Origin of the sequence: Acholeplasma granularum ATCC 19168, from assembly GCF_000526235.1 — a bacterium.
In the GTDB taxonomy this organism is placed as follows: Bacteria; Bacillota_I; Bacilli_A; order Acholeplasmatales; family Acholeplasmataceae; genus Acholeplasma; species Acholeplasma granularum.
Map to the genome: position 1 here is coordinate 115,343 of NZ_JAFR01000008.1, position 49,723 is coordinate 165,065.

Here is a 49,723-nt window from a genome sequence, read left to right on the forward strand (position 1 = left end):
ATTGTTGATCCATATAAAATGAAAATCAATGATGAAACACAAAGTCATGACCTATTAACTTATGAAGAAACAATGGAAGGTAATCATTTAAGTGGATTAGATTTTAAATTACCATTTGATTACATACTTGATAAATATCATTTATCATTTGAAATATACAATGTTTCAAGCGATAAGCTCATCGATTTAGGGATTTCTGAAATTGAACCATTTTCAGAAATGCTAGAACAAATCATACTTTTCATGAATCAATATAAAGATCATAACGTACTAATTAGTTTAAAAAATAAAGTATCTTTTGAACGAATTAAAGATTTCTTTTTAAATCACCAAATAGAATACTCATTAACCGATTTTTCGAAACATAATAAACTTATCATCAATGAAGATTTACCAGGTTCATTTATAGATAATTACAATAAATTAATTGTATTAACCGAAGATGTAATATTTGATACTAAAAAAAGAACGAAAGTAAGATACCGCTCTGTAATTAACCAAGCAGTAAAAATAAGAGATGCTTCAGAACTTCAAAATGGTGATTATGTAGTACACTATGATTTTGGTATTGGTCAATATATAGGCCTAAAAACGATGTCATTATCAGGTGAAAAAAGGGATTACTTACATATCATCTATGAAAAAGATGAAGCATTATACGTACCAACAGATCAAATAGAGCTCGTTTTAAAATATAAAAATTATGATCAAGCTCCACCTAAATTATCAAAACTAAATGCTAAACAATGGAGTAAAACAAAAGCGGCAGTTAAAAAGCGTATTAAGGATTTATCAGATAGACTACTTAATCTTTATGCATCAAGAACAAAGGCTCAAGGGTTTAAATTTAGTCCGGATAACGATTTAGTTAAAGACTTTGAAAAAGATTTTTTATATGAAGAAACAATTGATCAACAAAAAGCTATTGATGATGTTAAAAAAGATATGGAAAATTCTAAACCAATGGACCGTTTAATTGCAGGCGATGTTGGTTATGGAAAAACTGAAGTTGCCCTACGTGCAGCTTTCAAAGCTGTTGTCGATGCCAAACAAGTTGCATACTTAGTACCAACGACTGTACTTGCAAGGCAACACTATCTAACATTCAAAGAACGTTTTGAAAAATATGGTGGTCATGTTGAATTACTATCTAGATTTGTTAGTAAGAAAAAACAAAATGAAATTATTGATCGATTATCCAAAGGTTACATTGATGTAGTAATTGGTACCCATAGACTACTAAGTCAAGATATTAAGTTTAAAGATTTAGGACTATTTATCATTGATGAGGAACAAAGATTTGGTGTTGAACATAAAGAAAAAATTAAAGAAATTAAAGTTAATGTAGATACCTTAACTTTATCAGCAACACCTATCCCAAGAACGCTTCAAATGGCGATGTACGGACTCAAAGACTTATCAATGATTGATACGCCACCATTAAATAGATATCCTGTACAAACATATGTAGTTGAACGTGAAAAAGCGCTCATTAAAGAAGCAATTGACAGAGAATTATCAAGAGGGGGTCAAGTATTTTACTTATATAACTACACCGATAGAATGGAATCTCAAGTATTAAAACTACAACAATTAATACCTAATGCAAGAATTACATATGCACACGGTAAAATGCCTAAAAACAGATTGGAAGATGTTTTATCGCGCTTCATTGATAAAGAATTTGATATTTTAGTTTCAACAACAATTATTGAAACAGGTGTAGATATACCAAATACAAATACATTAATCATACATGATGCAGATAAACTTGGGTTAGCTCAACTTTATCAACTACGTGGTCGTGTTGGACGATCAGATAGAATTGCATATGCATATCTTATGTATGATGGAATAAAAGATGTTAATGACGAAGCCAAAAAAAGATTATCAGTTATTGAAGACTTTACAGACTTAGGTTCAGGATTTAAAATTGCATTAAGAGATTTAGGTATTCGTGGAGCGGGTGATATATTAGGAGAAGAACAATCCGGGTTTATTGATTCAGTTGGAATGGAGCTATATATGAAACTATTAGATGAAGTTATGCAAGGTATAGACACCGATGAACAACCAAATAAACAAGTTGTAGATCAAGTATTTTCTAGTCGACATATTCCACAAAGTTATATAAATCACGATCCGGTACGGATTGAAATACATAAAAAGATTGCATCATTAAATTCAATGCAATCTTTAGAAGAATTAAAAATTGAATTAACCGATAGGTTTGGTCCAATAGATATTGAAATGATTACATATATGTATGAAAAACTATATAAAAAATTATCAAATAAATTGGGAATAGAAAAAGTGTCGCAACAAAAAGATTACGTAAAAATGATATTATCAGAAGTAGCCAGTGAACAAGTGGATGGACTAAAATTATTACAAGCAGCACAAAATAGTACAACTAGAATAACTCTTGGTCAATTAAGAGGCCACGTAGAAATAAATCTATCAACACTTAACCAAACAAAACACTGGCTATATTTAGCATGTGAGTTTCTTGAAACCTATTTTAAAGGAGAGCATATTTCATGAGTCATTTAGGAGTTATAGCAAGAGGTATACGTACCCCAATTATTCGTAAAGGTGATGATTTATCAACAATCGTTGTTGATTCATTACTTAAAGCACAAAAAGATGAAAACTTTATTTTTGAAGATAAAGATATTGTAGCTGTTACCGAAGCTGTTGTAGGAATTAGCCAAGGTAATTATGCAACACTTGATCAAATTGCTGAAGATATCAAACTTAAATTTAAATCAGAACATATTGGATTAGTATTTCCGATATTATCTCGAAACCGATTTGAAAATATATTACGTGCAATAAGTAGAGGAACATCTAAAGTAACCATCTTACTAAGTTTTCCTAAAGATGAAGTGGGAAATAGTATTATGTATGAAACGGACCTAGAAAGACTAAATATAAATTTATATAGTGATATCATAAAAGAAGATCTTTATAATAAAGAGTTTTCTAACTTTACACATCCTTTTACTAAAATTAATATGGTAGAGTATTACAGAAAAGTAGTACTATCAGAAAAAAAGGAAGTAGAATTCGTTTTTTCAAATAATCCTTGTGACATATTAAAATACACAAAAGATATACTAGTTTGTGATATACATACTAGAAAAGAAACTAAAGAAAAAATAAGTAAACACTCATATCATACATTATTAACCTTAAGTGACATACTAACTTCTCCAGTAATGAATAGTGGATTTAACCGTGAATATGGGTTATATGGCTCTAATGCTGCTGGTAAAGAAGTTGTTAAATTATTTCCTCATCATAATGATCCGATCGTTTATAACATTCAAAACAAACTAAAAGAAATTACAGGTAAAACGCTTGAAGTAATGATTTATGGTGATGGAGCTTTTAAAGACCCGGTTGGTCAAATATGGGAATTAGCTGATCCGGTTGTTAGTCCTTCATATACCAAAGGTTTAGAAGGCACTCCTAATGAAATTAAATTAAAATATATGTCAGATGATAAGTATAAACATCTAAGTGGTAAAGCACTTGAAAAGGCAATACATGATGAAATATCAAAAAAATCAAATAATCCTACAGATGATTCAAAATTGGGAACAACACCAAGAAGATATGTTGATTTAATCGGTTCACTATGTGACTTAATGTCAGGAAGTGGTGACAAAGGCACACCTGTTATATATATTAAGAACTATTTTAAGAATATAACCGATTAATCATAAGAAGAACAATTAAACATAAAAATACATGATAAAATAGAAGTTAGTTAAGACAAACTTCTATTTTATTTATATAGTAAAAAAACATTATAAGGAGTAAACTTATGGGAAAAGTAGATATATTAAAAATAGCGAAAATAGCTCAAGAAGCGAAAAGAATAAATCCAAATGTAATTGATGCAACAATTGGTATGTTTTATGATGATCATAAAAATCTTATCATACCAAGAGTTCAAAAAGCTTTTTATGATCTCAATATTTTAGAAACTTTTCAATATGGATCAACAGATGGTGGTAAGGAATTTGAAGAAAATCTTCTTGATTGGGTTTTAGATGATAAACAAAAAATATTAAAATCAAAATTTCAAGTTACAGGTCTATCAACACCTGGCGGTAGTGGCGCATTGTCATTACTATTTAATGCATATGGTAATATTGGTGATAAGGTATTACTACCTTCATTAAGATGGCGCTATGAATATTTTTTAAATTCAGCAAAACTATCAGGTCACGAACATAACTTATTTAAAGATTCCAAATTTGACTTAGAAGACTTTCAAATTCAACTATCATATTTAGCAAGTAAACAAAAAACAGTAATCGTAGTTATTAATGATCCGTGCCACAATCCAACAGGCTATCAACTATCAAAAAATGAGTGGCACTCAATTATTAATATAGTCAATAAATTTGAGAATAATAATATTATTATCGCTTATGATATTGCATATTTTGATTATAATCCATTAGGTTTTAAAGAGGCTAGAGAAACTTTTGAATACTTCCTAGATTTAAAACCACACGTTCAAGTATTAACGGCATTTAGCGCATCCAAATCGTTTGCTATTTATGGTGTACGACTTGGTGGTCTTATTGGGTTACATCATACAAAAGAGCAATTAGATTATTTTAAGAAAAACGTATATGAAGATGTACTTGGTAAATGGAGTACTGCACCCAATGTAGGTATAGGCATTTTTAATAAAGTAGCTCTTCAAAAAGATGAATACATAATAGAACTTAATAAATTAACATCACAACTTAAAGAGCGTGGAGATATTTTTATAAAGGAAGCTAAAGAAAATAGCTTGGATATATACCCATATAAAGGCGGATTTTTTGTACTTGTAAAAAGTGATAATCCCCAATATCATTTTGAACAATTAATAAATAAAAACATTTATTTAATTCCGATGAATAATGGCCTTAGAGTGGCACTTTGTGGAATTACTACAAAAGAAGTTTATGGACTAGCAAAACAGATAAAAGATGTAGTAGAAGGCAAATAATATGACCGAAAAAGAAAAGATGTTAAGTGGTGAATTATACTTAGCAAATGATAAAGAACTTTCAGAAATAAGAAAAAATATGCTCTCTAAACTACACACTTATAATCATGCAGATTATAACGACTATAAGCTTAGAGATAAACTTATTAAAGAAATACTTGGTGGACATAAAACTAATTTAAAAATAACAGCTCCTGTATTTTTTGATTATGGTATTAATACATATGTTGGGAAAAACTTTTATGCTAACTTTAACTGTATCTTCTTAGATGTTAGCACGATTACTATTGGAGATAATGTCATGTTTGGACCTAGGGTGGGACTATATACTGCAACTCACCCAATAGATAGTGAAGTTAGATCAAGTGGATTAGAATATGGCTTACCTATAACAATTGGAAATAATGTATGGATAGGTGGGGACGCTACAATTAATCCTGGTATAACAATTGGTGATAACACAATCATTGGATCAGGAAGTGTAGTTATAAAAGATATTCCAAGTAACTGTATTGCTGCAGGAAATCCCTGTAAAGTTATTAGAAAAATAAATGATTCAGATAAATCATACTGGCAAGCCAAACATAAATCATACTTTGATAATCTATAAGATTTATCTTAGGGAGGAATTATGAGAAAGTTTATAAATTTAGTTACAAATAGGCTAACTATTATTGGATTAATTTTATTACTACAAATAATCTTATTGTGGTTATTTGTCTATAAGTTTGCTGCTTCATGGTACTACATGCACTTAACATCCATTATTCTAGGTATTATAATTAGTTTATACATGATAACTACAGATGAAAATCCAATGTTTAAATTAATATGGATTGTTTTTTTATTAACAATCCCGGTATTTGGAGTGTTATTTTATTTTTATTCTAGAACAGAAAGAATATCATATGCCTCATCAAATGCAATGATTAGAAGCCAAAAAAATAGAGAACAAGAAACAGCTAAACTTTCCTTTCAATATAGTCAAGAATATAAAAAACACCAAATATATTTAACTTCTCTAAATTTCCCTTCTTTTAAAAATACCAAATCATTATTTTTAGGTAGCGGAGAAGAAAAACAAAGTGAAATGTTAAGGCACCTAAAACAAGCAAAACACTTTATCTTTATGGAATATTTTATTATTACTATTTCAAAAATGTGGGATGAAATATTAGAAGTGCTCATTCAAAAACAAAAAGAAGGTGTTGAAATAAAAATCATTTATGATGATTTTGGTTCGGCCACCAAACTACCATTTAATTATCATAAAAAATTACAAAAACTAGGATTTGAAGTCATAAGATTTAATCCTTTAAAACTTCATCTAAATTACGGAATGAATTTTAGAGATCATAGAAAAATAGTAGTTATTGACAATAAGGTTGCATTTACAGGTGGTGTAAATATTGGTGATGAATATACAAATAAAAAACATATGTTCGGTCATTGGAATGATGCTGCTATTATGATTGAAGGTAATGCAGTTTGGGGGATGACATTAATTTTTTTAGAAAATTGGACATACTCAACAAAGCAAATTAATTTAGATTTTTCTAAATATAATTTAAAACACGAGCCAGTTTATAATGAAAACATATATATACCTTTCTCAGATATACCAGCAGATAAAAATTTAACCGCTAAAAATATATACCTACATTTAATTAATGATGCTAAAAAATCTGTATATATTACAGCACCATACTTAATATTAGATAATGAAATAGCAACAGCACTAAAACTAGCAAGTCAAAGTGGTGTTTCTGTGAATATAATTATGCCAAGTATCCCAGATAAAAAACTAGTTTATATGGTTTCTAAATCATATGCGGAAGAACTGGTTAGATCGGGTGTAAAAGTATATAAATACATACCAGGTTTTATACACTCAAAAATGATCATTACAGATAAAAAAGTTGCAATGATAGGTTCAAGTAATTTAGACTTTAGAAGTTTATATATGCACCTAGAAAATAATATATGGTTAAATGATGAAGATACAATCAAGCAAATGACTAATTATTTTGAATATACGATTAAGGAAAGTGAATTGATTAGTTTAGAAAATATCAAAAGAAGAAGTATTTTTTATAAAGTGTTTCAGGCAATACTCAAAGGTTTTTCTCCGCTATTATAACAAGTTAGAACTAAACAATAAATACATAAATTTAAAATTTGAAAATTAAGCACACAAAGAAAATATTTTTTCATGTGCTTAATTTTTTTAGTTAAATACAACATGAATCACTTTTTATAGTATTATGAAAATAAGTTTATATTTATACTTGACTATACAAGAAAGCTATGATATCATTTCATGTGTAAACGCTAACAAAGCAAAAAAACATTGCCATATAGGGAGGCTATAAAATGAAAAGAATTTTAGGTTTACTCTTTGTTGTTATACTTGCAGTAACATTAGTTGCATGTAATGATAATGAAGCAGAATTGACTTCAATCAAAGTATTAGGTAACTTTGATACATTCGATCCACAAAAAGACTATGTCTCAACATTAATTAAAGAAGTTACAGGGATCGATGTAGAATATGAATTCTTACCACAAGATTCAACAGCTGATGCTAAGTTATATTTAGATATTGCAGGTAGAGCTCAATATCATTTATTAAAACTTTCATCAACACAATTCAACCAACTAAGGGGTGTTGGTGCATTACTTGATATTAAACCATTACTAGAAAAACATGGTAAAAACATCTTATCTTCTGTAGATGAGCAAATTTGGGGAACAACAACATTTGATGGTAAAATTTATGCAGTACCACAAAAAAACCCAACAAATAATATTAATAGTGCATTATTCTTAAGAAAAGATATATTTGTTAAAAATAATATTGATTTACCAGAAACTTTAACAGAGTTCAAAGAAGCTATGATTGAGTTAAAAACAAAAGAAGGTTCAAACTTTGTACCGTTTTCTGCAAGTTCACATAATATTGAACCAATCAGAGGTGCATTTGGAATTGTAACTGACTGGGTACCACAAACTGATGGTTCAGTTAAATACTGGGCTGAAACTCCACAATTTGAAGCTTATGCATCATATATTAAAGAGTTAGTAGATGCTGGTGTTATGCAAGAAGGTTATTTAACAGTTCCAGGTTATGGTTCTTCAAGTAGACCAGGATTACAAAATGGTACAGTTGCTGTAACACTTGATGCTTGGTGGAGTGGAAATGGTATTATTAACGGTATTGCTTCATCACTAGGTAAAACAGAACAAGAAATTTATGAAAATGGATCAACTTACTTACACTTTATTCCTTCATTAAAAGGGGATGCAAACTATCCATTATCTACAGCAGGTAAGGGCCAATCTAAAATGGATTATTCAGTAACTTATTTCTTTGCAATTCCAGCTTATATGAGTGATTATGCAGTTGAAGTTATTAAATTCATGGATAAAAAATTAGAAGAAGATAACTTTAAGAAATTAACAATCGGAACTGAAGGTGTACATCACGAGGTTATAGACGGTAAATACTACCCTATCTTAACCCCTGATGCAGCAAATAATATTCCATTTGATATGATGAATAAAGCGGATTACTTCTTAACAGGTACAGATGCAGATAAATATGCACAATACTGGGAAGCAAGAGCTAGAAAAAATCCACGTCAACAATTTGTTTGGGAAAGTATGAATACAGAAGAATTAAAAACTACTTTTGGTATTTATGATAAACTAGGATTAGCTCCAGGATTCCAAATTTATGGATCAAATGTTGCTAAACTTACTGACCTAGCTAAAATTTATTTAGAATTACGTATCACTGGAGGAAACAGTGGAACTCATCAACAATTAATTGATAAACTAAGAACTGATGCTAAATTAGTAGAGGCAACAACCGAAGTTAATGCATGGTATCAAGCGAACTAGTTAGAAAAAGGTAAAATTATATGAATCAAAGAGCACTTGTAAAAATAGGATTACTAATAATTTTAAATATGACTTACATTTTAGTTAATGTCTTAAGTTTAGGATTATTACTCTTACCTTCAACAAGTGCTCTTTTTAATTTTATTTATAAAATCAGAAGAAACTCAAATGAACATTTTGAGATAGTAAAACCATTTATACTTAAAACATTTGAAAAAACCAAGAAATTATTTTTGGTAATAATAATTATGTATGTATTGTTTTTCACTATATTATTTAACTATGAAAATATTGAATTACTTAATTATCATGTCACCATTAAACAATTACTTACGGTAATATATTTAGTCTTTATGGGCGAAATTATACTTAATTTAATAATGGCTGCTCAGTTAAGTAGTATTTATGAATTTAAAAGTAATAAAGATCTATTAAAAATGTCTTTCTTTATTACACATCGACATATAATAAGTACATTTATCTTAATTGTTGTACTACTAACAGTTGGATACTTAATTATTATTTCCACATGGATAGTTATATTTTTTGGACTATTTTCATTTCTATGCTATTTAATGTGGGGGTTATATCTTCCGATTTTTGAAAAATATATAATAAAGGATGAATCAGAACATGGCAAAAGCAATTAATTTACATAAAAAACCTGTTTCTAAACTCGTTAAAAACTCATTACCGCTATATTTGTTTATTCTTCCAGCAGTCATATTATTATTAGTCTTTAACTATACACCTATGTTAGGGATAGTAATTGCGTTTAAAGACTATAATATATTTGCCGGTAATTCACCTATTGATGCGATATTTAAAAGTGAGAATGTCGGATTTACTCATTTTGCAAGATTATTTTCTAATACCGATTTTTTAAGAGCATTTAGAAACACATTAATAATATCTACGTATAAAATTGTTTTCTTATTTCCAATACCAATTTTTCTAGCAATTATGATTACTGACATTAAAGCACTTTGGTATAAAAAAACAATTCAAACGATATTATATTTACCTCACTTTTTATCATGGATTGTAGTTACTTCACTATTTATCCAAATTCTTGGACCTTACGGGGTTATTAATAACTGGCTAAAAAGTATGGATCTAATCGGATCTTCTATCCAATTTTTTGGAAATAACGATTTATTTAGAAGTTTAATTGTTGTTTCGGCTGGATGGAAGGAAGTAGGATGGAACGCTATTATTTATATTGCAGCAATCGCAGGAATTAATCCACAACTTTATGAGGCTGCAAAAATAGATGGTGCCAATAAAATACAACAAATTATTTATATTACAATACCTTCAATATCCTCAACTATTGTTTTACTATTCATTCTAAGAATAGGTGCGATATTAGATGCTGGATTTGACCAAATATTTAATATGTATACTTCTTCTGTATTTGAAACTGGAGACATTCTATCAACGCTAGTTTATCGAGAAGGTTTAGCTGCAGGGGACTATAGTTTTGGTACTGCAGTAGGTCTGTTTAACTCGGTTGTTGCCTTAATAATGGTTTTAGGCGGTAACTATTTTACAAGAAAAGTATTTAAGAAAGGACTATGGTAATATGTTAGAAACAAAAGGTGACAAAATATTTAGTATTGCTGTTTACATCATACTTACAATCTTTGGATTTACTATAATTCTTCCGTTTGTTAACTTACTAGCAACATCGCTTTCACACGAAGTTGCTGTTTCAAATAACCAAGTAACTTTCTTTCCTGTAAGATTTACATTAAGTGCCTATGAATTTGTAATGAATAATTCTCAGTTTTGGAATGGATTTAAGTCAACTTTAAAAGTTACAGCTATTGGTACAGTCGCTAGTTTAATTGTTACAACACTTGCTGCATACCCACTTGCAAACAAAAACTTTTATGGAAGAAGAGTCTTACTTATATTTTTCATTATTACAATGTTATTTAATGGTGGATTAATTCCAAACTATATTTTAATTACAGAACTTGGCTTACGAGATACTCATGCTGCGCTTATATTGCCAGGTCTTATATCTACATATAATATGTTATTAGTAAAAAACTACTTTGAGGGATTACCTGAATCTTTATATGAGGCTGCAAAAATTGATGGTGCAGGTGAGTTTAGAATTTTCACTCAAATTATCATTCCACTTTCATTACCTACACTTGCAACAGTAGCTTTATTTTATGCTGTAGGCTACTGGAATGCATATTTTAATGGGATGCTTTATATTTCATCTCCTCATAAAATGCCTCTACAAACCTATCTTCAAACACTTCTAAATATGAGTTATATACCAACACACGAACTACCTGCTGAAGTAGCAGAAAGTTTATCAACAGATTCCATTAGAGCGGCATCTATTTTCACTGCCACACTTCCAATTTTAATTTTATATCCATTCCTTCAAAGATTCTTTGTCAAGGGATTAGTTTTAGGGTCTGATAAATAATGAAAGAAACGAAAATTACATTTCTAATTAAATCTTGGGTAATAGGAATGGTAGTTGTTGTGGTGCATTTTTTAATGCACCTTCAGCATTTTTTCATAGGATTTATTTTAGGTATAATTAACGCATTCATAACAAGCAGATACACAGATACAATGATTTACGGTAAAGATGCAATAGATAAAACAAATAAATACTATATCATCTCAGCTTTTAAAAATATTTTAATTTCAGTCACCATATCTTTGATTATTCGAGGTATAGACTATGTACTGGTTTCTAACAACATATTTAACATGCCAATTGAACCGTTTAGATTTATTATTTTTTATCAAATTATATATTATGGATTTGGATTTATAATTCAAAAATTATTTAAAAAGGATAAAAATGATGAGAAAAATTAAGAATTTGTTTAATGAAAATAAAATGACTTTGATCGTTAGCTTACCTAAAAATGATTATGAAATAGCCAAAACATGCTGGGAAAATGGAGCAGATGCGATTAAAGTTCACATTGATTTGCATCATAATGCAAGTAAAAGTGAATTTAAAGAGTTAGATTTTCATAAAGATGTATTTAAAAAAATCATTCAAGATTCACCTGTTCCGGTCGGTATTGTTATCGGAAACTCAGTATTACTTGCTGAAAAAAACATGCAAGATGTGATTGATATGGGATTTGATTTTATCTCCTTATATGGCAGAGATATGCCAATAAGTTTAGGTCTTGATCGCAATATTGAAACTTTTTATGCATTAAGCACAGACTATAGTGATGAGGAAATAATATCTACATCTAAATATGCAGATATCATTGAAATGTCAATTATGCAATCAAATGAATATGGTAGAAGATTGACACTAAAAGATTTATTAAGATATAACCACATTTCAAAAATATCTCAATTACCGACATTACTTCCGACACAATTATTAGTAAAACCAGATGATGTAAAATCTTTACATCATGCAGGTATCAAAGGTATTATGATTGGTGCAGTTGTTACAGGTTTAGAAATAGAAAAAATTGCTTTAGCAGTTAAGTTATTTAAACAAGCTATATTATCTTTAGAATAAAGGGGATTTCATGAAAAAAGTTGTATACATACCATTAGATATGCGACCGTGTAACACCACATGGATAAAAAAGTTTAGTCAAAGAGGAAATATTGAATTAATACATTACCCATTTGATAAAACAGGGACATTATTAAATCCTTCAAATCAAAAAGAAATGTTAGAATTCATACTAAATGAATCCATAGATGCGGATTACTTATTGTTATCTCTTGATGCACTAACATCTGGAGGACTTGTTCAAAGTAGATTAGGTGTTGCCAATTTTAAAGACTCTATATTACAAAAAGATGTATTTGTAAAAATAAAAAATAAAAATCCTAATATAAAAATTTATGCATTCGATACACTTATGAGAACAAGTGTAACATCCTATGGGTATGAAAGCGCAAATATATGGGAACAAATAAATGCTTATGCAAAACTTGTTGGTAAATTAAACATTAACTACGACGATAAATTGCAAGAAGAATTAAATATTTTGACAAATAAAATAAACAAGCAAGATTTAAATAGATTTCTTGATGCAAGAAAAATAAAACATGAAATGAATAAGTTTTATATTGAACTCGTTAAGGATAAAATCTTAGATTATTTAACTATTTTACAAGAAGACTGCATGGTTGATGGTCTTCAAATGAAGGAACAAATAATATTAAACAACTTAATAATAGATAATAATTTAACAGATACTGTAAAACTATATAATGGCACCGATGAAGGCGCATCTGTATTACTTGCTAAGATTATTGCAGAAACTAATAATATAGATAATAATATTTTCATTCATACACACAGCAATGAAGCATTAAACAATATACAAGTGTATGAAGATAGACCATTTATTGAAAATATAAATAGTATGTTTGAAGTAATTGGATTAAATAGAACATATGAACTTTCAAATCACATGGTGCTCTCAATATTTTCAGCCGAAAGACAATATAGTTATGATGAAAGAAAAACTATATTTTTTAACAAAGAACAACAACCTTCATATCAAAAATATATAAATGAATTAAACCAATTCATAGAAACTAACAATGTGGCATTTTTAGATATTTTTAGATCAAATGGTGGAATATTTGAAATACTTCAAATGGTTAACTACGAAAAACTTTCATGCTATTCAGCATGGAATACAGCGTCTAACTCACTTGGTTCTATACTATGTGATATCGTATGTTTTCTAGTTCAAAAAAATAAAGATAAAAACTTCTTATATGAAAGAATTATTGATGATTGTATCTATCAAACTGTAGTTAGAGAAAAGTTAAATGAAAGATTACAATCTGAAGGCATTAATTTATATAATTTTGAAGACAATATAGATTATGTCCAGTCCATATTATTAGAGGAAATGAAAAAGTATGATCATATGCATTATCAAAAGTATAATATGTGGTTTCCATGGAAACGTAGTTTTGAAATAGATATTAATGTAGGTGAACCGGATGTATGATGTTATTGTATGTGGTGCAGGTCCAAGTGGGTTAGTTGCTGCCATAGCTGCAAAAAGACAAGGTATGAAAGTATTACTATTGGAATCTAGTGGCTTAATTGGGGGTTCAACAACTCAGTCTTTAGTCTCACCTTGGATGACATTTACTGATAATGGTAAACAAGTTAATAAAGGTATTGCTGAAGAAATTGTTTCTAGACTTGTTAAAAAAGGATATTCATTAGGCCATATCGATGATCCAATTGGTTTTTGTGATACGATTACCCCAATAGATATTGAAGGTGTAAAATCTTTTTTCTTTGAACTCATTGAAGAGGAGGATATTGATCTATTACTCCATGCATTTTTATTTGATTGTGAAGTAAAAGATAATATCATTAAAAAGATTAAAGTAACAACTAAATCAGGCATACTAGAATTAGAAGCACATGTTTTTATTGATGCCACCGGTGATGGTGATTTGTCTTACCTAGCAAAAAATGATTTTATCATAGGTAAGGGTGATAATCTTTCTCAGCCCATGACTATGATGTTTCATTTAGATAATGTTGATATATCAAAGATAAAAACTTATATAAAAAATAATCCAAGTGACTTTCATATAGAACGTCCATACAATAAATGCTACACAGCTGGTAGTGGATTTTTCAGTTTAGTTCAAAAAGCAAAAGAATTAAATGATTTTGATTTGCCTCGTGATAGAGTGTTATTTTTTGAAGAATTAAAACCTAATCAAGTATCTATTAACATGACAAGAGTTCAAAACAAATCAGGACTTGATGCATATGAATTAACTCAAGCAGAAATAGAAGGAAGAAAGCAAATTCAAAAAGCACATCAATTTTTAAAAAAATATGTTGAAGGATTTGAAAATTCATATATTATTAGAACGCCATCTAAAATTGGTGTAAGAGAAACAAGGCATATAAAAGGTATTTACACACTAACAAAAGAAGATGTACTAAACAATCAAACATTTGATGACTCAATTTGTGTTGCATCATTTCCAATTGACATACACGCTCCAAAAGGTGATGAAATGAATCTTTTTAATCAAAGAAACATTAAAGCATATGAGATACCTCTTAGAACTCTCATACCAACTAAAACAAAAAATTTAGTTGTAACAGGAAGGTGTATAAGCGCAACCCATGAAGCAAATGCTTCATTAAGGGTTACAGCATCAGTAATGTCCTTAGGTCAAGCGGCAGGAACACTTTCTAGTTTAGCCGTTAAAAATAAAATATATGTTAAAGATGTTGATTATAAAGAAGTTCAAGAAAATCTTATTAAAAATGGACAAATTATAAAAATATAAAAGCTTAAGCGATTGCTTAAGCTTTTTATTTATAATAAGTCGTTAATATTTCTATTATCATTATGCTCAATTGGTTTCCATTCAACTTTTGGTGATAAAACAGCAATTGGAGTAATAATTAAATGTAAGAATTCAAAAATAGGATAGAAAAGTGCGTAAATAAATATTTTATAATATGGCGCTTTAATATGTTTTCTTTCTCTAATTGAAATTAATATGCCGTATAAACTATAAAGGATGTAAACACTAACTAAATATGATGTAATTACTTTTAATGGGACATTAAAATTAAAGTTTTCTTTATAGATTAAAGATAATATAAAGAGTATAATCGTTTCAATAATAAAACCAAAATAAGTTATGATACTCCATGGAAATAAGTAAAAATATAAATCATAAGAGGTAAAACTCTTTTTCTTAAATACATTTAAAAACAACTTCCAACCACTTTTTAAAAAGACACTTAATCTTCCTCTAGTCCACCTTACACGTTGTCTAATTGATATTTTTAAAGAGGTAGGTTGTTCATCATAAAATATAGCTGCTTCACAAAATTTAATTTTTTGACCTTGAGCTGATTTTTCAATGGTAAATTCTGTATCTTCGGTTAAAGTATGAAAGTGCCAGCCATCAAGTAATAGTTTTGAATCAATTAAATAGCCAGTACCAGATAGATGTGTGCCAATCCCAAGAAGATGACGTGGTCTATGAAGCACCATTGTAGATCTATAAAAGTGAAAACCATAACTAGATGATATGATATTTGTATCAAAGTTTTTTGTATTTCTATAACCTGTAATAATGCCGCCATTTTCATAAACAAAAGCTTTATTCATCTGTGTTAAAAAATTTGGATCTACTAAGTTATCTGCATCAAAGACCAAGTATCCATCAAAACTTTCAATACCATAATCATTTTTGATATGGTCCACTAAAAATTCTAAGGCATATCCTTTTCTAGCTTTTAGTTTATCAAATCTTTCATAAACAATTGCTCCATAACTTCTACAAATGTTGGCAGTATCATCTGTACAATTGTCTGCAACAACAAATACTTTATATAAATCTTTTGGATAATCTAATTGATTTAAACTTTCAAGTAATTGTCCAATAACCTTTGACTCATTTCTTGCAGAAATTAAAATCGCATAATTTTTTAATAAAGCCGTTTCTGGATATTTTTTTGACTTAAAAAAAACACCTACGAACAAATATAAATAATTATGAGCAACCAAAATAGCCCCTAATAATGCAAAGACATAATTAATATTATTAAATATTGTTTCCATGTTAACCTCTATAATTTAGTATTATAAATATTATACCCAAATAATCCATGTTTACTTATAAATCTTTTTATCTCTTGGAATATTTGTTATCCTACTCACTTCATCAATTGCATTAAATTTATATATCAAATCAACTAAGTAAGGTTCTAAATCATTATCTTCAATTACTTTTTTAGATAAACCCTTATGAGCATTCATATGATGAAAAATAATTTCAATTACATCCCATTTTTTGATATGTTTTGGAATGTTTTTGACTTCATCAAAAAACCTTAATGCATACATACTAGAGATCATATCATGACCCTTATAATGTCCATTTTCTTTGGCTTGTGATTTACCCAAATCATGTAGTATAGAAACAATTAACATTAAATCATCTAATGAATTATTTATACACATATTAATATGTTCATCAATATCTTCTAAATGATAGGGTGTATCATGATTTTCACCTAAGTTTTTAAATTCAGGTAAATAAGCAGCAGAAACATATTTAGTAACTGCAGACTTAATACCTTCTGTTTTAGCTAGTTTAACAAAATCATTATAATTTGTATTATCGTTTAAAAAAGTTGATTGACTAATAATTTTTACATCATCACAGTCTACACCAATTCTGGGGGCAGCCATAAATTTGTACATTTGGTTGATTATTTTAAAAGGGACAACCTTTTCAAATGCTCTTTTTTCATTTTGATATTTAGCAAATAACAAAGGTTCTAACACAAAATGAAGTTCAACATCATATCCCAATGATTTAAACTTTTTATAAAGTTTTTCTCTTAGAGTTCGTGTAATATTTGTAGCATCATAAATTAATGACTCACCAAAGGAAAAAACACGGTCATGCAATAAATTAAAAACCGTTTGATCATCTTTTTCTGTATGATGTGTTCTTAAGGTTCCAAATAACTCTAAGCGGATCATATCAGAAGAGAAATGTGGCATGTTTAAAGTTTTAGCGTAAGTAGATTTACCAGAACCAGGAACGCCTACTAATATGATTGCTTTTTTCATGTTTACCCCCGATATATTCATGAATATATGATACCATATTAAAATATGTAATTTAACGTAAGAATCACATATTCGATATAGATTTTTACGTAAACGTTTTCATTTATAGTTTATCATGCATATTTTTTGTGTTAGTATTAAAATAAGGGTGAAAAAGCATGGAAGATATTAATAAATAAGTATGGAGGAATGATATCATGGCTAAATCATGGGATGGTTTTAAATCCGGAAAATGGGAAAGCGAAGTAAATGTTGCTGATTTTATTCAACAAAACTACGCCGAATATAAAGGTGATGGCACATTTTTAGAAGGTGCAGTTGAGAGTTCTTTATCTTTAAATGAGTCTTTTAAAGACTTGCTTAAATTAGAAAAAGAAAAAGGTGGAGTTATTGATTTAGATACTAAAATAGCATCTACAATTGTAAGTCATGCTCCAGGTTACATTAACAAAGATATTGAAAAAATCGTAGGTCTACAAACAGATGCACCACTAAAAAGAGGATTTTTTCCTGAAGGTGGTATAAATGTTGCTGTTAAATCTGTAGAAGCATATGGTTATACAGTTGATCAAGAAACTATCGATACATATACAAACATTAGAAAAACACACAACCAAGGTGTATTTGATGCATATACTGCTGAAATTAGACGTGCTAGAAGTTCTCATATCATTACAGGGTTACCTGATGGTTATGGTAGAGGACGTATTATCGGTGACTATAGAAGAGTTCCATTATATGGAGTTGATGCTTTAATTAAAGATAAATATGCACAACAAGATGGATTAACATTCCCTATGACTGAACATAAAATCCGTCTAAGAGAAGAACTTTCAGACCAAATCAAATCACTAAATGAATTAATTCAATTAGGAGATATGTATGGTTTTGATTTAAGAAGACCAGCAAATGATTCCAAAGAAGCTATTCAATGGTTATACTTAGCATATTTAGGTGCTGTTAAAGAACAAAACGGTGCTGCAATGAGTTTAGGTAGAGTAGATGCATTCTTAGATATTTATATTGAACGCGATCTTCAAAGTGGAAAATATGATGAAATCGAAATTCAAGAATTCATTGACCATTTTGTAATGAAATTAAGAATGGTACGTTTTGCAAGAACTCCGGAATATAACCAATTATTTACAGGGGACCCAACATGGGTAACAGCTGTATTAGGTGGTATGGCAAATTCAGGCAAATCACTTGTTACTAAAACATCATTTAGATTACTTCAAACATTATACAACCTAGGTACATCAGCAGAACCAAACTTAACTGTATTATGGAGTAATGATTTACCAGAAGGATTTAAAAACTTTACTGCTAAAGTAAGTATTGATACTTCAAGTATTCAATATGAAAATGATGATACATTAAGACCACTTCATGGTGATGATTATGGTATTGCTTGTTGTGTATCACCAATGGCAATTGGTAAAGAAATGCAATTCTTTGGTGCAAGAGCAAACATCGCTAAAGCATTATTATATGCATTAAACGGTGGTCGTGATGAAATCAGTGGTAAACAAGTATTTGAAAAATCTAAAGACGAAGTACTTCAAGCTAAAGTCTTAGATTATGATACAGTCATGAAACGTTACGATAAAACATTAGAAGAATTAGCTGAAGTTTATGTTAATGCATTAAATATTATTCACTATATGCATGATAAATATGCTTATGAAAAACTAGAAATGGCTCTACATGATCGTGATGTTAAGAGATTATTTGCTACAGGTATTGCAGGTTTAAGCGTTGTTGCTGACTCATTATCTGCAATCAAATATGCGAAGGTACATCCAATTTATGATGAAAAATCAGGATTAATTACTGATTTTGAAACAGTAGGCGATTTCCCAATGTATGGTAATGATGATGATAGAGTAGATATGATTGCTGTAGAAGTTCTACGTAAATTCATGAACTACATTAGACAAAACCACACATATAGAGACTCACATCCAACAATGAGTGTTCTAACAATCACATCAAACGTAGTATATGGTAAAAATACAGGTAACACACCAGACGGACGTCGTTATGGCGAACCATTTGCTCCAGGTGCAAACCCAATGCATGGCCGTGATAAATCAGGTGCATTAAAATCATTAATGTCTGTTGCTAAATTACCATTTGAAGATGCACAAGACGGTATCTCAAACACATTTACAATCATTCCTAAAGCATTAGGTAATTCAATTAGTGCTGAAGGTTCAATTGTTCATTTAGTTGATGATGTTCAAGTAACAAACCTTGTATCATTATTAGATGGATACTTTAACTCAGGTGGTTACCACTTAAACGTTAACGTATTTAACAGAGAAACGCTACAACAAGCATACGAAAATCCAGAATTATTCCCTAACCTAACAATTAGAGTATCTGGCTATGCTGTAAACTTCTCAAATCTAACAAATGAACAAAAAATAGAAGTAATGAAACGTACTTTCCATGAAGGCTTCTAATCCAAAAGAAATCTTAGGTAATGTGCATTCAATCGAGACATTCGGTGCATATGATGGACCAGGTCTTAGATATGTATTATTCTTACAAGGTTGTCCATTACGTTGTAAATTCTGCCACAACAGAGATACTTGGGGTACAGAAGATAACAAGTTAATGAGTGTAGATGATATATTAAATGACTATGATAAATATAGAGCATTTTATAAAAAAGGTGGTATCACCGTATCTGGTGGTGAAGCTACGCTACAAATAGAGTTCTTAACTGAACTATTCAAAAAAGCTAAAGAAAAAAATATACATACATGTTTAGATACATCTGCAGGAACATTTAGTGAAACAAGAATACCTGAATTTGAAGCATTACTTCAATATACTGATCTCGTATTACTAGATATTAAACACATTGATGATGAAAGACATAAATGGTTAACTGGTGCAAGCAATAAAAACATTTTAAAATTTGCAAAAATATTAAGTGATAAAAAGATTCCAACAATTTTAAGACATATATTACTTCCAGATATTAACTCACAAGATGAATACTTATATAGATTAAGAGACTTTATAGATACATTAGATAACTTTATTGGCATTGATATATTACCTTATCATACAAAAGGTATTATGAAGTGGGACAATATGGGTGTTGATTATGAACTAAAAGATACACCAGAACCAACTAAACAACAAGTTGAACATGCAGAGTATGTATTAAAGCATAATTATAAATACATGCAATAATTATAAATATTAAGTTTAATATAGAGTACACCCATATGGGATGTACTCTATTTTTATATTCTTTATAACACCATTAAAATTTGGTGAATTCATACGAATAAGGTATAATAACTTTAGAAAGAATAGGTGGTTTTATGAAAGATAATAACCATAATCATGATCATACATGTTTAGTTACAGTCCCTATATTTAATCATTTAGAACTTGAAGAGTTGAATCAAATAACAGACTTAATTCGTTCTAAAAAATATAGTAAAGGTGAACTGATTTTTAGCCATGGTCAAAAATCAGATACACTATATATTATTAGAAAAGGTCAAATCAAAACATATTACCTATCTGAAAACTCGAAAGAACATATTTTAAGAATATTAACACCGGGTGAATTTATTGGTGAACTTAGTTTATTTTTAAATGAAACAAATAATGCTTATGCTGAGGCAATGACAGACTGTGAAATATGTACAATAAAAAAAGATGATATTTCAAAGCTAATGGAAGTCTATCCGAATATTGCTTTAAAAATTATTAATGAATTAAGTAGTAGATTAAAAAATGTTGAAAAACAAGTTAGTTGGATAGCAACAGAACAAGTAGAGGTAAGAATAGCTTTATATTTACTTGAACAGGTTTCACCAACTCAAATCGAAAAAATTGTCCATCTGAATATGACAAAAAAAGATTGGGCATCCTATCTTGGAACAACACCGGAGTCTTTAAGCAGAAAACTAGGTTTACTTGAAGATAAGAATTTAATTAGACAAATCGATAATCAACATATATTAATAAGTGATTATAAAGGACTAGAAGATTTTAGTAATCAAGTATAACTTTAAAAAGGAAGTATCATAAATGACAATTATATTTGCACCCACAAAATTATTTAATCCAAATGCCAAAAAAGCAAATTATAATCCACTTTTTCCTAACCAAACGACAAGTTTAGTTGAAAATATAAAGAAAATACCTAAAGATCAACTTCAAAAAGAATATAAGTTAAGTAATCATTTAATTGATGATGTATATCAATACTATAAAAACTTTAATAATAACGATAGTTATCTTTCTTTTAACTACTATTTGGGAGAGTCTTTCAAGTCGTTTAATTATGAAACACTTAATCATGAATCCTTAGATTATCTTAATGAAAATGTATACATAATTGACGCCTTATATGGTTTAATTAGGCCATATGATGGTATAAAGCCATATAGAATGGATTTTACTTTAAAAGGGTATAAATCATTATGGAAACCAATAATAAATAATTATTTAAAGACTCATCTTAAAAGTAATGTTATATTAAGTCTAGCCTCAAAAGAGTTTAGTGGTTTAATTAACACAGATGAATTTACATTATATGAAGTTTCATTTATTGATTGTAAGGAAAATGAATGTAAAAAAATAAGTGTATTTAATAAACAAATGCGTGGGTTATTATTAAGATATATTGTAGATCAAAATATCCGTGATATTAATTTATTACCAGAAATAATAAATGACTATGTAAAAATTGTTGATGGATTTGAAATTAATTACATCAAAAAAAATTAAAAATGATGCAAATTTGCATCATTTTTGTTTTAAGTAATGGCATATACCTCATCATAAAAGTCATTTATATCTTCTATTGTTTTTATTTTGGTAAGTACTTCACCTTCAAGTAAATAAATAGCCATATCATCATTTAAAATATAAAACTTGTTATGATGTGTTGTAAAATATCCCATTTTAACAAATGTTTTATTATCTAAAACCTCATAATTATTTGTTGAATAACTAAAATTCGTACTATTATTGTTTCCACTTATGATGCCTTCTGTGTGAGTTTCATATTGAATCTCACCGTTATCAAATAATGTAATAAAACGATTTTCCAAAAATTCAAACTTTTGAATTACTTTATTTGATGTTAATGATATAAATTTAGTTTTAAAGTGTGTAAGATTTGATTTTTTTATACCTTGAATTAAATAGTAATAATTAATGTCAGATTTATAAGGTTTATATATAGGTAATAAAATAGTTTCACCTTTGTTAAGTATTTGACTTAAATCAAATGTAGATCCAATCAAATTATAAACTCTAGGGACACTTAATTTTCCATCTGCTTTATTTATTAATGCAAGTATATCCACTTTATTTCTATACATTTCATAATCGTTTTGTGTGTATAATTCGTATTCTAAACTTTTATTCATATCATAAGAATAGATGACTAAATAATAATTATCTAATTCCTTTAGATAAATCGGATATATATTTAAAGATACTTCAACTTTAAATGAATCTAAATATATGACCTCACTATTAAAATTAGAAATAAGCTTTTTATTTTCAATCTTTAAAGGTACTGTTGAATCATAGTCTTTAATAGATGAATAACTAAACCCCGGATGATTGTTAGATATAAGATTAGAAATTAAAATTCCCACTAATAACATAAACATTAAAGTACTGACTAATAAATATGTTTTACGCTTTCTTATAATACTTAAAACCACTAAAATTATTAAAAGAAGCAAACTTATAAGAATTAATATGTCAGACCAGCTCATAAATTATCCTCCAAACTAAATTTTATAATATCTCCAGGCTCACAATCTAGTGCCCTACAAATGGCATCAAGTGTTGAAAAACGTATAGCTTTAGCTTTACCAGATCTTAAGATAGATAAATTAGCTTCAGTTATGCCTATAATTGAGCAAAGTTCTTTAGAAGTCATATTACGTTTTTCAATAATATGAGTTAAATTAATATAAATCATATGGTTAACTGATTTTCTTCATATATATCCACAGCTTTAGCATAAATAATTGATAATAAATATAGAATAAACCCTATGGAGATATAGATAAATGTAGTAATATCAAACGATAGTGTATAATTTTTATTTGTTGACCCAATAAATGATGCAACGCCAAATAAAAGCCCAGTAATTATTTCAATCGATGTTAATGTTATAAAACCTTTACCGATTTTTGAGATACTAAAAGCGTTTGATTTATCAAATATAATCTCTTTTTTAAACTGTGATAACAAGAATCTAGTTTCATTAAATATAAGAAAGAAAATAACAGTTTCAAATAAATATTTTAAAATATTTACTAGTACTACAGGCGTATTACTAAGTGAGAAGAAACTCATAATAATGAGTGCTAAAAATATAAGTGCAATAAGACTGAATAAAACCCAAATTACTTTATCTAGGTATTTAATTATTAAACTCATATTTTCTCTTCTTATAATATAAAGCATATAGATAGCAAAGCCTAATATGGCTATGGAAAGCACAGTAAGTAGTATTTGAAATATTATCATTTATTGATTCTCCTTATAAATTAGTTTGAGTGATTGAGGTATATACTTTATTTGGTTTTCGCTAACAAATTTATTTAAGCCAAGACTCGCATCATAATTTGTTTGATTAAGTTCATAAAAATCAATGATTATTTCTAAATAGTTTAATGAAGATTCATCAATCTTTAATAATAATATGCCGTCTAATGATGGATTAATTAAATTGTTTTTAATATGTGTTTCTTTGTATAAAAAGCTATTGTTGGATTGATAAATAAATGGATCGTTTGTTTGATAGCTTTTATTTTTATAAACTAATAGTGATTTATTCACAATCACTTCAAGAGGAAGTGTATCACGATGAAGAGTCATTAAATATTCAATACCGTTAAAGTGATTATTTGATTGATAATTTATAATTAAATAATATAGATCATCATCTCCTTTAAAAAGGTGGGCATTTAAATCTATTAAAGGATCTTTTTGGTAATCTAGTTTGAAATATTCAGCCCAGGATCTTTCAAATAATCCAGGATAATAGTTAGCGCTTTTAGGAATATAAAAACTTGAAGTATAAGACTGAATGAAACTTTTTAGCTGATAATCATAAATTGTTTGTTTACTTAAAGTTGAAATGTCATGATTTATACCTGTGCTATGACTGTAATTAATACTTTCTTGATCAAATATAAAAGTTTCATAAACATTTTTATTTATAGGTGTAAGTATTAAATAGATTAATGATAGAAGTAATAATAACGTGTAGGATAATACAATTTTCATTCTTATGCCTCCGCCTTTAAATTATTGATAAACGATAATTTAATTATATGATAATTTATTACAAAGTCAACTAATATAATTATGAAAGTTATAGTAATTAGTTTTATATTTTAGTTTTAGTTTAATAAATTTTGTATAATAGAACTATGCTTAATAATACTTAATAAATTTATGGGGGCAGATGCAATTGAGAAAGTATGAATATATAATTAATAATCTAGATATTAAACCAGATGAGGTTATATCTTATGGTAAAGATAAGTTTAAATTAGAACCGAGTTTACAAAAAAGATTATTAAATGAAAAATCTGGTAAATTGATTTTAGTTTCTGCAGTTAACCCTACATCAAGTGGTGAAGGAAAAACTACCCTTTCTATAGGACTTGCTCAAGGTTTTAAGAAGAATAATGATAATGTGATGTTAGCATTAAGAGAACCTTCTATGGGTCCTGTTTTTGGTATGAAGGGTGGTGCAACAGGAGGTGGTGAATCTATTTTAGAACCATCACAAGATATTGATCTACATTTTACAGGAGATATACATGCACTAACTTCAGCAAATAATCTACTTTCAGCAATCATTGATAATCATATCTATTTTGGCAATGAACTTAAGATAAAGGAAGTTTACTGGCAAAGAGCATTAGATGTTAATGATCGTAGTCTAAGAGAGGTTCAAACTAAACTTAGAACTGATAAATTTACAATAACTGCAGCTAGTGAGATGATGGCAATACTTGCACTAGCTAAAGACTTTAAAGATTTAAAAATGCGATTAAATAATATATTAATTGGTATTAATAAAGATGGGAAAGATTTATTTGTTTCTGACTTAAAATGTGCAGATAGTTTAGCATTACTTTTAAAAGATGCAATTAAGCCTAATTTAGTGTTTGCAAAAGAAATGGTACCGGCACTTGTTCATGCAGGACCATTTGCAAATATTGCACATGGATGTAACAGTGTAATTGCAACTAATACTGCATTAAAGTTAGCTGATTATGTTATAACTGAAGCTGGGTTTGGTGCAGATTTAGGTATGGAAAAATTCCTTCATATTAAACAACCACATTTATCAACATCTGTAAGTGTTGTTGTTGTGGTTGCTACAATAAAGGCTTTAAAATTGCATGGTGGTGTGGATGAATCTAAATTAGATTTAGTAAATATTCCTGCTCTTTCAAAGGGTTTAGAAAACATTGAAAAACATTTAGAAAACATCAAACTTTTTGGTTTAAATAGCGTGGTTGCGCTAAATAAGTTTGACACAGACTCTAAAGAAGAATTGGATTTTCTTCAAAATTGGGCATTAAAAAATGATATACATTATGGTGTTTCAGAAGGATTTAGTAAAGGTGGAGAAGGTACAATAAAACTTGCAGAACTTGTAAAAAAAGTAGCTGACCAAAATCATAGTTTTTCCCCACTTTATAATTATGAAGATAATCATGAAAATAAAGTATTAAGTATTGCAAAAAATATGTATGGTGCAGATGATGTTATATTTTCTAAAAAGGCTAAAGATAAGTTTAAGCAGTACCAACATTTAAATTTACCTATATGTATTGCAAAAACTCCACTATCTTTATCAGGAGATCCTAAACTTAAAGGAAGACCTAAAAACTTTGTATTAGAAATTAGCGATGTTAAAGTATCATTAGGTGCAGGCTTACTTGTTGTACTTACTAAAGGCATCAATACAATGCCTGGATTAAATAAATATCCACGTGCTATGGAATTTAAATTAAATGATGATGGGGAGTTGATATAAATGTTATTAGACGGTAGACAAACAGCTGATTTATTAAATGAAAAATTAAAACTAAAGGTATCCTTACTAGATAAAAAGCCAAGATTAGAAATTATATTAATTGGGGATGATGCTGCTAGTTTAAGTTATGTTAAAGGTAAACTTCAAACAGCTTCAAAACTAGGTATGTTAGTGAATATAAACCATTTACCAGTTGATGTTTTAGAAACTGATGTTATAAATTTAATTAATAAATTTAATCATGATAAAGATGTAAATGGTATACTTTTACAACTACCTATACCCAAGAAGTTAAATAGTGATAAATTAATTGAACTCATTGATTATAAAAAAGATGTTGATGGTTTTCATACAATGAATCAAGGACTATTATTTCAAAAAAAAGAAGGTATAAGACCGGCAACACCATTAGGTATTATGATGTTATTAGAACACTATAATATACCGATTGAAGGAAAACATGTCGTAATAATTGGACGCAGTCAAATTGTGGGAGCGCCACTTGCAAAAATGTTTTTAGATAAGAATGCGACAGTTACAATTACACACTCTAGAACCAAGAATTTATCATACATTACAAATCAAGCAGATATTTTAGTTGCAGCAATTGGAAAACCTAAATTTGTAACAAAAGATATGGTTAAAGTTGGTGCTGTTGTTATTGATGTAGGTATTAACCGTGTAGATGGTAAACTTATAGGTGATGTTGATTTTAAACATGTGGAGCCAATTGCATCCTATATTACACCGGTACCTAAAGGTGTAGGACCGATGACAATTTGTGCACTCGCCCACAACCTATATAAGCTTTATAGTGAGCAGGAGAAAATTAAATGAATAAACTTTTTAGATTTTTAAGAATCACTCTAATAGTAATATTAAGTATAGTTGTTGTATTTTCAATAATTAATATTATTCCCGTAACATTTTCTAAAGTAAAGGGTGATAATTTGTTTAGAAAAACAGGTGATTATCCACTAGTTATACCTCATGGTGGTGCTAAAGAGTTAGCTCCTGAAAATACAATTTGGGCATATGACATGCTCATTAATGATTTTAATGCAGATGTGTTAGAAATCGATTTGGCATTAACAAAAGACAATATATTAATTGCGCATCATGATCTTGATTTGGAATTTTCACCAGAATCAGAAATGAATGGTGATTTAATAAGAACACATAATTATGATGAAATTATTACAGAATATCATCAAGATGATTATTTTCTAGCTAGAAGATTTTCATACCCAGAAGATTTTGATTATGATCCTATTAAGGGTATCAAACCATTTGAAAATGAAACAGACATAGAAGTACTATCAAAATTGGTACCTGCAAAACTAGAAGATATATTTAGCAGTATTGGTTCAGATGTTGTCTATATTTTGGAAATTAAAGATTCACCAACATCTGAGGGTTATGATTCTAATATTCATGATTTTGAATTGGCATCGCAAACACTAATTGATTTAGTAAATCAATATAATTTAGAAGATCACGTGGTCTTAGCATCATTTTCTGATGATGTAACATCTTATTTTAAAGAAAATGCACCCGATGTGTTTGTAAATGCTGCAACATCTGAAGTCACTGTGTTTTCAATATTTAGTGCATTTTACATAGATTTTTTCTGGAATGTAAAATCAGAGGTTCTTATTTTACCCACACCATCATCTATGTCAATAACTGGTTCAACAGCCAAACTTTTAGATTTATTACCTAGATTTTTTAAAGATAATATAGCAATAAAAGATGAAACCGGCATTTACCGTGCAAACCTAATGGGTAAAGAAATTATTAATGATGCACATAGAAAAAATATGGCAGTTTTATACTGGACTGTGAATAGTGAAGAAGACATGCGCTTGTTAATCAAAAATGGTGCAGACGGTATCATTACTGACAGACCTGATATATTAATTAGAGTCATTGAAGAATTAAAGAATAACTAATAAAAAAAGAAATAACTATATTAAAGTTATTTCTTTTTCATAATTAATACGGAACAATTGTTAGTGTTACACCTGGTTTATCACCAATAAGTTTAGATACCGGGCATAATCTGTGTGCATAATCAATAATTTCTTTAGCTTCTTCATGAGACAATCCCTCAATAGAAGCAAAACCATCTAAAGTAAAACTATATCTTTCAACTGGGTGTAGCCAAAGTTTGACCTTAACATCTACTCTAGAACGATTTGTTAAACGTTTAGAACGAATAACTGAAATAATTGCAGCGTTTAAACATGTTGCCCATGAAGCGCCTATTAACTGTTCAGGATTTGTATGTTCAGGGTCTGCTTTTAATACGGGAGCTACTTCAAATTTAAGTCCATTATCAGCAACAACACTGCCATTTGTACCATTTGTGTTAGAAATTACAGTTTCATAAATTTGTTTTAATTCACTCATCATTACACATCCTTTCACTTATATTATAGATAGATAAACACATTTTGAAGGTGAAAACACTTATGAAACTTATGAAAATGAATCAAATAACTTCTAAAACACATATTCTTTGATACAATATGAATATATGTTCATATTAAAAAGATTTAGAAATTAATAACATAATATAGAGCATAATATATAAATAAAATAGAAAAAAGAAGTAAATAGTGATACAATGTATTTGCTAATAGAGGAAAAAGGTGAATTTAATGAATATATGGCATGATATAAATCCATCCCGTATTACACCGGAGCGTTTTATTGTTTGTATAGAAATTACTAAGGGAAGTAAGAAAAAATACGAACTAGATAAAGAAACAGGGATGATTATTTTAGATAGAGTATTATACACATCTGCCCATTACCCTGCAAATTATGGTTTTATACCAAGAACATTTGCTGGAGACAATGACCCACTGGATGTTTTAGTATTATGTCAGGAAGATATTGAACCGATGTCTTTAGTTGAAGTTTATCCAATTGGGGTTATTAAAATGATTGATAGCGATGAGGTTGACGAAAAAATTATAGCAATACCTTATGGCGACCCATCTATGACCCAATATAAAGATTTAAAGGGATTACCACATCATTTACTCTCTGAGATTTCTCACTTTTTTGAAGTGTATAAATCTTTAGAAGGTAAAAAAACATACATATTAGATATTGAAAGTAGAGACGAAGCAATTAAAGTTATTGCTGAATCTATGGAAAATTATAACAAAGTATTTAAAAACGAAAAGGAATGAAAAAAGTAAAATGGGAAGAGCATTCGAAGTAAGAAAAGCATCAATGGCAAAAACAGCAGCAGCTAAATCTAAAGTATATTCAAGATATGGAAGAGAAATTTATATGGCCGCCAAAGCTGGTTCACCAGATCCTGAAACCAACCAAGTTTTAAAGCGTGTCATTGAACGTGCAAAAAAAGAACAAGTAACAGCAGATATTATTAAACGTGCAATCGACAAGGCTAAGGGTGGTAGTGATGAAAACTATACTGAAATTAGATATGAAGGCTTTGGTCCAGAAAATAGTTTAATTATTATGGATTGTTTAACCGACAATACAAACAGAACAATATCAGATATTAGAAAATTATTTAATAAAGCTTATGGAAAGCTTGGAGTTTCTGGTTCTGTATTACATCAATTTGATTTTAAAGCAGTATTTGAGGTGGAAGCATCTGAAAATAAATTACTTGAAATTTTATTAGAAAATGATATTGATATTAGTGATTTTGAGTCAGAAAACGGTATGGTAACAATTTATGCAGAACCTACAGATTATGGTAAGGTTTCTGATGCATTAAAAGAAAACAATTTAGAACCAACACAAGAAGCAATTATGTTTATCCCACTTCAAATGATCAAAATTGAAAATCCGGATGAACTAGCTAAATTTGAAAGATTAATTGAAGGCTTAAACGAACTAGATGATGTTAAGGAAGTATTTCATAACGTTGAAAATTAATAAATGCGCAAAATGCGCATTTTTTAATATAACAAGAGGTAAAAAACATGAAAAAAGAATTTAAATTATTATCCATAGGAAATAGTTTTTCAGAAGATGCTCATCGCTATGCATACGATATATTAAAATCTATTGGTTATGAAAATATAATTATTGCAAATTTATATATTGGTGGTGCATCTTTAAAGCTGCATGATGAACAAATAAGTTTAAACCTTAATAACTATATCTTTCAAATTTATGATAATAATGGGTATTTGGAAACATCAAATTATTCAGTCAAACAAGCAATAAATTATGATGGCTGGCATTTTATAACAGTTCAACAATCAAGTTATGATAGTGGCGTAATTTCAAGTTATGAACCTTACCTGACTAACATAATTAAATACATTCAATCAAATATAAAAAATAATAACTATAAATTATATTTTCACATGACATGGCCTTATGAAGATGATGCACAGCATCCTGGTTTTACAAATTATAACAATGATAGAAGAAAAATGTTTGAAAATATTATTGATACATATCAAAAAGTTATAAAAATAAATAAGAATATTAATGGATTTATTCCTAATACAGTTTCAATAGAAAATGCTAGAACAAACAAGGTTTTTTTACCATTAACAAGAGATGGGTATCATCTAAGTTTAAACTTAGGTAGATATATTGCATCCCTTACACTTATAGGTGCATTATTAGATGTTGATATAAGAGATTTTAAAGACCTTTATAAACCCAATGAACTTACAACTAAAGCATGTGAATACGCAATAAATTGTGCACACCATGCATTAAAAAAACCATTAAACATTACAATGATCAATTTATAATTAAATACTCTTAAACTTATTAGGTGTATAATATAAGTATAATAGGAGGTAATTATGATGAAAAAACAAATGTTTTATAGAGTCATCAGCATTATATTTCTAGTATTATTTATTATTATTACAGCTATTACGCTCAATAAATTTCATCCAGCTTACCATATTGTAAGTATTTTGGGAATAGGAATTATAACAACCTCTCTTTTTATTAAAGTTGATATATGGGTTGCTAGATTTGATATATTATTTACTTTATTTTTACTTTTTGGGATTTATATGGAAATAGAATTATCCGGTAGATTATCTAATTTTGGTATCGTACTTATTTTAACGGCAGTTGTGTTTGCGATACTATCCATACTAGAGGCAATAGCAAATAAATTATTTGACATGAACAATAATTCATAATTGCATATTCTGTAAACGTTATCAATTATAGAATTATTTGCAATTCATAGTGATTTTAATTAGAATAGACGTATACTTTTCTATACGTCTTTTTTAATGCATGTTCATATATTTTAAATCTTTATAATGTATAAATATATTTATACATGGTAAAATATTAAAAAAGATATGAATTTGCGGAGGCAACTATGTCATTACATATAAACGATCCAGAAATTTTAGAACTTATTAATAAAGAGTCTCTAAGACAAGAACAACATATTGAGTTAATCGCATCAGAAAACTTCGTTTCTAATGCAGTTTTAGAAGCTCAAGGTTCAATATTAACAAACAAATATGCAGAAGGCTATCCACATAAAAGATATTATGGTGGATGTGAATTTGTTGATGAAATTGAACTAATTGCACAAAAAAGACTAAAAAAATTATTTAATGCAAAATTTGTAAACGTACAACCACATTCAGGTTCTCAAGCTAATGCCGCTGTTTATCATGCGCTAATTAAGCCAGGTGATAAAATTTTAGGTATGAGCCTAGATGCAGGGGGGCACTTAACACATGGATATAAATTATCATTTTCAGGAAGATATTATGAGGCTTATGCATATGGTGTAGACCCTATTAATGAGTTAATTGATTATGAACAAGTTTTAAAAATTGCATTAGAAGTTAAACCACAAATTATTATTGCTGGTGCAAGTGCGTATCCTAGAATTATCGACTTTAAAAAGTTTAGAGAAATTGCTGATAAAGTTGGAGCATATTTGTTTGTAGATATGGCACATATTGCTGGATTGGTTGCTGCAGGATTGCATCCATCACCACTACCTTATGCACATGTTGTAAGTTCTACAACACATAAAACATTAAGAGGTCCACGTGGTGGAATTATCCTTACAAATGATGAAGAAATTGCCAAAAAGATTGATAAAGCGGTTTTCCCTGGAGAACAAGGTGGTCCTTTAATGCATATTATTGCTGCCAAAGCTGTTGCATTTAAAGAAGCACTAGATAAAAACTTTATTGCATATCAAGAACAGGTAATCAAAAATGCTAAAGTTTTATCAGATACATTTAAAGAATTAGGATATAAAATCATTTCAGATGGTACAGATAACCATTTAGTTTTAATTGATGTAAAGGGTAAACTAAATATTACTGGTAAGATGGCAGAAGATACGTTATATCAAGCTAATATTACAATTAATAAAAACCAACTTCCCTTTGATAAAGAAAAACCAATGTTAACCTCAGGTATTAGACTAGGTTCACCTGCAATGACAACCAAAGGTTTTAAAGAAAAAGAATTTAGACAAATAGCATTAATGATTCATGAAGTGTTATCAAATAAAGATGATCAAAATATAATATTAAAAGTAAAAAACGAAGTTATAAATCTAATGAAAGAATTTAAATAAAAGGGAGTGGTTTTCTTTGATTACAAGAACAAGATATATACCAGATGGCAAAGATGTCTTAAAGAAATTACCGTTAATACATCACCTAGAAGCACCATATTTATATTATCCAATTACCAATCAACGTTGTCCTGAAGGAGAAACGTGTGTTGTTTTTGGACAATTTGTAAAAGTAGGAGAAGTAATTGGTACTAGAAAGGGTGCATTTTTTGAACAACCTATTCACGCAACAGTAAGTGGTGAAGTAGTTGGACATGAAATGAAATATGACGCATCTGGACAAAGAGTCAACTGTATGATTGTAAAAAATGATTTCAAATATGAATTACATGAATCCATTCAATCACGAACAGATGATGCAATTGCAGAACTAACAAAAGCAGACTATGTTCAAATTGCTAAAGAAGCAGGTTTAGTAGGACTGGGTGGATCAGCATTTCCAACATACATCAAGTTAAATACTAAAAACAAAATCGATATTATTTTAGCAAACGGTGTTGAGTGCGAACCTAAATTAATCTCAGACTATGAACTTATGATGGAACATCCAGAGGAGTTAATTAAGGGCTTAATCTATGCAATGAAAGCAGTTGGTGCACCAAAGGGTGTGATTGCTGTTAAAAAACGTTATAACGAGTTAGTTGAACGTCTACGTTTTAGTTTAAATTCATATTCAGAATATGATATTGAGGTAGTTCCTGTAGGTAATCACTACCCTCAAGGTTGGGAATTAGAGGCTATAGAATCTGCAACAAAAATTAAAGTACCTCAAGGTAAACTTCCGGCAGACTATGGAATCATACCATTTAACGTTTCAACATTACAATCTTTATATCATGCCGTTAAGTTTAACTTACCGGTACTTGAAAGATATTTTGTTATATCAGGTGATGGTGTTCATAATAAATCATTTAAAGTCAGAATTGGTACACCAATTCAAAACTTAATTACACTTGCTGGTGGATATGTTGATCATAGTATTCCTAAAACACTTATTATGGGTGGACCTATGATGGGAAGTAACGTTAGTAATGATGATATTGTTACAACGCACACAGCAACATCTCTAATTGTACAAAATACGATGTTATTAGATGAAGACCCTTGTATTCATTGTGCAAGTTGTGTTTATTCATGTCCGGTTGATCTACAACCTGTTCAAATTATGAATGCTGTTAAAGCAAAAGATAAAGACTTTTTAAAGACTTTAGCTGTAAATAAATGTATTGAATGTGGATTATGTTCATTTGTATGTCCGTCAAAAATACATTTAACAGATTATATGCGTCAAGGTAAACGCATATTGAGAGGTTAATTATGCATAATATATCATTTGTGAGCCAAACATCTCCATATATACGTAAAGACACATCCACTAAACGTATGATGTTTGATGTGTTAATTGCCTTAACACCCGTGGTTTTCTTTTCAATCTATAGATATGGAGTAAATGCTCTTTCTAGAATATTAATTAGTTTAATCGTTTTTGTAGGTTTTGAAGCACTCTATTTTTTAAGTACAACACGTGTAGAAGGCTATGATTTTAAAGATAAACTAAGAAATAAATTAAAAAAATATACAATTAATCATTTTAGTGCACCTGCAGTATCTGCAGTCATATATGCAATGATTATTCCTGATCAACTAAACTTATATGTTGTTTTTATGGGTGCATTATTTGGTGCAGCCATAGGAAAGATGATTTTTGGTGGCTTAGGATTTAACCTTTTTAACCCGGCAGCACTTGGACGTGTATTTATTGCATTAGCTTTTACAACATTTTTTAATGGAAGTTATGGATTTATTGATGCTGCAGCAGGAGCTACAGCATTATCTACAACTTTTCCAAATGTATTAAATAGTTATTCATTAATTGACCTTCTAGTTGGTAATATTCCAGGATCAATGGGTGAGATTAATGCTTTAGCTATATTATTTGGATTAGTTTATTTGCTTGTAAGAAAAAGTGCAGATTATCGTCCGATTTTATCAGCATTACTAATATTTACAGGTCTTTCAGTTGTTGCAGGATTCACATTACATCCAAATTTAGTATTTGAGTATGTAATATTCCAATTATTATCAGGTGGACTATTATTTGGATTAACATTTATGATTACAGATCCAGCGACATCGCCAGTTACTAGACCAGGTAGATATATTTATGGACTGATTATAGGTTCACTCATATTCTTTATACGTATTTTTGGTAATTTACCTGAAGGGGTTGCTTTTGCAATACTAATTGGTAACTTATTAGTACCAGTACTAGATTATCCTCTATGGGCAAATAATTTATTTAATAAAAAGTTTTATATTGGATATAGCACAACTTTTATACTCCTATTAGTACTAACATATGTGATTTTAGGAGGATTTAGTATATGACAACAAATATTAAAAGTTTAATTACTTTTCTTGTGGTAATTGTTTTATCAGCTCTCTTATCAATTACGAGTTATATGGTGTTTAACCCAATTAAAGAAGAAAAAATCAAACAAGAAACTTTAACTATTTTAGATGAATATTTTTCTGGAGTAACCGATTTTGAAAAAAATGAGACAGAAACACTTTCAGATGTTGAAATCTTACTATCAGTTCGTGCATTAAAAAATGAAGAACCGATGGGTTACTTATATGAAGCAAACTATCATAATAGTTTTGGTAATATAAAGGTACGTTTAGTAGTTGATTTAAAAGAAATTATACAAAAAGCTGAGTTTATTGAACTCAATCAAACAATGTATCTTACTCAAACAACAAATAACCTACAAACATATGTTCAAAGAAAACTTAATAAAGATATCTTTGATGGTGCAGCAGGTGTCACATCTATTTCAATTAATGACCTATCACATATGATTTCTATGATTGGGCTACATCATGATTCTACTAACAAATTCGAAGTTCAATTACCATATCAAGAATTCTTTGGTGAAGACTATACAATAACAGATACTGAAAACTTAAACGAAGATGGTGCTAAGATTGTAAAAGAAACAATTGGAACAAGTGGTTATGTATATACACTTACAAAAGCTGGAATATATAACTCTGATTCAATTACTCAAAAAGAAATTACTGTAGTTGTTGCTCTTAATCCAAATGGTTTAATAATTGGAACTCAATTGCCAATTGATTTATATGGTCATTCTAAAGGCGGTTATTATAACGATGCACTTGCATTCCTACAAACATATAATGACAAAGATTTAACAACATTATTGGATGGTCAAGCGGGTACAACAACTGAAATTGCCCACAATTCTAGAATGCTTATTGAAGATATTATGCAAATTCTTAAGGGGGTACACACTTCATGAAAAAAGAAAATTTAGTACTCGTATTAATGTTTGGACTGATGTTATTAATTAGTGTTGTTGGTATAGGTTTTAAATTTGTTTTTCCAACATCACCAGTTGATAAAATGTTTAATCAAAGTGTGAATGTTATAAACGAAACTCCCGTAGTGGATGCCGACTATAATGAAATCATTTCAAAAGGCGAAGTAACCTCATTAAGTGGAGAAAAATTAGCAGATATTTATACAGTACGTGTAGATCATACTTACTTCTATTTAGAATTATATGTAGCTATTGATGAAGATAATAAAATCTATGCTAGAGATAAACATGTAAAAACAAAAGATGATACATCAAGTAGTTATTTTCCATTAGTACGTGAATACTTACTTAAAAACTATAATGGTATTTACTATGAAAATGTTCAATTTGTTGATGGTGCAGCAGGTGCAACAACAATTGTTGTATCACGCTCAACAATTAAAAATATAATTAGCAAAGTTGCAGTCTATCATGTAGGTGAACCAGTAGATTACATTCAAAACCTATTTGGTAAAAAATATACCTTAAATAGTCAAACAACTGTTAACGATGTGATTAAATATGATGTTACAGTGGACTCTGTAAATTACAATGTTTATGAAGCTAAAAAATCAGGTACATATTATGACTATCAAAAAACAAATAATGGTGAGATTACAGTATTTATAGCTCTTAATCAAGCAGGAGAAATCACTCATGTGTTATTACCTGAGAGTTTATATGGGCATTCTGGTGGAAATTTCTATAACGAAACCAAAGCATATTTAGAAAACTTAGTTGGTAATCCACTAATAAATGAACTGCCAGATTCTCAAACAGGTCCTACAGAAAATTCTAGTGGATCACAAGAAGTAGTTAGACAAATACTATTAGATATTAAGGAGGTCGCTTAATATGAATAAAAATGATTTAAAAATATACATTTTATTAAGTATCCTACCTTTAATCTATTTAACAAATACATTGGAAATAGCTATTTTCATTGGACTTGTTTATGTATTATTAGCCTTAATATTATTTGCAGCTGGTTTACTCATTAATAAATTTAGTGAAGGTAGATTAAGACTTTATAGTTACATCATATTAGCTGGTGCAATTATTACATCGACAATGTTTATTTTAAATACATACTTTACACTTAATCAGTTCATCGGTATATATCTTTCAATTACACTATTATTACTGCCTAAGTTTACCGGCGATAAATTTAAAGATATTTCTATTACAAACCAATTATTCATGGTTGTTACTGGTTTTATAACATTAATTGTTATTGGATTATTAAGAGAAGTGTTAGCAACCGGCGCATTAAGTTTGCCAAACTTTGGAGTAGATAGTTTGGAGTTATTTGATTCAAAATATGCAATTACAATTTTAAAAGATAACTCAGGTGGTTTTATTCTTTCAGGATTTATATTTGCTATTATTTATGCAATACCTTTTAATAAGGAGGATAATGTAGATGTTATTTAATTTATTATCCAGTTTACTTGGAGCGGCTATTTTATCAAACATTATTCTTCAAGGTATTGGTCTAGAAACAATTCAAGATAAAGAAATTAGAGTTAAACCAGTACTTATTAAATCATCACTTATTAGTGTTATATCACTTTTAGTATTTGTACTATACTATGTTGTTGTTCAGTTTGTATTAAGTGCATTAAATCTTCAATTTTTAAGCATTTTAGTATTAATATTACTTATGATTGGTATGAATGAACTCTATTTATTTTTAACATCTAAAGTAAAATTCAAACTACCTCAAGATAACTTTTTTGGACTTCATTCTGTTGTAATTGTTGCTGGATTCTTTGGACTTGCAAATTTAGCATTTGACCAAGCATTTATTCAAGTTTTAGGTTCATTAATCGGCTTTATTGGACTTTCAGTTCTCTTAACGATGATTCAATCTCGTATGCGTATTAACCCATTATTAAAATCATTTAAAGGCTTACCAATATTATTAATTATATTAGGTTTGATTGCACTTGTTTTAAACGGACTTGCAGGAATCTTTTAAAAATTAAATAATTAAAAGGAAAAAGAACATGAAAAAAATATTTTTAATCATCAACTTAATATTTTTAAGCGTTCTTTTTTCAGCATGTGATGTTGTAGATAAAAATCCAAATGATGAAGTACTCAAACGTCAAGATGTTGCAATATCAGCAATGCACACATTTATTGGTGGACGTATTTTTACAGAAGATAGTAAATGGTTAAATATATTTAACGAGTTAAAAGAAATGTTTCAAACATATCATGAACTTACAGACAATTTTCAAGGATATGATAATGTTGTTGGGGTTTATTATATAAATAACCTTGTAGAAACAACAAAAGAAGATCAAATAGTAGAAATTAAAAAAGAATTATATGATCTACTTCAATTAGGTTTAGAGATTACTAATTTAACTAATGGATACTTTAATATGTCTATGGGGAAAATCATTGATGTATGGAAAGACTTAATGGAAGAGTATGATGTGGGTGAAGTAGTTAGTCAGTCGGCTATTGATCAAACGATTGTAAAAGCAAATGCTATAGAAATTATTGAGGATGCCATATTACTAAGTACGAATAATAATAAATATTATGTCACACTTAAATATGGCGCAAAAATTGATTTAGGTGCTATTGCAAAGGGTTATGTTACTCAAAAGGCTGTTGATTATATTAAAGATAAAGGCTATATTCAATATTTAATTAATAGTGGACAATCATCAATTGCCTATGGACAAGACAATTATCGAAGTAAAGATGGTACGTTTAGTTTTGGATTAATTAACCCAATGGATTATGTTTTAAACAGTAATATTATTGGTTATGAAGCTAAAAACTATGCAATTTATAAAGGTATTAATGGTGTTTTAACAACATCTGGAAGTTACCTTCAATATATTGAATCTGATGAAGTTTGGTACCACCACATTATTTCACCAGTAACAAAAAAACCAGAGAATTATTACATGACACTTACAGTTATTGGTAGTGATGCTGGGTATATGGATGCTTTATCAACTGCAATGTTTAGTATGCCTCCAGGTGAACTTGAAATATTTTTAAACGAAAATAAAGTTGAAACCTATACATATTTATTTAACAATACATTTAAAACTTATAATCAGTCTAGTGGATTTGAGGTATTATCATGAAACTAAAAGATTATTTGATTATAGGTGCTATATTATTTGTAATATCCATATTCTATATTTGGATTACTTTTTTTGGACCAAAAGGTGGAGGCATAGCTAAAGTATATCAAGATAATCAGGTTGTAATTGAAGTAGACTTTGAAAGTAAAGTATATAAATTATTTCCACAAGAAAACCATGAAGATTATCCTAAACTAACAGATCCTGTTACCGGTGAAGGTGGAGATGTTGCAATTATTATTTTAGGTTCTTATGAAACTTTAGAGGGCCGCTCTAAAGTTTATATAGAAATAGATTGGGATAAAAATAGTTTAAGAATTCAAAAAGATGAAACTCCAAAGCAAATTGGTGTACGCCGTAATTGGTATGATGGTACAGGTCTTCCGGCAATATCTTTACCTAGCAAAGTATTTATTGTTTTTGAAACAAAATTAGATGATGGGTTAGATGGTGCAGTATGAAAGACTTAAAAAAAATTACAATACTGTCAATGATGATTGCAATTGCAATTGTATTAAATGTAATTGAAATGTCTATAAATGTTATACCAGTACCTGGTGCAAAAATTGGATTTGCAAATCTTGTAACAGTCATTGTCTTATATATGTACGGCTTTAAATCTGCATCTATAGTTACGATTTTAAGAGTATTATTAGTAGGGCTTTTATATAGATCTTTTACCGTAACATTTTGGATGGGACTAGGTGGTGCGATATTATCTATTACCTTAATGGGAATTTTAAGACATTGGGTAAAGTTACATTTAGTAACAGTATCAGTCATTGGTGCAATCTCACATACAATCGGTCAAGTCATTGTAGGTATATATATATTAGAAACTGATTTACTTATTTTATATCTACCAATTATGCTACTTATTAGCGTACCTGCGGGTATATTAATTGGTATTATTTCACAAAGGTTCTTTAAAACATTTAATAGTTCCAAATACCAACAATCCTTATAGGATATATTGTGAAATTATGGTGTTGCATTAAAGGATTTCAAGTGATATAATGTTACATGCGAAACTTACTATGAGTCAAATAAAACTCATGGCGGAAGGAGAAAACTTATGAAACCAAATATTCATCCAAAAACAAGATTAGTTATATTTGAAGATGCTCAAACTAAAAAGCAATTTTTAATTGAATCGTCTGTAAATACTAGAGATACTGAAGTTTATGAAAAAGATGGTAAAACCTATCCAGTTGTACGTTTAGAAGTTACCTCAGAAACACACCCATTCTATACAGGGGAACAAACTTTCGTTGCTCAAGCTGGTCAAGTGGATAAGTTCAACAAACGTTTAGAAAAAAGCAAAAAAGAATAATCACAATTGCGAGATATTATCTCGCTTTTTGTTATAATAATATCAGGCAGTAGGGGGTAATTATATGTATCATGCATTCCGTAATGGATTTATAGAAGTTGTATGCGGACCGATGTTTGCTGGTAAAACAGAAGAACTCATTAGACGTGCTAAAAGATTAAAATATGCAAAACAAAATTATTTAGTATTTAAGCCTACAATTGATAATAGATACAGCACTAAAGCAGAAATTGTATCACATAGCTTATTAACTGAAAGTGCAATCTTAGTAAATAGTTCAAGTGAAATATTAGAACATATGAATGATTCAATAGAAGCAGTAATTATTGATGAAGCACAATTTTTTGATAAAGGCATTGTAAAAATTGCCGATCAATTAGCGGATAGTGGTATACGTGTAATTATTGGTGGGTTAGACAGAGACTTTAAGGGTGAACCTTTTGGTCCAATGCCTGAATTATTAGCTATTGCAGAGTTTGTAACAAAACTATCAGCAATCTGTGTAAAAACAGGAACACCTGCAACACGTACACAACGTATCATAAATGGTAGACCGGCAGGTGTTAATGATCCATTAATTGTTGTTGGTGCATCAGATTCATACGAACCACGTGCAAGACATGCACATGAAGTGCCGGGAAAATATGACAAAAAATAACCACACCTATTTTATGAATGAAGCTTTAAAAGAAGCAAATAAAGCTTTACTTAAAAATGAGGTCCCAGTGGGTGCAATTGTCGTAATTGATGGTAAAATAGTATCACGCGCACATAATTTACGTGAAATTAAACAAGATTTTAGTTGTCATGCAGAATTTTTAGCACTTCAAAAGGCTGCAAAAAAAATTGGCAGTTGGCGCTTAGAAGATGCTAGTGTATATGTCACTTTAGAACCTTGTCCTATGTGTGCTGGAGCAATGATTCAGTCTAGAGTAAAAAACTTATATTATGGTGCTAAAGACCCTAAAACTGGTGCAGTTGAAAGTGTTATTCGATTGCTTGATGAACGCTTTAATCACCAAATTCATTATGAAGGTGATATACTTTCATTGAAATCATCAAATCTACTAAAAAGTTTTTTCAAAAAACTAAGAAAAAAAGATTAACATCCCTATAGGGTATTCTCATTCAACATTAAGGATCGAACCTGGTCAGGCCTTGATTGGAGCAGCCATAAGATACCTGATGTGTGGGTGAGAATACCCTATGGGGATGTTTTTATTTTAAAATTATATCCTTATGATATAATTAATATTAAACAAAAACATAAAAATTGAGAGGAATAATTAATTATGAAAATGTTACCTAAAGATTATGCAAAAGCGGTAGGAACACCGTTTAGAGTCGAAAAATATAAAGAAGCAAAATTAGAAATGTATTACTTAGATGATCGAAGCGATTATGGGAAATTTGCTCAACGCGGACGTTTTTCTGTGTGGACATCTGATGGTGTAGATTATAGATTATTTGTAGATAAAGGATATTACAATGCAGTACCTGATTTATACAAAAATGAAGTTAATGATATTTGGTTAGATTTTACAAACAGTATTTATGCAGCACAACAAAAAATGTCACGCTCATATATGTTTATTTCATTAATCGTTTTAGGTGTGGTGTTAGCTGCATCATTTCTAGTACAAACTTTTTGGGAAGAACAAGCAAATAATGTATTCTTAATTTCTATGGTTATCTTATTTGTAGGTTTATTCTACTCATCAAGTCGCCAACAAAAAGCTTTAAGAGCATTAGTATCCGAAGAAAATCAAAAAGCTACAGCCTTAATTAAAGAAACTTTAGGAGCAGCTAAATTTCAAGCAATATTAGATGCTCAAGAAGCTTACTATCAAGAATACTTTAAAACAGAATCAACTGATGAAACTGAAGATAATGTAGAAGAAACTAGTGAAGATGTAGAACAACTTGAATCTAAAGAAGAAGAATCACAAGAAAATAAAGATGACTCAAAGGAGTAATTTTATGATTGATATTGAAAAATTAGCTATTGATACAGTTCGTTTTTTAGGTGTTGATGCAATTAATAAAGCCAATAGTGGACATCCAGGTATTGTAATTGGTGCAGCACCAATGGCTCATACATTATTTACAAAACATTTAAATGTATATCCTAAAAACAGCACATGGATCAACCGAGACAGATTTATACTATCTGCAGGTCACGGATCTATGTTACTTTATGCACTAAATCATTTATCTGGATATAAAATTTCTATTGATGACTTAAAAAACTTTAGAAATTATCCAGGAAATACTCCAGGACACCCTGAATATGGACATACAGATGGTGTTGAAACAACCTCTGGCCCCTTAGGTCAGGGTATTTCAAATGCTGTTGGTATGGCTTTAGCAGAAAATCATTTAGCTCAACGTTTCAATAAAGAAAATTACAAAATCATAGATCACTTCACATATGTATTAGTAGGTGACGGGGACCTACAAGAAGGGGTAGCTCTTGAAGCAATCTCATTAGCAGGTCACTTAAAATTAGGTAAATTAATCGTATTATATGATTCAAACGATATTCAATTAGATGGAAAAACATCTATGGCAATATCAGATGATGTTAAGAAAAAATTCGAAGCTCAAAACTGGCATTACATAAAGGTTAATGATGGGGAAGATTTAGTATCAATTAACCGCGCAATTAACCGTGCCCAAAAAGTAGTTGATAAACCAACAATTATTGAAGTGAAAACAATCATCGGTCGTGGTACATCAATTCAAGGCACCTCAAAAGTACACGGTGCAGCAATTGGTGATAATGAAAGAAAGATTCTTGCAGAAAATCTTTCATATAACTATCAACCATTTGAAGTAGACCAAAAAGTATATGAACATTTTAAGAATAAAGTGTATAACCGTGGTAGACGTACATTTAATAAATGGCAAAAATCTTTAGAATCTTATAAGAATGCATACCCGAATGATTATGAATTATTTAATCAATTTGTAGAAGGTAAAGTGTCTATTGATTTATCAAGTCTATCTTATGAAGCAGGTTCTAAAGAAGCAACAAGAAATGTATTTGGAAAATCACTTGAACTTGCAAGCAAGCAAAACCTAAATATAATTGGTGGTTCAGCAGACCTAACATCTTCAACAAAAGCAAAAGGTAATGATGGTAATTATTTAAGTAGCCAACCATTATCAAGAAACATTAATTTTGGTGTGAGAGAACATGCAATGGGTGCAATCGTAAATGGTATGATGCTTCATGGTGGACTCAAACCATTTAGTGGTGCATTCTTTGTCTTTTCTGATTATATGAAACCACCGATTCGTTTAGCAGCAATGATGAAAATACCAAGCGTATTCATCTTTTCACATGATAGCGTTGCAGTCGGTGAAGATGGTCCAACACATGAGCCAATTGAACAATTAATTGGATTAAGAAGTATTCCTGATTTAAATGTAATTAGACCAGCAGATGCTAATGAAACAAAAGCAGCTGTTGAAATTGCTTTTGAATCAACTAATACACCAACAGCAATTATTACAACAAGACAATCTGTATTAAATTTAAGCAATACAAATAAAGAAGGCGTACTAAAAGGTGCATACATTGTAAGTCCTGAGAAAAACAAACTTGACGGCATTTTATTAGCAGCAGGATCTGAAGTTGGCCTTGCATATGAGGCTAAGAAAATCCTTCAAGATAAAGGATTAGATGTACGTGTTGTTTCTATGCCATCACATCATGCATTTTTATTGCAAAATGAAGACTACAGAAGTAAAATACTTCCGGCAAATGTAAAAACACTTGCTATTGAGATGGGTTCAAGTTATTCATGGTATAAATTTACCCCTCATGTTTACGGAATTGATACATTTGGTGTATCAGCAAGTTTAGATAAAGTGATTAACCATTTTGGTTTTACTAAAGAAAAAATTGCTGAAGCATTTTTACAAATCAAATAATATTATAAAAAGAAGGTTTACATATGATTTATGATGGAATTATTGTAGGTGCAGGACACGCTGGTGTTGAAGCTGCACTTGCTATGGCAAAAATGAAACTGAATACACTATTAATTTCTGGCGACTTTAAAAAGGTTGCTAGTTTGCCATGTAATCCATCCATTGGTGGACCAGCAAAAGGAATTGTAGTTAGAGAAATTGATGCTTTGGGCGGTCAAATGGCAAAATCAGCAGACCTAAGTCAAATCCAAATGAAGATGTTAAATCCTTCAAAAGGACCAGCTGTTCGAGCATTAAGAGCTCAAATTGATAAACTAAAATACCCAAAAGTTATGCTTGATGTATTAAAAAAGCAAGACAATCTAACACTACTTGAATCTTTTGTAGATACTTTAATCATTGAAGATAACAAAGTTAAAGGTGTATTACTAGAAGATGGTACAAAAATATTTAGTAAAACAGTAATTATTACAACGGGAACTTACCTAGGCTCACAAATCTTAATTGGACATGAAAAAACATCTAGTGGTCCAAATGGTGAAAAAACAACCAGAGGCATATCTAATCAACTAAAAAATCTTGGTTTTGAAATGCTTAGATTAAAAACAGGTACGCCACCAAGAATTGCTAAAGATTCAATTGATTATTCTAAAACAACTATTCAACCAGGTGATGGTGTTTTACAAACATTTTCTCATGATTCTGAAATTACAGAATTAGGACACCAAGAAAATAGTTATTTAATCCATACATCACTTGATACTAGAACAATTGTATTTGATCATTTAGATGACTCTGCAATGTACGGGGGTATGGTTGAAGGTGTTGGACCAAGATATTGTCCGTCAATAGAAGATAAATTTGTACGATTTAAAGATAAAGAACGTCATCAAATTTTTATTGAACCGGAATCTTTAGAATTAAATGAAATGTACATTCAAGGTTTATCAACATCGATGCCACGCCATGTTCAAGAACAAATGGTAAAATCACTACCTGGAATGGAAAATGCACGTATCATTCGATATGCTTATGCAATTGAATATGATGCAATCAATCCTAGACAACTCTATCAATCATTAGAAACAAAAGTTATTGAGAATCTATTTTGTGCCGGTCAAATAAACGGTACATCAGGATATGAAGAAGCTGCTGGCCAAGGTTTAATGGCTGGTATCAATGCAGGTTTAAAAATTCAAGGTAAAGAACCTTTAATCTTAAAAAGAGATGAGGCATACATTGGGGTTTTAATTGATGATCTTATTACAAAAGGTACATCAGAACCATATAGACTTTTAACATCTCGTGCTGAGCATAGATTATTATTAAGAAATGATAATGCAGATATCAGATTACGTGACTATGGTTATAATGTAGGGCTTGTAAGTGATGAAGCCTATAATCGTTTTTTAAGCAAAAAAGAAGCCTTAAGTCATTTAATTGATTTAGCAAATACAACACAAATTAATCCTACAGAAGAAAATTTATTATATTTAAAAAGTATTGGATCAGCACCAATATATGAGGGTGTATTTGTCTCTAAATTATTAGAACGTCCTGAATTAGGCATTGAAACCTTAAAACATTTTTTACCAACCACATATGATATAAGTGTTTATGAACAACTTGAAATTCACATCAAATACCGTGGTTATATTGAAAAAGCAAAAAGAGAAGCAGATAAATTACTCAGATACGAAGACAGACATATTCCAAAAGATATAAATTACAATCAAATTCATAATATCTCATCAGAAGCTAAAGAAAAACTAAGTAAAATTAAACCAGAAACACTTGGTCAAGCAACAAGAATACTTGGTGTAGGACCTACAGATGTTTCGGTATTACTTGTATATTTAGAGACTCAACATGCTTAAAAACTTAGTTAATAACTACTTAGATATAGAACTAAGTGATAAGCAAGTTAAGTTATTTGATTTATATTATGAAAAATTAGTGTCTTATAATGAACATACCAATTTAACCAGAATTACATCTAAATTTGATGCACAAGTTAAACACTTCTTAGATTCTATGTATTTAGGTAGACTGCTAGATTTTAATAAACCTCTAAATCTATGTGATATGGGTGCAGGTGCAGGCTTTCCTTCCATACCACTGCTCATTTTATATCCAAATTTAAAAGTCACAATTGTTGAATCACAAATTAAAAGAGTTCAATTTTTAAAAGAACTGAAACAAGTTTTAGAACTAGACTTTAATATTGAGCATAAAAGAGCTGAAAATTTTGCATTAGAATCTATAGAAAAGTTTGATATAGTCACAGCAAGAGCATTAGGAGAACTGAAACTAATATTAGAATTTGGTGTTCCAATGTTAAAAGTTGGGGGATACTTCATTGCTCCTAAAGGATCAAAATATCAAGAAGAATTAGATGATGCATTAAATGCAATGAAAGTTTTAAATATAAAATTAATTGAAATTGATAAATTTGAACTACCTAATGATTCAGGGTTTAGAGCAAATCTATTATTAAAGAAAGAAAAACATGTTTCAGGCTATCCTAGACAATTTGCAATCATAAAGAAAAAACCATTATAAGGAATATATTTATGACGAAATATGAAGTTGGACAAATCGTAAAAACTAAAAAAGCCCATGTATGTGGATCTAAAGAGTGGATCGTACTAAGAGTGGGTGTGGATATGAAACTTGAATGTAAGGGTTGTGGCCGTAAAATTATGATGCTACAATTTGAACTTAATAAGCGATTAATACCATAAAAAATATAATTAACTCCAATGTCCTATTAAAGACGTTGGAGTTTTTTAAAACAAATTTATATAACCTTGGTAATTTGTGTTAAATATTATATAATATATAGAGAAGCTATAAACAATAATATTTTGCATATTATGCTTATATATTTAATATATAAAGTGATATTTAGGTAAAAGATGGTAAATTTATTAAAAAGACATTTTTTTATTTGACATCTGATTTAAAATGTCGTATCATTGTTATTGGCTTTTTAGGAACTATAAGTAAATAAGCAATTAAAATATATATTATATATATATGGTTTTAAATGCGAAAACTTATATTTACTAATAAAGTTTAAAAAAATAGTTGCTTTTTATAAGTTGTTAAGATAGAATAAATAAGCAATCAAAAATCGGAGGGGTAGCGAAGTGGCTAAACGCGGCAGACTGTAAATCTGTTCCTAACGGTTCGGCAGTTCGAATCTGCCCCCCTCCACCACTAATTATTCAAATTAATAGAAAGCCTTGTGCGTTTGCAAAAAAAGATGTTGACAAGGTTATTTTATAATGATAGAATGATTAAGCGCTCAAATAAGAGACGCAAGAATTAAGTCTTTGAAAACTGAATGATGATGAACAAGAGAAAACAAAAATAAGAGCTAAAATCAAAACAAAACATAAAATTATATGGAGAGTTTGATCCTGGCTCAGGATGAACGCTGGCGGCGTGCCTAATACATGCAAGTCGAACGAAGCATCTTCGGATGCTTAGTGGCGAACGGGTGAGTAACACGTAGATAACCTACCCTAGACTCGAGGATAACTCCGGGAAACTGGAGCTAATACTGGATAGGATATAGAGATAATTTCTTTATATTTAAAGATTTATCGGTCTAGGAGGGGTCTGCGGCGCATTAGTTAGTTGGTGGGGTAAAGGCCTACCAAGACGATGATGCGTAGCCGGACTGAGAGGTCTACCGGCCACATTGGGACTGAGAACGGCCCAAACTCCTACGGGAGGCAGCAGTAGGGAATTTTCGGCAATGGGGGGAACCCTGACCGAGCAACGCCGCGTGAACGACGAAGTACTTCGGTATGTAAAGTTCTTTTATATGGGAAGAAAAAGCAATTATTGACGGTACCATATGAATAAGCCCCGGCTAACTATGTGCCAGCAGCCGCGGTAATACATAGGGGGCGAGCGTTATCCGGATTTACTGGGCGTAAAGGGTGCGTAGGTGGTTAATTAAGTTTGTGGTGTAAGTGCAGTGCTCAACGCTGTGAGGCTATGAAAACTGATTAACTAGAGTGAGACAGAGGCAAGTGGAATTCCATGTGTAGCGGTAAAATGCGTAAATATATGGAGGAACACCAGTGGCGAAGGCGGCTTGCTGGGTCTATACTGACACTGATGCACGAAAGCGTGGGGAGCAAACAGGATTAGATACCCTGGTAGTCCACGCCGTAAACGATGAGAACTAAGTGTTGGCCAAAAGGTCAGTGCTGCAGTTAACGCATTAAGTTCTCCGCCTGAGTAGTACGTACGCAAGTATGAAACTCAAAGGAATTGACGGGACCCCGCACAAGCGGTGGATCATGTTGTTTAATTCGAAGATACACGAAAAACCTTACCAGGTCTTGACATACTCTGCAAAGGCTTAGAAATAAGTTCGGAGGCTAACAGATGTACAGGTGGTGCACGGTTGTCGTCAGCTCGTGTCGTGAGATGTTGGGTTAAGTCCCGCAACGAGCGCAACCCTTATTGCTAGTTACCATCATTAAGTTGGGGACTCTAGCGAGACTGCCAGTGATAAATTGGAGGAAGGTGGGGATGACGTCAAATCATCATGCCCCTTATGACCTGGGCTACAAACGTGATACAATGGCTGGAACAAAGAGAAGCGATAGGGTGACCTGGAGCGAAACTCACAAAAACAGTCTCAGTTCGGATTGGAGTCTGCAACTCGACTCCATGAAGTCGGAATCGCTAGTAATCGCAAATCAGCATGTTGCGGTGAATACGTTCTCGGGGTTTGTACACACC

At 29.8% G+C, this 49,723-nt stretch carries 49 protein-coding genes, 1 tRNA gene, 1 rRNA gene and 1 other RNA gene (1 of these 52 only partly in view); 45 read left to right on the top strand and 7 right to left on the bottom strand.

Going from position 1 to position 49,723, the window contains the following annotated elements:
• The 13 genes from mfd to G324_RS0103535 form a co-directional block, all read left to right on the top strand.
• Positions 1 to 2,544: the 3' portion of a transcription-repair coupling factor gene (gene mfd / locus G324_RS0103475; protein WP_162146863.1), read on the top strand. It extends 879 nt beyond the left edge of the window; the window shows 2,544 of its 3,423 coding nt (coding positions 880–3,423); its start codon lies beyond the left edge, outside the window; the stop codon is at positions 2,542 to 2,544.
• A complete protein-coding gene (locus tag G324_RS0103480; RefSeq protein WP_025725013.1) occupies positions 2,541 to 3,725 on the top strand; it encodes a coenzyme F420-0:L-glutamate ligase in 1,185 nt (394 codons plus the stop codon). The genes mfd and G324_RS0103480 overlap by 4 nt, the downstream gene beginning before the upstream one ends.
• A gap of 107 nt (positions 3,726 to 3,832) precedes the next feature.
• The gene (locus G324_RS0103485; RefSeq protein ID WP_025725014.1) at positions 3,833 to 5,017 is read left to right on the top strand and encodes a pyridoxal phosphate-dependent aminotransferase; all 1,185 of its coding nucleotides are present in this window, start codon (positions 3,833 to 3,835) and stop codon (positions 5,015 to 5,017) included.
• Between the two features lies 1 nt (position 5,018).
• A complete protein-coding gene (locus G324_RS0103490; protein WP_025725015.1) occupies positions 5,019 to 5,627 on the top strand; it encodes a sugar O-acetyltransferase in 609 nt (202 codons plus the stop codon).
• Between the two features lie 21 nt (positions 5,628 to 5,648).
• A complete protein-coding gene (cls, locus tag G324_RS0103495; protein ID WP_025725016.1) occupies positions 5,649 to 7,157 on the top strand; it encodes a cardiolipin synthase in 1,509 nt (502 codons plus the stop codon).
• A gap of 233 nt (positions 7,158 to 7,390) precedes the next feature.
• Complete coding sequence (locus G324_RS0103500) at positions 7,391 to 8,920, top strand: extracellular solute-binding protein (protein ID WP_025725017.1); 1,530 nt, start codon at positions 7,391 to 7,393, stop codon at positions 8,918 to 8,920.
• 20 nt (positions 8,921 to 8,940) lie between these two features.
• Positions 8,941 to 9,570, top strand: a complete 630-nt coding sequence (locus G324_RS0103505) for a YesL family protein (RefSeq protein WP_025725018.1) — start codon at positions 8,941 to 8,943, stop codon at positions 9,568 to 9,570.
• Positions 9,554 to 10,504, top strand: a complete 951-nt coding sequence (locus tag G324_RS0103510; RefSeq protein WP_025725019.1) for an ABC transporter permease — start codon at positions 9,554 to 9,556, stop codon at positions 10,502 to 10,504. Before G324_RS0103505 ends, G324_RS0103510 begins: the two co-directional genes overlap by 17 nt.
• A gap of 1 nt (position 10,505) precedes the next feature.
• Positions 10,506 to 11,372: a carbohydrate ABC transporter permease gene (locus G324_RS0103515; RefSeq protein WP_025725020.1), complete on the top strand. Its 867-nt coding sequence runs from the start codon at positions 10,506 to 10,508 to the stop codon at positions 11,370 to 11,372.
• Positions 11,372 to 11,776 carry a hypothetical protein gene (locus G324_RS0103520; protein WP_025725021.1) on the top strand — a complete coding sequence of 135 codons (405 nt, stop codon included), beginning with the start codon at positions 11,372 to 11,374 and terminating at the stop codon, positions 11,774 to 11,776. The genes G324_RS0103515 and G324_RS0103520 overlap by 1 nt, the downstream gene beginning before the upstream one ends.
• Entirely contained in the window at positions 11,763 to 12,449 is a 687-nt protein-coding gene (locus tag G324_RS0103525; RefSeq protein WP_025725022.1) for a hypothetical protein, read from the top strand. The genes G324_RS0103520 and G324_RS0103525 overlap by 14 nt, the downstream gene beginning before the upstream one ends.
• A 10-nt stretch (positions 12,450 to 12,459) precedes the next feature.
• Positions 12,460 to 13,911 (top strand): DUF4127 family protein, encoded by a 1,452-nt coding sequence (locus G324_RS0103530; protein ID WP_162146864.1) that lies wholly within the window; start codon positions 12,460 to 12,462, stop codon positions 13,909 to 13,911.
• Positions 13,904 to 15,229 carry an FAD-dependent oxidoreductase gene (locus tag G324_RS0103535; RefSeq protein WP_035357268.1) on the top strand — a complete coding sequence of 442 codons (1,326 nt, stop codon included), beginning with the start codon at positions 13,904 to 13,906 and terminating at the stop codon, positions 15,227 to 15,229. The genes G324_RS0103530 and G324_RS0103535 overlap by 8 nt, the downstream gene beginning before the upstream one ends.
• A gap of 29 nt (positions 15,230 to 15,258) precedes the next feature.
• On the opposite strand, the gene G324_RS0103540 is transcribed toward G324_RS0103535, so the two are convergent.
• Both G324_RS0103540 and G324_RS0103545 read right to left on the bottom strand, forming a co-directional pair.
• Positions 15,259 to 16,518: a glycosyltransferase family 2 protein gene (locus G324_RS0103540; RefSeq protein ID WP_025725025.1), complete on the bottom strand. Its 1,260-nt coding sequence runs from the start codon at positions 16,516 to 16,518 to the stop codon at positions 15,259 to 15,261.
• A 51-nt stretch (positions 16,519 to 16,569) separates the two neighbouring features.
• A complete protein-coding gene (locus tag G324_RS0103545; RefSeq protein ID WP_025725026.1) occupies positions 16,570 to 17,538 on the bottom strand; it encodes an AAA family ATPase in 969 nt (322 codons plus the stop codon).
• 197 nt (positions 17,539 to 17,735) lie between these two features.
• Here G324_RS0103545 and pflB point away from each other — a divergent pair, with 197 nt between their 5' ends.
• From pflB to G324_RS0103565, 4 genes are all read left to right on the top strand, one after another.
• Entirely contained in the window at positions 17,736 to 20,006 is a 2,271-nt protein-coding gene (pflB, locus tag G324_RS0103550) for a formate C-acetyltransferase (protein WP_025725027.1), read from the top strand.
• Complete coding sequence (pflA, locus tag G324_RS0103555) at positions 19,993 to 20,748, top strand: pyruvate formate-lyase-activating protein (protein WP_025725028.1); 756 nt, start codon at positions 19,993 to 19,995, stop codon at positions 20,746 to 20,748. The genes pflB and pflA overlap by 14 nt, the downstream gene beginning before the upstream one ends.
• 134 nt (positions 20,749 to 20,882) lie before the next feature.
• Positions 20,883 to 21,578, top strand: coding sequence for a Crp/Fnr family transcriptional regulator (locus tag G324_RS0103560; RefSeq protein ID WP_025725029.1), 696 nt, complete (start codon positions 20,883 to 20,885; stop codon positions 21,576 to 21,578).
• Positions 21,579 to 21,600: 22 nt separating this feature from the next.
• Positions 21,601 to 22,302, top strand: coding sequence for a YaaA family protein (locus tag G324_RS0103565; RefSeq protein ID WP_025725030.1), 702 nt, complete (start codon positions 21,601 to 21,603; stop codon positions 22,300 to 22,302).
• Positions 22,303 to 22,331: 29 nt separating this feature from the next.
• Here the strand turns inward: G324_RS0103565 and G324_RS0103570 are convergent, their stop codons facing one another.
• The 4 genes from G324_RS0103570 to G324_RS0103585 are packed head-to-tail and all read right to left on the bottom strand — an operon-like array spanning position 22,332 to position 24,831.
• Entirely contained in the window at positions 22,332 to 23,306 is a 975-nt protein-coding gene (locus G324_RS0103570; protein WP_025725031.1) for a hypothetical protein, read from the bottom strand.
• Positions 23,303 to 23,515 carry a helix-turn-helix domain-containing protein gene (locus G324_RS0103575; RefSeq protein WP_162146865.1) on the bottom strand — a complete coding sequence of 71 codons (213 nt, stop codon included), beginning with the start codon at positions 23,513 to 23,515 and terminating at the stop codon, positions 23,303 to 23,305. The genes G324_RS0103570 and G324_RS0103575 overlap by 4 nt, the downstream gene beginning before the upstream one ends.
• Complete coding sequence (locus G324_RS0103580) at positions 23,512 to 24,069, bottom strand: DUF2975 domain-containing protein (RefSeq protein ID WP_162146866.1); 558 nt, start codon at positions 24,067 to 24,069, stop codon at positions 23,512 to 23,514. Before G324_RS0103580 ends, G324_RS0103575 begins: the two co-directional genes overlap by 4 nt.
• Entirely contained in the window at positions 24,070 to 24,831 is a 762-nt protein-coding gene (locus G324_RS0103585; RefSeq protein WP_025725034.1) for a hypothetical protein, read from the bottom strand.
• 181 nt (positions 24,832 to 25,012) lie between these two features.
• Between G324_RS0103585 and G324_RS0103590 the strand changes: the two genes are divergently transcribed.
• The 3 genes from G324_RS0103590 to G324_RS0103600 are packed head-to-tail and all read left to right on the top strand — an operon-like array spanning position 25,013 to position 28,554.
• A complete protein-coding gene (locus G324_RS0103590) occupies positions 25,013 to 26,602 on the top strand; it encodes a formate--tetrahydrofolate ligase (RefSeq protein WP_051457522.1) in 1,590 nt (529 codons plus the stop codon).
• Entirely contained in the window at positions 26,603 to 27,439 is an 837-nt protein-coding gene (locus G324_RS0103595) for a bifunctional 5,10-methylenetetrahydrofolate dehydrogenase/5,10-methenyltetrahydrofolate cyclohydrolase (RefSeq protein WP_162146867.1), read from the top strand.
• Complete coding sequence (locus tag G324_RS0103600; protein ID WP_025725037.1) at positions 27,436 to 28,554, top strand: glycerophosphodiester phosphodiesterase family protein; 1,119 nt, start codon at positions 27,436 to 27,438, stop codon at positions 28,552 to 28,554. The genes G324_RS0103595 and G324_RS0103600 overlap by 4 nt, the downstream gene beginning before the upstream one ends.
• A 43-nt stretch (positions 28,555 to 28,597) precedes the next feature.
• On the opposite strand, the gene G324_RS0103605 is transcribed toward G324_RS0103600, so the two are convergent.
• Positions 28,598 to 29,014, bottom strand: a complete 417-nt coding sequence (locus tag G324_RS0103605) for an OsmC family protein (protein ID WP_025725038.1) — start codon at positions 29,012 to 29,014, stop codon at positions 28,598 to 28,600.
• 251 nt (positions 29,015 to 29,265) lie between these two features.
• Here G324_RS0103605 and G324_RS0103610 point away from each other — a divergent pair, with 251 nt between their 5' ends.
• The 25 genes from G324_RS0103610 to G324_RS0103725 all read left to right on the top strand — a co-directional run.
• Complete coding sequence (locus tag G324_RS0103610) at positions 29,266 to 29,805, top strand: inorganic diphosphatase (RefSeq protein WP_162146868.1); 540 nt, start codon at positions 29,266 to 29,268, stop codon at positions 29,803 to 29,805.
• A gap of 10 nt (positions 29,806 to 29,815) precedes the next feature.
• Positions 29,816 to 30,526 (top strand): YebC/PmpR family DNA-binding transcriptional regulator, encoded by a 711-nt coding sequence (locus G324_RS0103615; protein ID WP_025725040.1) that lies wholly within the window; start codon positions 29,816 to 29,818, stop codon positions 30,524 to 30,526.
• A gap of 47 nt (positions 30,527 to 30,573) precedes the next feature.
• Positions 30,574 to 31,362, top strand: coding sequence for a DUF4886 domain-containing protein (locus G324_RS0103620; protein ID WP_025725041.1), 789 nt, complete (start codon positions 30,574 to 30,576; stop codon positions 31,360 to 31,362).
• A gap of 57 nt (positions 31,363 to 31,419) precedes the next feature.
• Complete coding sequence (locus G324_RS0103625; RefSeq protein ID WP_025725042.1) at positions 31,420 to 31,767, top strand: hypothetical protein; 348 nt, start codon at positions 31,420 to 31,422, stop codon at positions 31,765 to 31,767.
• Positions 31,768 to 31,955: 188 nt separating this feature from the next.
• Positions 31,956 to 33,185: a serine hydroxymethyltransferase gene (gene glyA, locus G324_RS0103630; protein WP_025725043.1), complete on the top strand. Its 1,230-nt coding sequence runs from the start codon at positions 31,956 to 31,958 to the stop codon at positions 33,183 to 33,185.
• A 16-nt stretch (positions 33,186 to 33,201) separates the two neighbouring features.
• Positions 33,202 to 34,500: an RnfABCDGE type electron transport complex subunit C gene (locus G324_RS0103635; protein WP_025725044.1), complete on the top strand. Its 1,299-nt coding sequence runs from the start codon at positions 33,202 to 33,204 to the stop codon at positions 34,498 to 34,500.
• Positions 34,501 to 34,502: 2 nt separating this feature from the next.
• Positions 34,503 to 35,573: an RnfABCDGE type electron transport complex subunit D gene (locus G324_RS0103640; protein ID WP_162146869.1), complete on the top strand. Its 1,071-nt coding sequence runs from the start codon at positions 34,503 to 34,505 to the stop codon at positions 35,571 to 35,573.
• Positions 35,570 to 36,508, top strand: coding sequence for a hypothetical protein (locus tag G324_RS0103645; RefSeq protein ID WP_162146870.1), 939 nt, complete (start codon positions 35,570 to 35,572; stop codon positions 36,506 to 36,508). The genes G324_RS0103640 and G324_RS0103645 overlap by 4 nt, the downstream gene beginning before the upstream one ends.
• Positions 36,505 to 37,422, top strand: a complete 918-nt coding sequence (locus tag G324_RS0103650; protein ID WP_025725047.1) for a hypothetical protein — start codon at positions 36,505 to 36,507, stop codon at positions 37,420 to 37,422. The genes G324_RS0103645 and G324_RS0103650 overlap by 4 nt, the downstream gene beginning before the upstream one ends.
• 1 nt (position 37,423) lies before the next feature.
• On the top strand, positions 37,424 to 38,002 hold the full coding sequence (locus G324_RS0103655; RefSeq protein WP_025725048.1) for a hypothetical protein: 579 nt from the start codon (positions 37,424 to 37,426) through the stop codon (positions 38,000 to 38,002).
• Positions 37,992 to 38,549 carry a hypothetical protein gene (locus tag G324_RS0103660; protein ID WP_025725049.1) on the top strand — a complete coding sequence of 186 codons (558 nt, stop codon included), beginning with the start codon at positions 37,992 to 37,994 and terminating at the stop codon, positions 38,547 to 38,549. The genes G324_RS0103655 and G324_RS0103660 overlap by 11 nt, the downstream gene beginning before the upstream one ends.
• Positions 38,550 to 38,577: 28 nt before the next feature.
• A complete protein-coding gene (locus tag G324_RS0103665; protein ID WP_162146871.1) occupies positions 38,578 to 39,684 on the top strand; it encodes an FAD:protein FMN transferase in 1,107 nt (368 codons plus the stop codon).
• The gene (locus G324_RS0103670; protein ID WP_162146872.1) at positions 39,681 to 40,145 is read left to right on the top strand and encodes a NusG domain II-containing protein; all 465 of its coding nucleotides are present in this window, start codon (positions 39,681 to 39,683) and stop codon (positions 40,143 to 40,145) included. The genes G324_RS0103665 and G324_RS0103670 overlap by 4 nt, the downstream gene beginning before the upstream one ends.
• Positions 40,142 to 40,651 carry a Gx transporter family protein gene (locus tag G324_RS0103675; RefSeq protein ID WP_025725052.1) on the top strand — a complete coding sequence of 170 codons (510 nt, stop codon included), beginning with the start codon at positions 40,142 to 40,144 and terminating at the stop codon, positions 40,649 to 40,651. Before G324_RS0103670 ends, G324_RS0103675 begins: the two co-directional genes overlap by 4 nt.
• A gap of 108 nt (positions 40,652 to 40,759) precedes the next feature.
• The gene (locus G324_RS0103680; RefSeq protein WP_025725053.1) at positions 40,760 to 41,017 is read left to right on the top strand and encodes a type B 50S ribosomal protein L31; all 258 of its coding nucleotides are present in this window, start codon (positions 40,760 to 40,762) and stop codon (positions 41,015 to 41,017) included.
• 64 nt (positions 41,018 to 41,081) lie between these two features.
• On the top strand, positions 41,082 to 41,675 hold the full coding sequence (locus tag G324_RS0103685) for a thymidine kinase (protein WP_025725054.1): 594 nt from the start codon (positions 41,082 to 41,084) through the stop codon (positions 41,673 to 41,675).
• Complete coding sequence (locus G324_RS0103690) at positions 41,662 to 42,123, top strand: nucleoside deaminase (protein WP_025725055.1); 462 nt, start codon at positions 41,662 to 41,664, stop codon at positions 42,121 to 42,123. The genes G324_RS0103685 and G324_RS0103690 overlap by 14 nt, the downstream gene beginning before the upstream one ends.
• 9 nt (positions 42,124 to 42,132) lie before the next feature.
• Positions 42,133 to 42,226, top strand: an RNA gene (gene ffs / locus G324_RS07865) — signal recognition particle sRNA small type.
• An 83-nt stretch (positions 42,227 to 42,309) separates the two neighbouring features.
• Positions 42,310 to 42,993 carry a hypothetical protein gene (locus tag G324_RS0103695; RefSeq protein ID WP_025725056.1) on the top strand — a complete coding sequence of 228 codons (684 nt, stop codon included), beginning with the start codon at positions 42,310 to 42,312 and terminating at the stop codon, positions 42,991 to 42,993.
• 4 nt (positions 42,994 to 42,997) lie between these two features.
• On the top strand, positions 42,998 to 44,956 hold the full coding sequence (tkt, locus tag G324_RS0103700) for a transketolase (RefSeq protein WP_210994110.1): 1,959 nt from the start codon (positions 42,998 to 43,000) through the stop codon (positions 44,954 to 44,956).
• A gap of 23 nt (positions 44,957 to 44,979) precedes the next feature.
• The gene (gene mnmG, locus G324_RS0103705; RefSeq protein ID WP_025725058.1) at positions 44,980 to 46,833 is read left to right on the top strand and encodes a tRNA uridine-5-carboxymethylaminomethyl(34) synthesis enzyme MnmG; all 1,854 of its coding nucleotides are present in this window, start codon (positions 44,980 to 44,982) and stop codon (positions 46,831 to 46,833) included.
• Positions 46,826 to 47,518 (top strand): 16S rRNA (guanine(527)-N(7))-methyltransferase RsmG, encoded by a 693-nt coding sequence (gene rsmG, locus G324_RS0103710; RefSeq protein ID WP_025725059.1) that lies wholly within the window; start codon positions 46,826 to 46,828, stop codon positions 47,516 to 47,518. Before mnmG ends, rsmG begins: the two co-directional genes overlap by 8 nt.
• Positions 47,519 to 47,529: 11 nt before the next feature.
• Positions 47,530 to 47,700, top strand: coding sequence for a DUF951 domain-containing protein (locus tag G324_RS07870; RefSeq protein ID WP_084027109.1), 171 nt, complete (start codon positions 47,530 to 47,532; stop codon positions 47,698 to 47,700).
• Between the two features lie 394 nt (positions 47,701 to 48,094).
• Positions 48,095 to 48,178: transfer RNA gene (locus tag G324_RS0103720), tRNA-Tyr, on the top strand.
• A 185-nt stretch (positions 48,179 to 48,363) separates the two neighbouring features.
• Positions 48,364 to 49,723: ribosomal RNA gene (locus tag G324_RS0103725) — 16S ribosomal RNA — on the top strand; the annotation flags it as partial.

Coding starts and splice junctions, on each gene's coding strand:
- G324_RS0103480 (WP_025725013.1), top strand. CDS start 2,541: ATGAGTCATTTAGGAGTTATAGCAAGAGGTATACGTACCCCAATTATT.
- G324_RS0103485 (WP_025725014.1), top strand. CDS start 3,833: ATGGGAAAAGTAGATATATTAAAAATAGCGAAAATAGCTCAAGAAGCG.
- G324_RS0103490 (WP_025725015.1), top strand. CDS start 5,019: ATGACCGAAAAAGAAAAGATGTTAAGTGGTGAATTATACTTAGCAAAT.
- cls (WP_025725016.1), top strand. CDS start 5,649: ATGAGAAAGTTTATAAATTTAGTTACAAATAGGCTAACTATTATTGGA.
- G324_RS0103500 (WP_025725017.1), top strand. CDS start 7,391: ATGAAAAGAATTTTAGGTTTACTCTTTGTTGTTATACTTGCAGTAACA.
- G324_RS0103505 (WP_025725018.1), top strand. CDS start 8,941: ATGAATCAAAGAGCACTTGTAAAAATAGGATTACTAATAATTTTAAAT.
- G324_RS0103510 (WP_025725019.1), top strand. CDS start 9,554: ATGGCAAAAGCAATTAATTTACATAAAAAACCTGTTTCTAAACTCGTT.
- G324_RS0103515 (WP_025725020.1), top strand. CDS start 10,506: ATGTTAGAAACAAAAGGTGACAAAATATTTAGTATTGCTGTTTACATC.
- G324_RS0103520 (WP_025725021.1), top strand. CDS start 11,372: ATGAAAGAAACGAAAATTACATTTCTAATTAAATCTTGGGTAATAGGA.
- G324_RS0103525 (WP_025725022.1), top strand. CDS start 11,763: ATGAGAAAAATTAAGAATTTGTTTAATGAAAATAAAATGACTTTGATC.
- G324_RS0103530 (WP_162146864.1), top strand. CDS start 12,460: ATGAAAAAAGTTGTATACATACCATTAGATATGCGACCGTGTAACACC.
- G324_RS0103535 (WP_035357268.1), top strand. CDS start 13,904: ATGTATGATGTTATTGTATGTGGTGCAGGTCCAAGTGGGTTAGTTGCT.
- G324_RS0103540 (WP_025725025.1), bottom strand. CDS start 16,518: ATGGAAACAATATTTAATAATATTAATTATGTCTTTGCATTATTAGGG.
- G324_RS0103545 (WP_025725026.1), bottom strand. CDS start 17,538: ATGAAAAAAGCAATCATATTAGTAGGCGTTCCTGGTTCTGGTAAATCT.
- pflB (WP_025725027.1), top strand. CDS start 17,736: ATGGCTAAATCATGGGATGGTTTTAAATCCGGAAAATGGGAAAGCGAA.
- pflA (WP_025725028.1), top strand. CDS start 19,993: ATGAAGGCTTCTAATCCAAAAGAAATCTTAGGTAATGTGCATTCAATC.
- G324_RS0103560 (WP_025725029.1), top strand. CDS start 20,883: ATGAAAGATAATAACCATAATCATGATCATACATGTTTAGTTACAGTC.
- G324_RS0103565 (WP_025725030.1), top strand. CDS start 21,601: ATGACAATTATATTTGCACCCACAAAATTATTTAATCCAAATGCCAAA.
- G324_RS0103570 (WP_025725031.1), bottom strand. CDS start 23,306: ATGAGCTGGTCTGACATATTAATTCTTATAAGTTTGCTTCTTTTAATA.
- G324_RS0103575 (WP_162146865.1), bottom strand. CDS start 23,515: ATGATTTATATTAATTTAACTCATATTATTGAAAAACGTAATATGACT.
- G324_RS0103580 (WP_162146866.1), bottom strand. CDS start 24,069: ATGATAATATTTCAAATACTACTTACTGTGCTTTCCATAGCCATATTA.
- G324_RS0103585 (WP_025725034.1), bottom strand. CDS start 24,831: ATGAAAATTGTATTATCCTACACGTTATTATTACTTCTATCATTAATC.
- G324_RS0103590 (WP_051457522.1), top strand. CDS start 25,013: ATGCAATTGAGAAAGTATGAATATATAATTAATAATCTAGATATTAAA.
- G324_RS0103595 (WP_162146867.1), top strand. CDS start 26,603: ATGTTATTAGACGGTAGACAAACAGCTGATTTATTAAATGAAAAATTA.
- G324_RS0103600 (WP_025725037.1), top strand. CDS start 27,436: ATGAATAAACTTTTTAGATTTTTAAGAATCACTCTAATAGTAATATTA.
- G324_RS0103605 (WP_025725038.1), bottom strand. CDS start 29,014: ATGAGTGAATTAAAACAAATTTATGAAACTGTAATTTCTAACACAAAT.
- G324_RS0103610 (WP_162146868.1), top strand. CDS start 29,266: ATGAATATATGGCATGATATAAATCCATCCCGTATTACACCGGAGCGT.
- G324_RS0103615 (WP_025725040.1), top strand. CDS start 29,816: ATGGGAAGAGCATTCGAAGTAAGAAAAGCATCAATGGCAAAAACAGCA.
- G324_RS0103620 (WP_025725041.1), top strand. CDS start 30,574: ATGAAAAAAGAATTTAAATTATTATCCATAGGAAATAGTTTTTCAGAA.
- G324_RS0103625 (WP_025725042.1), top strand. CDS start 31,420: ATGAAAAAACAAATGTTTTATAGAGTCATCAGCATTATATTTCTAGTA.
- glyA (WP_025725043.1), top strand. CDS start 31,956: ATGTCATTACATATAAACGATCCAGAAATTTTAGAACTTATTAATAAA.
- G324_RS0103640 (WP_162146869.1), top strand. CDS start 34,503: ATGCATAATATATCATTTGTGAGCCAAACATCTCCATATATACGTAAA.
- G324_RS0103645 (WP_162146870.1), top strand. CDS start 35,570: ATGACAACAAATATTAAAAGTTTAATTACTTTTCTTGTGGTAATTGTT.
- G324_RS0103650 (WP_025725047.1), top strand. CDS start 36,505: ATGAAAAAAGAAAATTTAGTACTCGTATTAATGTTTGGACTGATGTTA.
- G324_RS0103655 (WP_025725048.1), top strand. CDS start 37,424: ATGAATAAAAATGATTTAAAAATATACATTTTATTAAGTATCCTACCT.
- G324_RS0103660 (WP_025725049.1), top strand. CDS start 37,992: ATGTTATTTAATTTATTATCCAGTTTACTTGGAGCGGCTATTTTATCA.
- G324_RS0103665 (WP_162146871.1), top strand. CDS start 38,578: ATGAAAAAAATATTTTTAATCATCAACTTAATATTTTTAAGCGTTCTT.
- G324_RS0103670 (WP_162146872.1), top strand. CDS start 39,681: ATGAAACTAAAAGATTATTTGATTATAGGTGCTATATTATTTGTAATA.
- G324_RS0103675 (WP_025725052.1), top strand. CDS start 40,142: ATGAAAGACTTAAAAAAAATTACAATACTGTCAATGATGATTGCAATT.
- G324_RS0103680 (WP_025725053.1), top strand. CDS start 40,760: ATGAAACCAAATATTCATCCAAAAACAAGATTAGTTATATTTGAAGAT.
- G324_RS0103685 (WP_025725054.1), top strand. CDS start 41,082: ATGTATCATGCATTCCGTAATGGATTTATAGAAGTTGTATGCGGACCG.
- G324_RS0103690 (WP_025725055.1), top strand. CDS start 41,662: ATGACAAAAAATAACCACACCTATTTTATGAATGAAGCTTTAAAAGAA.
- G324_RS0103695 (WP_025725056.1), top strand. CDS start 42,310: ATGAAAATGTTACCTAAAGATTATGCAAAAGCGGTAGGAACACCGTTT.
- tkt (WP_210994110.1), top strand. CDS start 42,998: ATGATTGATATTGAAAAATTAGCTATTGATACAGTTCGTTTTTTAGGT.
- mnmG (WP_025725058.1), top strand. CDS start 44,980: ATGATTTATGATGGAATTATTGTAGGTGCAGGACACGCTGGTGTTGAA.
- rsmG (WP_025725059.1), top strand. CDS start 46,826: ATGCTTAAAAACTTAGTTAATAACTACTTAGATATAGAACTAAGTGAT.
- G324_RS07870 (WP_084027109.1), top strand. CDS start 47,530: ATGACGAAATATGAAGTTGGACAAATCGTAAAAACTAAAAAAGCCCAT.